Source organism: Microcoleus sp. B13-B6 (genome assembly GCF_036705405.1).
Lineage (GTDB): Bacteria > Cyanobacteriota > Cyanobacteriia > Cyanobacteriales > Microcoleaceae > Microcoleus.
Window position 1 is genome coordinate 1 of record NZ_JAUBUJ010000080.1, and the last position, 42,249, is coordinate 42,249.

Below are 42,249 nucleotides of genomic sequence, written 5' to 3' on the forward strand. Positions count from 1 at the left end.
TCCCAGTTACAACTGCATCAGACTCAGAGTGAATTAGAACAATCCCAGTTACAACTGCATCAGACTCAGAGTGAATTGGAACAATCCCAGTTACAACTCCATCAAACTCAGAGTGAATTGGAACAATCCCAAGCAATCCAGCATCAAACTCAGAGCGAATTGGAACAATCCCAAGCAATCCAGCACCAGACTCAGAGGGAATTGGAACAATCCCAGTTACAACTCCATCAGACTCAGAGTGAATTGGAACAATCCCAGTTACAACTGCACGAGACTCAGAGTGAATTGGAACAATCCCAGTTACAACTGCACGAGACTCAGAGTGAATTGGAACAATCCCAGTTACAACTGCACGCGACTCAGAGTGAATTGGAAAGATTAAAGTTTTCGCAAGCTAGGGTTAGAGAAACTGAGGTCAAAAGTCAGATGCAGTACAAAGACTTATTGTGGGAGGGGTGGTACGCTTATTGCAAAGGTGATAGGGCGGGGATGGCTAACTTTCTTAAAGAATCCTTGAAGTGCACGCCTTTTTCAACAACAGAAACAGTTTTGAACTGGTTAGAAAATTTTGCTTGCTTTTCATCAGAAAAAGGAGATATCCTCGATACCAATACCTTAGTTAACTCAGCAGAATGGAAAGAATTGATGCGTCGTAGCATTAATGGCAAAACTGCGCTAACCATCCATTAGTAAGAGATTGCAAGGAAGCTATGATTACAAACTCGGGTTTCAGTATTGAGAAAACTACCATTAAGCATCAGCCATTGATTGTCAATGACGAGCCAAACTTAACCAATCCAGTCTCGCAAATGGCCACCGAGGCCCAGTGTCGATCGGATGCCTTCTACTATTGGTGTGAGGAAACTCGTCTGCCGCACGAGCCAATATTTCATCGAAAACTGTGGGAGTACGCCTATATTCTCCAGTGTCTGTCTGAGGCGGGCATGATGTCACCAGGCAGGCGCGGACTAGGTTTTGGTGTCGGCCAGGAACCGTTAGTAGCTGTAATGGCTGCGCGAGGCAGCGAAGTGGTGGCCACAGACCTAGATTCAGAGGAAGCCACTAAGCAGGGATGGGCAGGTACCGGTCAATATGCAGCCACGCTAGAGGCACTTAACGATCGCGCGCGGCATCTGCCCCCCCGAACGCTTCGCATCCAAGGTGAGTTACCGCGTGGCAGATATGAACAAGATAGATCCTGATTTGGTCGGCTTCGATTTTGTCTATTCGTCTTGCGCTTTCGAGCACGTCGGCTCGATCGAACTGGGGCTGCAATTCGTCAAAAACAGCCTGAAGTGTCTGCGTCCGGGGGGAATAGCAGTACACACCACCGAATTCAATGTTTTTTCTAATGACGCGACGATCGACCACCAACAGACTGTACTGTTTCGACGGCAGGACATCGACAGACTCGCAGCAGAGTTGACAAGCCAAGGACACGAAATAGTCCTCAACTACAACACCGGAAGTGGGCCGTTCGATCGTCACATAGACGTACCGCCCTGGTCGGGGATACATTTAAAGCTTCATTTGGAACAATATGTCACAACATCCTTGGGGTTGCTCATTAAAAAGGCTTCATAGATTAAATCGTTTTTCACTCATATTCAGACATTTCTACTCAGCCAAAACCAAGACCAATGTTAAATCATCAACTAAATAATTCTTTGGGTGTAAATTTAGCCGGTCATATAACCGGTGATTTTGGGCTAGCAGAAGCCGCTAGAGGAAATCTCCGAGCCCTAGAAGCAGCCAGAATTCCCTTTGCGGTTAAGGATCTGAAAATAGATTGGTTACCCAACTCCGATACCAGCTACAAAAAATTTTCCGACGACAATCCATATCCAATCAATATAATCCAAACCAACCCTAATTGGGTTGAGCAGATTTTAGCCGGATACTTTCCCGGCATTGGTTCTGAATATTTCAAAGGCAAATACAATATAGGTGTGTGGTTATGGGAATTGCCAGTATTTCCTAGTGAATGGCAGTGGGCATTTGATTTATTTGATGAAATCTGGACTACCAGTAATTTTTGTGCAGAAGCATTTGCGGCTGTGTCCCAAGTTCCTGTACTCAAAATTCCTGTTAGCCTCGCCTTTCCGCAACCTCTATTAACAAGAGAAAACCTAAACTTACCCAAAGATAAGTTTATTTTTCTTTTCATGTTTGACTTTGGCAGTTCCTTTGAACGGAAAAATCCCTTTGCCACCGTTGAGGCATTTAAACGAGCTTTTGGTAAATCTAATCCAGATGTTTTACTCGTTCTCAAGTTTGCCAATGCTCATCTTTTTCCGCAACGGCGGCAGGAACTAATTGATTTAGCTGAGGGTTGGTCATCTCTTCAGTTTATAGACGGACATTTGAAAAAAGAAGAGATTCACGGCTTGGTTAATAGTTGTGACTGTTATGTGTCTCTGCATCGGGCTGAAGGATTCGGTTTAACAATGTCGGAAGCGATGTACTACGGCAAGCCAGTAATAGCCACCGCCTATTCATCTAATATGGAATTTATGAATGTTGGCAATAGTTTTCCGGTTAAATACGAACTGGTGACAACAACTGAAGATTATGGAGCTTACCCCAAAGGCAGTGTCTGGGCGGAACCAGATATCGATCATGCTGCGTCTCTCATGCAGTTTGTATTTGAGAATTATCAGGAAGCTCAGAAAACAGGAAAAATAGCAGCCAAGGAAATCAGGTCTTTATTAAATCCTCAAGCTGTAGGTATAAAAATAAAAAATCGCCTTGAATTTATCAGGGGACATCTAAATCATACCCAGTTGTCAAATCGGTTCCATGAACTTCAGACAGAAAGAGATCTATTGGCTCGTCAAGCCCAAGCTTGGAGGCAGACAGCATTACAAGTACAGAAAGAGTTAGCAAAATACTCTTAATTTCAACGAAAATAGCCCTGAATTCTCAAGCCTTTATTCTAGATATTTCTTAAGTAAAAGATGAACCATGTTAAATCAAACAATAGATTCTAATTTCGGCATCAATTTTATCGGACACCTGAGCGGTGAATATGGTCTGGGAGAAGGTTCGAGGGCCACTCTCAGAGCGATCGAAGCTGCTGGCGTTCCCTATGCACTCAAGGATATTAAGGTAGATTGGCATAGAAATTTAGATAACAGCTACACAAGTTTTTCCGAGCAAAATCCCTATCCCATTAACCTGATTCACACTCTACCAGAACCCGTTGTTTTCAACATGGTTGATCGCGAATGCTTTAAAGGTCGATACAATATTGGCTTCTGGGCTTGGGAACTGCCCATATTTCCCCCAGGATGGCTGTACGCTTTTTCTTTATTTGACGAGATATGGACTTATAGCAATTACTGCGCTGAAGCTATCGCGCCCGTATCCCCCGTCCCTGTGATTAAGATGATGTCCAGCCTTGAATTTCCCGAACCGTCCTTTGAGAGAGAAGCATTAGGATTACCCCAAGACAAATTTATTTTTTTGTTCATGTTTGACTTCCACAGTACCATAGGCCGCAAAAATCCCTTTGCTACTTTGGAGGCATTTAAGCGAGCTTTTGCTCAATCTAATGAAGATGTATTACTGGTACTCAAGTTTTCTAATGGCAGCTTTTTCCCCAAAGAGCGAGACCAACTCAAAGCGCAAGCTGAGGGCTGGCCAGTTCACTTTATAGATGGGCATTTAAAGAGAGAAGAACTTCATGCTTTAGTTGCCAATTGCGACTGCTATGTTTCCCTGCACCGGGCCGAAGGTTTTGGTTTGACAATGGCGGAAGCGATGTACTACGGCAAACCCGTAATCGCGACTGGCTACTCATCGAATATGGAATTTATGAATGTCGGCAATAGTTTTCCAGTAAAATATGACATAGTGACGCTGGCAGAAGATTATGGGCCTTACTTTAAAGGCAATTACTGGGCCGATCCCCATATAGATCATGCAGCATCATTAATGCAGTATGTTGTTGACAATCCCCAAGAAGCCCAGCAAGTAGGAGCAAGAGCAGCTCAAGAAATCAAGTCTTTACTGAGTCCTCAACTTCTAGGCACGAAAATCAAAAATCGATTGGAAATCATTAAAAACAGGATGAACCAATCTACAAACTGGTCAACTCGCATCCATCAGATGCAGCAAGAGACGGCTTTTGCCCAGTCCCAAACCCAAGTTTGGCGGCAGACAACACAGCAAGTTCAATCTGAACTAGCGCAACACCACAGGCTTACTAAGACTTAAAAAGTTTAATTTACTGTAGATATTTGTTATTAGGAGTTCAATCATGTTCAATAACACAAATTTTAAGTTGGGAGTTAATATTATCGGTCATGTGAGTGGCGAGTTTGGTTTGGGCGGGGGTGTGCGAGGGACTATCAGAGCGATAGAAGCAGCTAACATTCCTTTTACAATCAAGGATCTGAAAGAAGATTCACAACGCAACTTAGATTCTACATACACCAATTTTTCCAGCGATCATTCTTATCCCATTAATATCGTCCATACCAACCCGCACGAGTCCTTGTTGAATTGTATCGATCCTGAATATTTTAAGGATCGCTATAATATTGGTTTTTGGATTTGGGAACTTCCGGTATTTCCTGATTTTTTCATGGGAGCTTTTAATCGATTTGATGAGGTGTGGACTTACAGTAATTACACTGCTGAGACGATTTCCGATGTCTCGCCTCTTCCCGTTGTCAAATTACCACCTAGCATTTATTTACCGCCCAACGAATTGGGCCGAGAAGCTTTAGGATTACCCAAAGAAAAATTTATTTTTCTGTTCATGTTCGATATGGGTAGCGGTTTTGAGCGAAAAAATCCTTTTGCTACCATTGAGGCGTTTAAAAAAGCTTTTGGGAAGTCTAATGAAGATGTTTTACTGATTATTAAGGTTAGACCTCATCCTTATTATCAAAATCAGTACGATCAACTAAAGGCAATGACAGAAGACTGGCCATCTATTCAACTTATCGAAGGGCATTTGAGCAAGGAAGAGGTTCATGGGTTAGTAGATAATTGTAACTGCTATGTATCGCTACATCGGGCTGAGGGTTTTGGCTTGACTATGGCAGAGGCAATGTATTACGGCAAGCCAGTCATAGCTACGGCTTATTCATCCAATACCGATTTTATGAATGTCGGCAATAGTTTTTTGGTCAAGTACCATCTAGTGGCAACGACTGAAGCTTATGGACTTTACCCACAAGGTAGTATCTGGGCTGAGCCGGATATCGAGCATACAGTGGAGCTGATGCAGTATGTCTTTCAAAATTATCCGCAAGCACAGCAAGTAGGAGTGAGAGGAGCTAAGGAGATTAGGTCTTTATTGAGTCCAGAGGTTATCGGTCAAAAAATTAGACATCGCCTGGAATATATTACCAGGACAATAGAAGAAAAAAGCTGGTATGAATCCCAAGCTCAAGCTTGGAAACAAGCGGCTTTGGAAGCTCAAAGAGAATTAGAGCGCTCAAGGTTTTAACGCAATACGGTTCAGACAAAATAGGGCTACACTTACAGCGTATCCCAGGTTGATGAAGTGCAGCTTGAGACACGGCTGCTCCCCGTGTCCCTACCGGGATAGATCGGATCTGCACTGTACTTCATAAACCTGGAATTTTCTGTATCAACAACCCTAACAATCTTCTGCTCGCATACAGCAAATGTAGAAACAATAGGATTTATCGGGATTATCATTTATGAGTTGACTGTTCATAAATTCATGGTTAAAATGTTCCATGCTAGATTTTTCAATGGCTGTTGATAAATCGATAATTCCCTTGGTTTCAATGATTTTGAAGTTATGTTTCTCTAAGAGTTTGCATAAATCTTCCCAATAATACTCTATTTTGTGTTCGGGATGGATATATGTATCAGGGCATTGTAGCTTGGTGGCTCGCCTATTTGGGGTATCTAGTGCTAGCTTCCCACCTGGCTTTAATAATTTGTATGCTCGATCGAAAACTGCTTCAGCCTCTTCAGGGGTTATGTGTTCTATAGATTCTCCAGACCAAATCAAGTCAAAAAAGTTTTCCTCAAATGAATCTAAATCATTCATACTGCCATAGACATATTCAATTTCACAACCTTGGTGGTTAATGTGTTTTGGCCACTCCGGCCCGGGAAACATCATTTGGTCAGGATGAAAGTCTAATATATAGAGCTTTTCCGGTAGATTAGAATAGCCTAGTTGCAATAAAGCACCTTTTTGATCAGAGGCCGAATAACCTCCCAAATCTAAAACAACTTTAGCCGGTGGAAGTAGTGTTTTCACCATTTTCATTCTGCCACTGTGAAGTCTATGAAGAGTTTGGTTTCCCTCTCCTCCACCTGGAAGGCGTCTTTGAAATTCCTCTGACTCAACCATTTTTTTGATGACATCAGCTCGACTCAAACCACCCTTGATATCGTTTAACCAAGCTTCTAGCCCATCCGGGTCTGCTTCACGATCGAAGATGACCCAATAAGCCATCCACAGAAAACTTTTGTCGCTTTTAGTGTGAGTGGATAAAGTCTTTTGGATACTTGATTCTAAACGCTGGGTTTCTTCAGGGGTCATGAATGCTCCTTCAATAACGATGGGATTGTTTTCTGGAAAATAGTATTTCTGATGTTAGGTTAACCTACGAAATACATGGCAAATTAGAGGGTAAATTAGAAAATTTTTGGTTCTAACTCTAAGGCGTGACGGTAACAAGAACTCGCTTCATCAATTTGCCCTTTCTTCGTTAGAACTTCCCCTAAATTATAGTGGAACCAAGAGAAATCAGGCTTAAGCTCTATGGCGCGGCGGTAACAAGCGATCGCTCCCTCCACATCTCCTTGATGTCGCAGCATATCCCCTAAATTGTTGTGGATATACGGATCATCAGGTTTTAACTCGAGCGCGCGGCGGTAACAGTTCATCGCTTCCTCCCGCTGACCTTTTGCACTCAAAGCATCGCCTAACAATTGGTAAGGTTTATACTCATTTGGTTGAACCTCAATAGCGTAGCGGTAACAAGCCATCGCCCGCTCTTTATCATTCTTTTGCGCGAAAATCAACCCCAACTGCAAGTGCGCCTCACCGCATTCGGGATTTACTTGCAACGCCATCTGATAAAAGACGATCGCCCCATCCGACCAATTCTTCCGCACCAAAGCATTAGCCAACTCAACATAAAGGTCAGCATCATTCGGCGCAATCTCCAGCGCCTTGTGATACAACTGCACGTCATCAGGATTCCCCTGAATCGCCTTTCTGTACAAACGCATCGCATCCCGCAAATCCCACTGCGATCGCATCCTCAAAGCATCAGCCAACTTTTGCGAAAGCCACGGCAAATCAGCCTGAATCTCCGCAGCACGGCGGTAAGCGGCGATCGACTCATCCCACCGTTCCAACTTCTCAAAAGCCGTTCCCATGTTGTAATAAGTCCACGGAAAATCAGGATTTAACTCGGCCGCGCGTCGGTAAACATCGATCGCTTCCTCCCACCTTTCCATTTCTAGCAGCACGTCCCCCAATTTGCTCTGCGACCAGAAGAAATTCGGATTAACTTCGTTAGCACGCCGGTACGCAACAACCGCCTCATCCCACCGTTCCAAATTCACCAGCGCTTCGGCTAAATTGTTGTGCGCCCAAAAATGGTCAGGATTGAGTTCGATCGACCTTTGGTAAGCCGAAATTGCCTCCTCCCACCTTCCCAGTTTAATCAGCGCGTCTGCTAAATAGTTGTGCGACCAACTGAAATCAGGATTTAACTCTGTTGCTTTCCGGTAAGACTCTACAGCTTCTTCCCACCGTTCCAGCTTCAGCAACACATCGGCTAAATTGTTGTGAGACCAGCTAAAATCAGGATTTAATTCGATCGCCTTGCGGTAAGCATTTACAGCTTCCTCCCAGCGTTCCAACTTGACCAGCGACTCAGCTAAATTGTTGTGCGACCAAGAAAGATCGGGATTGTTTCTAATGGCATTAGTGTAAGCATCTACCGCCGCTTCCCACTGTTCTTGCCCCTTAAGAATTTCGCCTAATTCGTGATAAGCTGCGCCCGCATTTGGATTCAACTCAACCGCGCGCCGGTAACACTCAATTCCCTTATCTACCTTACCTTGCTCGATCAAAGTTTTGGCTAAATTCTCGTGTTCCTCAGCCGTGCCGGATTTGGGGTCTATCGCAAAAGCCCGATACCAAGCCTCAGCCGCCTCCTCCGACTTGCCTAACTGCGTCAAAAGTTTCGCAAAATTGCGGAAAGCACCTGCAAAATCCGGTTTCAGCGCGATCGCCTTTTCGTAAGCAGAAACCGCTTGCTGCCACTGTTCCTGCTGCGCGCAAATGCTGCCGTAATTAGCGTAAGCTTCGGCAAAATTAGGGTTAATTTCTATTGCTTTGACATAGCAACTTTTAGCTTCCTCAATTTTGCCGCCAGCTTGCAGGGCGTTGCCCAGCATTTTGTAAAGCGGCGCTTCCGGCTTAATTTGTAGCGCCTTCTTGCAAGCTGCGATCGCCTGTTCCAATTTACCCTGAGCAAAATAGCCTTCTGCCAATATTTTGTATGCTTCTGGATCTTCTATATTAATTGTAGAATTAACTGCCTGCTGAACTGGCGGCTTAACTGCCTGCTGCACTGCCTGCTGCACTGGTGGCTTGACTGCGGTTACAGAAGGCTGTTGCTTAACTGCACCGTTTGTTCCATTTGCACCCGCCAAAGTTTCCTGTCCCTCGCTGCCGTTTCTCGCATTAGCTGCGTTCAGTTCAATAGCTTTGCGATAATATGCTGTCGCTTCCTCTAACTTGCCTTGTTTTTTGAGCGCTTCGCCCAAATTTTGGTAAGCAGTAGCCACATTAGGATTTAATTTTATGGCGCGATCGTAACAGGCGATCGCTTCGGGGAATTTTTCCTGCCGAAAAAAAGCGTCGCCCATATTCAAGTGTTCCCCCGGCGCTACTTTTTCCGGTTCCAAACTAAATGCTTGATACCAGCACTGCTGGGCTTCTTCCGCTTTTCCAATTTGTCCGAATACTTTGGCTAAATTCCGGTACACTCCCGCGAAATTCGGCTTAATCGCGATCGCCTTTTGATAAAATCCGATCGCCTCCTGCCATTTTTGCTGCTGCGCGCCCAGGCTGCCCAAATTCGCATATACTTCCGCAAAATTCGGTTCTATTTCAATCGCTTTAGCGTACCAGTGCCGCGCCTCTTCCATCCTGCCTTGAGCTTGCAGCGCGTTGCCCAAAGTCTTGTAAGCTGGTGCAAAATTGGGGTGAATCTTCAAAGCTTGCTCGCAGGAGGCGATCGCTTCTTCTATTTTTCCTTGGGATAAGTATGTTTCTCCCTGTTGGTTAAATTGAACCGCTGTTGATTCTGTATTCACTGTTGATGGCATATGGGCGGCGGCTCCAGAGGCAGGAATTAAATAGGGTAGTCAAAACGTTTCACAATTATACTCGCGTTTGACACTAAGAGTAGCGGGCTTGTTCCCCCAATTCTTAATTTTTTTGACTCTCGGTGCTGGCGAGGAACCGGAATTGTCGGCTGATTTTTTGATTTTACGGCTAAATATGTAAGAATCAGTACGGTTTCTGGCGGATTTGCGCGCCAGTCCAGACTTTTGTAGCTAAAGAGTCGATCGCCCGTGTTGTAAAGAAAAGTAAACACTGCCGGTTCTTGCTTGTAACTCACATCTTGCACCATTCTCAAGAACGGGCAAGATGCCCGTTCCACAAGAGATGAATTTTCTTGTGGAACAGGCATCTTGCCTGTTCCTAAACGGGCAAGATGCCCGTTCCACAAGAGATGAATTTTCTTGTGGAACAGGCATCTTGCCTGTTCCACAAGAAATTGAGAATAGTGCAACATCTCAGTTGTAAGATGCTTTCTTGTGGACGGGGCAAGGGAGATTGCACCCTTTTCTATAGGCTTTTTAGCGCCGGGCTAGGAGCCCAACCCCTACTCCCCACAAGAAAGTCATTCACTATTTGTGGAACAGGCATCTTGCCTGTTCATAAAAGGCTAATTGACAATGGTGCAAGATGTGCGATCGAACCCAAATTAGAATAGCCTTTTTAGCAAAAAACGATCGCCCTTTTGGGAGAAAGCGATCGCCCTTTTTTTGCAACCATTAGTTAACAACTATTAGCAATTACTAATTAAGCTGCTGCTGCGTCTGCTTCTGCGTCTTCGGCTTCAGAACCTGCTTGAATTCCCAGCACGCTAACAACCACCTGATCTGGTTCGCCGAGAGCTACCACTCCTGCAGGCAAAACTAATTCGTGAATGTGCAGCGCATCCCCAACCTTTAAATGAGAAATATCTACTTCAATTGCTTCAGGAATGCTGTCAGGTTTGCACTTAACTGCGAGTTGCGTCAGTACAGTATCCAAAATGCCGCCTTCTAACTTGACGCCGACGGGTTCGCCGACAAAATTCAGCGACACTTCAACTTCCAGACTGTCTTGAGTTGCGACGGAGAAAAAGCTCAGGTGGTAAGGATAGCCCTTCCAAGGATGAACTTGAACTTCCCGGAGCAAGGTTTTTCCGCTCCAAGAGAGGTCGGGAATGCTGAGGTCAATTAGGGTATTGTTGACTACGTGCTTTTTGAGCAGGTGTTCAACTGTTTTGGCTTTGATGGTAAGGGAAATGGATTCAGAGCCTTTGTGCCCGTAGAGGACGGCGGGAATCAATCCAGAGCGGCGGAGGGCGTTAGGTTTGCTGCCTTCTGCCCGCTTTTGACATTCTACTGCGAGTTCCATTTTCTGACTTTCTGTTGATTGTTTTCACATTTTACCAGAATTGTGATATTGCGATCGAACATTAATCAGACTCAGGTCAACGGTCACACTTTAACTAGCTTGTATGGTGCGTCAGTATTGAGTTTATGACAAAAAATTTAGGTCTTATCAACTGACGCACCCTACGAATTGAACCAGTTGCGTAAGTCCCGATTAAATTCGCTGAAGGTATTGATAATTTTCGTTTTCCACACACTTCAGCAATTCCAGCATTTTTCTGAGACGGTACGTTCCTGATTGATACTCTTCTTTTGAAGGGTAATCACCAAGCTTAGTAAGAACTGCATCGCTTTCACTGATGATTGCTTCGCTGAAAATTTTCTTGAACTGCTGGCGAATATCTTGATTTAATTCAACTAGAGGCAGAATTACATTTTCTTCATCTAGGTAAATTTGGGTTTCGACTGATTCGCCACCTATTTTTGAAAATGCTGATTTTGCTAACCATTCGTAAGTAGCTGCTGTTATTCTTACACTATCGGACGGTTCACCATTTGCTGAATAAAAACTGATGTCAAACATTGGGATTACTCCTGCTACTAAACATCGAGAAACTCGTTCAAACGACTCGCTGAAGATACTGATAATCTTCGTTTTCAACACATTTTAGCAAGTCCAGCAATTTCCTCAAACGGTAGGTTGCTGTTTGATACTCTTCTTTGAGAGGGGAATCTCCCAGCTTGGTGAGGACGGTATCGCTTTCGCAGATAATTGCATCTCGGAAAAAATTTCTGAGCTTCTGGCGAATATCTCGATCTAACTCAACTACAGGTAGCTTCTCCTCTTCTTCATGTATCAAAATATTTCTGGGAACTGATTTGCCAATTTTGGAAAATTCTGATTTTGCCAACCACTCGTAAACCTCTTCAGACATTTCGACATAGTGTGGTGACAGTTCGGTTTTGAAGGCATAAAAAATAAAATCTAACATTAGCTTTCCTCTTGACCTTCCTGATTTAACAACTTACTTTCGGGAAAATATTACAAGTCATTAGTGTCAACTTAAGGCTAAAATCTTTGATAAATCTCACTTTTATTGTAGTCTAGATCCCCCTCGCATACCCCCTACTCCCCATTAATAAGGGGACTAGGGGTTGACTTTGAGAAGAGTCTTGTCCCCCCCTTCGTAGGGGCGGTGCCCCCGTGCCCGCCCTTGGCGCCGGGGGGATCTAGATTTAATAGTCAAACAGCAGTCTCTGACTGGGTTTGACGTTAAGTTTAGACCAATGATTACGAGTGTGCTGCTACAGGCGTACCGTCAGCAGAGAGCAAAGCGCGTTTCGGGCCGTGAATCGGGTCTTCTACAATAATAGTTTGGTCGCGGCTGGCACCGAGAGAAACGATCGCGATCGGCACTTCCATCAAGTCTGCCAAAAACTTCAGATAATTCAAAGCTTGCTGCGGCAAATCTTCCAAATTCCGGCACTCTTCCGTAGACTGTTTCCAACCGGGAAGGGTTTCGTAAATAGGTTGGCACCGAGCAAAGATTCGGGAACTTTTCGGGAAATCAACACATTTTTCGCCGTCAATTTCGTAAGCAACGCAAACTTTTATTTCTTCTAATTCATCCAACACATCTAGTTTGGTAATTGCCAGACAGTCAAGGCCGTTGATGCGGACTGCGTAGCGGCCGATTACCGCGTCGAACCAACCGCAGCGACGTTTGCGGCCGGTTGTCGTGCCGAATTCTGCACCCCGATCGCCCAAAATTGCGCCAATTCCATCTACCATTTCGGTAGGGAAGGGGCCTTCGCCGACGCGGGTTGTATAAGCTTTTGCTACACCAATTACGCGATCGATCGCTGTTGGGCCGACTCCGGTTCCCACACAAGCACCGCCAGCGATGGGATTGCTGGAAGTAACGTAAGGATAAGTACCGTGGTCTAAGTCTAATAAAGTGCCTTGCGCGCCTTCAAACAGAATATTTTTCCGCTTGTAAATTCCCTCATAAATCTTCAGGGAACTATCAACTACGTGCGGCCGCAAACGTTCCGCATAAACTCGATATTCATCAATTACGTCTTGCGGATTTAAAGGCGGCAAATTGTAGAGTTTTTCAAGAAGGACATTTTTACAATTAATCGTCCATTCCAATTGTTCTTGCAACCCATCCAAGTCCATTAAATCGAGCATCCGAATGCCGGTACGTTCCGACTTGTCGGCGTAAGTAGGGCCGATGCCGCGTCCCGTCGTCCCGATTTTATAATTTCCCCGCTGCGTTTCCGATGCTACATCAATTAATCGATGATAGGGCATCGTTACGTGAGCCGTCTCCGAAATCATCAGGGAGGCTGTCGAAATATTCAGTGCCTCTAGCTGATCTAACTCTGCAATTAAAACTTTAGGGTCGATGACCGTGCCGCAGCCGATAATACACTCTTTATCAGGGTAGAGAATCCCAGACGGAATTAAGTGCAGCTTGAAAGTCTGACCGTTGACTACCACGGTGTGACCCGCGTTGACGCCCCCTTGGTAGCGGACAACGATATCTGCGGATTTGCTGAGCAAATCGGTAATTTTGCCTTTTCCTTCATCGCCCCACTGGGCGCCGATTACAACTACGTTAGCCAAGGGTTTCTCGCGTTCTGTTCAGGTTGACACAATCTCCGATTATGTACGAATGCGTCCGAAATGTCAAATAAATTTTTGTTACAATTGAGAGACTTGAGGCTGTATTGCTCTCAAAAACCAACTTCCAGCCCTATCGGGGGACTGGGAAGGGAGAGTAGGAGAGGGGAAGAATGGGTGAGGATTTGACGAGTTTTTAGGGGAATCCCATGTGCAGCTTAAATGTGGAAGAGTTTACCGGCTGGAGGTTGTTGGCTAGTATTTGGGAAAACCCGGTTTCTGACCACTGATGCGTATAGGACTAAATTACAAATTCTTCAATCCTTCAATTCTTCAATCCTTCAATTCTTCAATCCTTCAATTCTTTCAATCTAAAATCTAAAATCTAAAATCTAAAATCGCATGACTTTACACGCTGAGTTGCACCGCCATCTGGGTGGTTCTGTCGTTCCTAGGGTGCTGTGGCGGTATTTCGATCGCCACAATGCTGAGATGGTTAATCGATTTCCGAAATACTCGGAGTTTGAGGAGTTTTACACTCGTCCGCGCAATACTCTCAATGAGTATTTGGAACTGCACACGCTGGTAGAAAGCGTTCAAACTGTTGAGACGTTGCCTTATTTCATCTATCGGTTGATGCGGGGCGCTTACGTGTTTGAAAATCTGGCTTATTTGGAGTTGCGCTATACGCCTTATTTGCGGACTCCAGAACATTTGAATCAGTCAGAACGCATTGATTTGATGGCAGAAATTGTACAGGTTGTGGGCAAGGCAAGTCAAATTAGCGATTGTCCGATTGTTACCAGCCAAATTTTGTGTATGCACTCGCGTTTGCCTTATGAAGTGAATCGGGCGATCGTAGATTTGGCGGCCGGGATGGGAGAATATGTTTGTGCGATCGATCTTGCTGGCGGCGATGATTGTATAGGCGATCGTTTGGATGAGTTTGTCGGATTGTACCAGTACGCGAGGTCGATCGGCATCAAAACTACCGGCCACCTCTACGAAACTACCTCTGGCTGTTATCCCGAACTTCTGCCTTATCTGATGCGTATCGGCCACGGGATTCAAATTCCGTTAAAATATCCCGAACTGCTGCCAGAAGTCGCGCGCAGGGGTCAATGCTTGGAGGTTTGCCCAACTACCTATCTCAAAACGGGGACGTTGCAGGATATGCGCGAATTGAAGGTTGTGTTCGATCGATGTTTTGAAGCTGGTGTCGATATTGCCATTTGTACCGACAACGCGGGATTGCACAACGTGCGATTGCCTTTCGAGTACGAGAATTTGTTAACTTTGGATATCATTGATTTTCGGCAATTGCAAGCGTGTCAAGATGCAGCTTTCCGCCATGCTTTCGCCTGGCCCTACGGGGAGCGGCCTGTGAAAATGCTGACCGGTTTGTTGCAGCATGAGTCTGTCGGTGCGATCGTGAATTAAGATGCGATCGTGAATTAAGATGAGACGGCGGTTGAAACCGTGTCTACACAAAGGAAGTCCGCCTCCGCGGACTGAAGAAAATAAGGTAATTTCAACCGCCCTCCGATCTTCAACCCGCGTCGGCGGGTTTTGTTTGTATAGACGCGGTTTCAACCGCCGTTTGATCGGAACCGTATTGAGTTATATTTGGGAAGCAGAAGCATCAATATAAAAGGATAAAAAAACATGACAAATATGGACGCTTACTGGATGCCGTTCACCGCCAACCGACAGTTTAAAGCGAATCCGCGAATATTGGTTTCGGCAAAAGATATGCACTTTACAAGCGATGATAACCGCTCAATTTTGGATGGTACTGCGGGGCTGTGGTGCGTCAATGCAGGGCACGCCCGCGAGACAATTGCCGAAGCAGTTAAACAGCAGGTTTTGCGTTTGGATTACTCTCCGGCTTTTCAGATGGGACATCCGGGTGCTTTTGAATTGGCGGAACGTTTGGTAAAGATGATTCCGGGCAATTTCGATCGCGTTTTCTTTACTAATTCGGGTTCGGAATCTGTAGAAACAGCGTTAAAAATTGCCATTGCTTATCACCGGGTAAAAGGTGAAGGAACTCGCCAAAGATTGATCGGGAGGGAACGCGGCTATCACGGCGTTGGTTTTGGGGGAATTTCTGTCGGCGGTATCGGTACAAACCGCAAGTTTTTTGGCAGTTTGCTGACGGGAGTCGATCATTTGCCTCACACTCACAATCTCGAACACAATGCTTTCAGCCGCAAACAACCGGAATGGGGAGCGCATTTGGCGGATGAATTGGAGCGGATTGTCGCTTTGCACGATGCGTCTAATATAGCAGCGGTAATTGTCGAACCGGTGGCTGGTTCTACAGGTGTTTTGATTCCCCCGAAAGGTTATTTGGAGCGGCTGCGGGCGATTTGCGACAAGTACGGAATTCTGCTGATTTTTGATGAGGTAATTACCGGATTCGGGCGTTTAGGTTCCAGTTTTGCAACGGAATATTTTGGGGTGGTTCCCGATATTGTGACGGCGGCGAAAGGGATAACTAACGGTACGGTGCCGATGGGGGCGGTGTTTGTGAAAGAAGGCATTTATGATGCTTTTATGAATGCTCCTGAAAATGCGATCGAGCTTTTTCACGGTTATACTTATTCTGGTCATCCTCTGGCTTGTGCGGCTGCTTTGGCGACGCTGGATATTTATGAGGAAGAAAGGTTATTTGAACGAGCCGATAAGATGGCTGGTTACTGGGAAGATGCGGTGCATTCTTTGAAGGGGGTGCGGCACGTAATTGATGTCCGCAATCTGGGACTGGTGGCGGGTATTGAGTTGGAATCTATTGCTGGGAAGCCGGGGAAACGGGCTTTTGATTGTTTCTTGCAGTGCTATGAAAAAGGTTTGCTAATTCGGACTACTGGTGATATTATTGCTTTGTCGCCACCGTTGATTATTGAGAAGGAACATATCGATCGCCTTGTGGAAATTTTGACAGGGGTTTTGCAGGAAATGGAGTAAGATTAAACGAACCGCGAAGACGCGAAGGACGCGAAGGAAGAGAAAGAAAAAGATGTTTTCAGGTAAAAAGTCTACTTAGAAATGATCTCAAATTCGTTGGCATTGGAATTATTAATTTATCTCTTTTCTTCCTCTGCGGTCTCTGCGCCCTCTGCGGTTTAATCATTCCGAAACAACCGTAAACGATATGATAAAGACCTCTCTCTTTCCTTCCTTCGCGTCCTTCGCGTCTTCGCGGTTTATTCAAATATGTTATAATAATTAACAACTAATGACGAATGACGAATAACTATGGTGCAATTAACTGCAAAAATCTCTGCTAACGAGTTAGCAAATTTGGCTGTAGATTTGATTCGGAAAACAGGTTGCGAGTACGGTGATGTGCGTTTTTGCACTTATCGAAGGCAGAATCTTTACGCGCGCGATCGATCTTTAAGTCAACTGTCAGATAATGTAAGTTCCGGTTTTGGCGTGCGGGTGCTTCTAGACGGCGCTTGGGGGTTTGCCGCCAGTCACAGCAAAACACCCGCAGAGGTTGCAAGAATAGTCGCTTTGGCTGTAGAAATTGCTAAAGGCAGCCGCCTAACTCAGAAGGAACCGGTGCGGTTAGTGCCTGTCGAAAAATATGTCGATACCTACATTACTCCCATCACCATTGATCCTTTTTCTGTACCCGTTGCTGACAAAGCCGAACTGCTGCTAACTATCAACGAGAAGCTACTAGCACACGGCGCACAAGGCATCAAAAAAGCTTCTTCTTTTTTGCAGTCCAGCCGCGAAGACAAGGTTTTTGCTTCCACAGAAGGCTCGCTAATCGAACAAACAATCTACCGCAGCTATCCGGGTTTTGACTGTACGGCAATTGCGGGCGGCGATGCCCAAAGTCGCAGTTACGAACGCCCGCCGCTGAATATCGGTTACGAACATATTAATCCAGATGATTTGTTGAGTCAAGTCGAAAGAGTTGCCGCCGAAGCTATTGAGAAAGTCAGCGCTCCCACAGTCCCGGCTGGTATTTGCAAATCCCTGATTCTTAAGCCGACAAATTTGTTTTTGACAATCCACGAATCTGTCGGTCATCCAACTGAATTAGACCGGGTTTACGGCTACGAATCTAATTTTGCTGGCACGAGCTTTGCTACTACTGATAAGTTAAATAAACTGCAATACGCTGCACCTTGGGTGAATTTTAAGTGCGATCGCACTCAACCAGGTGGCCGCGGTACAATGGGTTACGATGATGAGGGCGTAAAATCACAAGAGTGGTACGTTGTCAAGGATGGAATTTTAGTTGATTATCTCACTGACAGAGAGACGGCTTATCGCCTCGGACGCGGTAGCAGCAACGGTTCTGCTTACGCTGACAGTTGGTCTAGCGTGCCGATGGTGAGAATTCCCAATTTGGGATTGGAGCCGGGCCCGGATGGCGGCAGCCATACTGCTACTTTGGCCCAGATGATTGCTGATACGGAAGACGGGATTTTAATCGACGGTATGGGTAGTTATTCGATTGACCAGCAGCGGCGCAATTTTCAATTCGGCGGCGATGCTTTTTGGAAGGTGGAAAAAGGTAAGGTTGTCGGTATGTTGAAGGATGTAACTTATCAGGCGATGACTACTGATTTCTGGAATCAAATAGATGCGATAGGGCCGGCGTCGGAGCTGGTTCAGTGCGGTACTAATATATGCGGAAAGGGCGAGCCGATGCAGGTTGCTCAAATGACTCACGCTTGTGTGCCGGTGCGAGTGAGGGATATTCAAATTGGGGGAAATTCTTAATTAGATTGTAGGTTTTTAAAGTGAGAATTATAAAGGAGCTGTAGGGTGCGTCGCCATCAAAAATCCTCAAAAAAATCTAAAATATCGCAGCGACGCACCTTACTAATTATGACAATTGCGTCCCGGACTGACAACTTAGATGCCCGACAGCTTACTCTCAAACCCAAAAAGGAGTCTCGACGTGAAACTTGAACTTTACCAGCGTGTAGCATTGTGTCGGGATATGCCGCTATATCAGCTAAAAAAAGGTGATGTAGCCATGCTAGTCGATCGGGTACCTCATCCAAGGGAAGGCGAAGATGATGGCTGCGTTCTAGAAATATTTAATGCTTTAGGAGAATCGATTTTAGTTGTGGCTGTTTCTCCTTCAGATGTGGAACCTCTGCGAGCAGATGAAGTGTTAGCAGTACGCTCTTTAGTACAGGCGAGTTAACCGTAGTATTGCACTCCTAAATGATTCAGATAAATTTGTAGGGGTAGTGCTACCCCTACTCCCCGTGGCTACCCCCTATCTATCGGGCAACCACGGGGGGATTGCCCCTACAATAATTATGCAAATGATTTAGGATTGCTATATTGCGGCTAAACCTATTTTCAAATACAACAAATATTCCGGGACTTTAGCTTATGCTCGTAACAACATCGCCCGCACTTTTAAGTGAAGACCAAGCCTTATCTTTAGTAGAAAAAGCAGTCAAACTCTCCAAAGCAGAGGAAGTATTTGTCAGTCTCTCTACTGGCGAGGAATCTCTTTCCCGCTTCTCGGAAAATCAAATCAGCCAAAATATCAGCAAAACTGTATTTAACCTGAGCATTACTAGCTATTTTGGTAACAAAAGCGCCTCTGCTGCTGTTACAGAATTTGATGAAGATGCGATCGCCTCCGCAGTCAAGCGATCGGAAGAATTGGCCCGAATTGCGCCGGCAGACCCCGAATGGATGCCGCTGCTGCCACCTCAAACCTACGATTTGCGATCGCCCGCATTCGACGCAGCAACGGCAACTGTATCGCCTCTAGCGCGGGCCGAAATGGTGCAGCAAGCGTGCGCCAGATCCTCCCAGGGGGGCGCTCATGGTTCGGGCACTTTGAGCACTGAGGCGTCGCTGTACGCGATCGCCTCGTCAACCGGACTCCGCGCCTGCAACCATTCTACAGATGCGGATTTCAGCTTTACTGCTCGCGTTGAAGACGGTTCTAGTTGGGCGAAGATCACTGCTTGGAGTATCAACGAATTGCCGATCGCCCAATTAGCAGAACAAGTGCTCGATCGGGCGAAATCCTCCCGCAACCCGCGCCCCATCACCCCCGGCGTTTATCCGGTAATCTTTGACGGCGCTGCTTTTGCGGGCTTGCTACCGTGGGTGATTTGGGGGCTGGATGCGAGGGCGGCGGATGAGGGGCGATCGTTTATGTCGATCGCCGATGCAGAGGGAAACCGCGCGGGGGAACAAATTTTCAGCCCGTTAGTGCAAGTGCAGCGCGATCCGGCTCATCCTTTGTTGCGATCGAATACTTTTTTCGGCGACGGATTGAGCAATAACTATTTGGAAATCATCAAAGATGGCGTCCCTCAAAGTTTGTCTTATTCCCGCTACTGGGCGGCACAAAAAGGCAAAGAGGCGAAAGGTGCTTATTACCCGATCGTAATGACAGGTTCCGACCAAAGTTTAGCAGATTTAATTGCTCAAACCGAGCGAGGGATTTTTGTCAGTCGAGCTTGGTACGTGCGCTACGTTAATCCGAAAACTTTGGAAGTAACGGGAATGACTCGCGACGGTACTTTTTGGATTGAGGATGGCAAAATTGCTTACCCGATTAAAAACCTGCGTTTCAATCAAGTTTTACCTGATATGTTGCGCGATGTGGATGCAGTTAGTACGGTGAAGCGTTACGGGGGTAGTGTCGTGCCCGGAGTGCGCGTGAAAGCTTTTAATTTCACGAGTATTACTGACAGTTTGTGACTCACACATTTTTAACAATCTGTAGGGGCGGGTTTCACAAACAATCACAGCCAACAAAGAACAATCTCTCAAACCCGCCCCCACTGACAGTTTGTGACTCGCACATTTCTAACAATCTGTAGGGGCGGGTTTCACAAACAATCACAGCCAACAAACAACAATCTCTCAAACCCGCCCCCACTGACAGTTTGTGACTCGCACATTTCTAACAATCTGTAGGGCCGGGTTTCACAAACAATTACAGCCAACAAAGAACAATCTCTCAAACCCGCCCCCACTGACAGTTTGTGACTTGCACATTTCTCACAATCTGTAGGGGCGGGTTTCACAAACAATCACAGCCAACAAAGAACAATCTCTCAAACCCGCCCCCACCCAGATTAATGCGAGTGATTTATCGTAAAGGTAGAGTATTTATTTTGATAGTTAGGATTAAAACCAGCTATTATAGTCATCAGTCTGGTGTCTGTTGTTAGTAACAATGCCCAATTCCCAATTCCCAATTCCCAATTATCAATGAATCAATATTTTGCTACTGTTGCGCGCGGTTTAGAAACAATTGCCGCCCAAGAATTAGAACGTTTAGGGGCCCAGGATGTCAAGCCAGATTTTACAGGGGTTTACTTTGCGGGCGATCGCACTTTATTGTACCGCGTCAATCTGTGGTCGAGAACTATTTTTCGAGTGCTAATGCCGATCGCCGAATTCCGGTGTTACAACTCGGATATGCTCTACCGCGAAGTGCAGAAAATCCCTTGGGACGAATACTTATATCCCGACAATACTTTAGCAGTAAACTGCACCGGCGGCAACGAAAAGTTGAACCACACTCACTTTACAGCTTTGCAGGTCAAAAATGCGATCGCCGACCAACAGCGCCTGCAATTTAACAAGCGTTCTAATGTTGATGTAGAGCATCCCGATTTGCTAATTAACCTTCACATTCATCAAGATAGAGCTATTTTAAGTTTAGACAGTTCGGGCGGCAGTTTGCACCGCCGGGGATATCGACCGGCGATGGGGCTTGCTCCCCTGAAAGAAACCCTAGCTGCGGCTTTGTTGGAGATGGCAGAATGGACGCCTGATTTGCCGTTTTTAGACCCGATGTGCGGTTCGGGAACTTTGCCTTTGGAAGCGACTTTAAAGGGATTGAATATTGCACCGGGATTGTTTCGAGAAAAGTTTGGATTTATGACTTGGCGGGATTTTGACGAACCTTTGTGGGATAAATTGTGGGCAGAAGCGGAAAACAGCGAATTACCGGAACTTAAAGAGGTGATTGCAGGGTGCGATCGCGATTCTGATATGTTAACTCAAGCTCGCACGAACGCGCAGCAAGCCGGTATTTCCGGTAAGATTCAGTTTGCTCAAACCGAGTTATCTCAGTTGGAAGCCCCCGCAGACAGAGGCGTTCTGATTTGCAATCCTCCCTACGGAGAGCGCCTGGGAGATGCTAGCGAATTGGGAGATTTGTACAAGATGTTAGGGGATATTTTCAAGAATCGTTTTAAAGGTTGGAATGCGTTTATTTTGACTGGAAATAAGGAGTTGGGTAAAAAGGTGGGACTCAGGACATCGCGGCGAATTCCGGTTTTTAATGGCTCGATTCCGTGTACTTTGCTCAAATATGAACTGTATTAAATATTTATAGAATATATCTGAGTACACTTGACAAGAGCCAATATTTATTGGAAGAGGCTAGGCTAAATGAAAATCTTTGAAATTGACGACCACAAACTCATCTTAGGAGATGTGTTAGAAGTGCTTGGGAGTGAAATCGAAGACAACTCAATAGATTTAATTTTTGCAGATCCTCCCTATAATATTGGCAAAAATTTCAATGGTTTTAAAGACAAGTGGGAATTTGAAAGCGATTATTTAGAATGGAGTTATACTTGGTTGAACTTATGTATTAATAAGCTCAAGCATAACGGCAGTTTGTATCTAATGGCGTCAACTCAAAGTATGCCCTACTTTGATTTATATTTGCGCGATCGCTTAACAATCCTTTCTCGAATAGTGTGGTATTATGACAGTTCGGGCGTACAAGCAAAAAAATTTTACGGTTCTCTGTACGAACCAATTTTATATTGCGTCAAGGACAAACGAAATTATACCTTCAATTCCTCCGATATTCTGGTAGAGGCGAAAACCGGAGCTGTTAGAAAACTAATTGACTACCGCAAGGCTACACCATCAGTATATAATTCTAAAAAAGTTCCCGGTAATGTCTGGGAGTTTCCGCGAGTTAGATATCGTATGCCTGAGTATGAGGAACATCCTACCCAGAAACCAACATCGTTGTTAGAAAGAATTATCAAAGCCAGTAGTAATGAGGGCGACGTTGTACTAGATATATTTTCGGGAACTTTTACAACATCATTTGTTGCCAAGCAGCTTAACAGAAAGTCAATCGGCATAGAATTACAAGAAAAGTATCTACAAATAGGATTGCGGAGGTTGCAAATTACCCCGGATGAGAGTGAAGAGGCTCTCATGTCTGAAGTCAACTCCGGTGAAGTTTCGCCACAGCAGCTAACACTAAACTTACAGCTATAATAAAAATGGAACATGAATTTACAAAAATAATTAAGACAATTTTAGAGGATAAGTTTGGCGAAGTTGGGTATCAAATCTTGCGTGAAAGCCAGCTAATTTTATATTTGAATATCAAGACTAAATCTTCAAATAAAGGCTCAAAATCAAGAGGAAGTTTTGCCAACTTATACGCAATCTATGTTTTAGTTGAAGATTATTTGGTGAAAAATTTTCATCAGACAGGAATGTATTCAGATTATGAAGGTGCAGTTTATACGAATCTTTTTAAGAGACAGCGTGAATTACCATTCGGGCAAAAGCTTCAAAATCATGGCTTGAACCATAGGATGAATGAAGAATTTAAAAGATATTTTCCCACTTGTGAGTTCATCCCAATTTTGAGAAATCAGAAAAATAACAGGTATTGGTTTAACGAAAATTTATTAAAAGTCAAAATCAATGAGAATGAACACAATATAGCCGAAACAGTAATCCACATAATTGATGCTTACGTTGAAGCTAAGAGAGATAGCTTTGAAAAGTTTATTCAAATTTGTAAAGATGCTCAAAGATTGACCGAGGTTCAAGTCAGAGAATTTATCAAACAAATGGTAGCCCCAAATGTAGATGCTCGAATTTTCGAGATAGTCAGCTACAGTATATTAAAATACTACTACAATGACCGAGTTATTTATTGGGGTTATGCACTAGACAGACTCCAGCAAGAAAATTTAAAGCTGTTTAAAACAGGTAGGACAAATGCTAATGATGGGGGAATTGACTTTGTAATGAAACCCCTAGGACGTTTTTTTCAGGTGACTGAAACTGTAGATGTAAATAAATATTTCCTAGACATTGATAAAATTGAAAGGTATCCGATAACATTTGTAGTTAAATCTTTAGATTCAGATAGGGAAATTAAATCAAAGATTGAAGCACAAGCTCGAAAGCTGTATTCAATAAATGCTATAGTATCTCAGTACATGGAATGTATATAAGAAATAATCAATGTTCCTATTCTGATAGAAAGATTTGAACAAGCTGTTGCAAAAGGGTACTTAAGCAATATATTGAGCGAGATTATTAAGCAGAGCAGAGTAGAATTTAATTATGAAGATGAGGAAGAAAGTTTGGAAATTGAATTATTAGACGTTGCTCTAGAGGATGAATGATTCAGTCATAAAGTCCGCCTGCTTTAGACAATTATTGTTTCCTTACCTTTAACATTTACACCGGCAAAAAAGAAACGTGAGCGGAAACAATCTTCCACCCTTGAGGAAACTTGCGCCACATCTGACTTTGCCGCCCCAGCCGTACTACTCCATCCATTACACGGCGAAATTCCAGCGTCACAGCCGCCGTGTCTGCATCGAATGTCACGACTTTGAGGTTGAACATTTCTCGATCGACATTTACAGGCGATCGTCCTTTGCGAAAAGCCCTCACCTCATCGCTCCCGTAGAGGTTCTCCGTCACCCCAAACCGCACAACTTCCGGCGCATCCCAGAACAAATTATCAAGAGTTTCAATATCATTCGTACAAAGAGCTTTTTCGTATTTTAAATATAGTTCAGTTAACTCAGTCACCACAGCATTATCATTGATAACAGTCATTCGATTTTAGATTTTAGATTTTAGATTTTAGATTGACACCACGGATAAATCCGGGGGCTTGAGGATGCAAGGATTTTGGATTTTGGATTGATTCCACGGATAAATCACGTGGCGGGTACCCTCAAGAAATTATGGGTCATAAATTGTAGAGTTTCAAACTCTTAAATTTCACACGTTTTGTTTGCAATAAGGACTAAAGTCCTTACTACAAACGCAACTAAATTACTGAAAATTAATGCTCAATTTTGAGCGAAATAATCTTGTCACCTTGGCGGATAGCATTGACGACAGACATATCCTCAGTTTTGCCAAAAGTTGTGTGAACTCCATCTAGATGAGACTGGGGAGAATGGCAAATAAAGAATTGGCTACCACCCGTATCTTTACCTGCGTGAGCCATCGATAAAGTTCCTGCCTCATGTTTGTTCGAGTTGATTTCGCACTTGATTTTGTAGCCGGGGCCGCCCGTTCCATTGCCTTTTGGACAGCCACCTTGAATCATAAAGTTAGGAATGACTCGGTGAAAAGCCAATCCATCGTAAAAACCTTTTTCGGCCAAGTCAACAAAATTCTTCACTGTGTTAGGCGCATCCGCATCGAACAATTCCAAATTGATTGTGCCTTTGTCGGTTTCCATTATAGCGCGGGTCATGATTTTTCCTTGCTTCCTAAAATGAGTGTGTTGCCTACGTGTTAATTGCGGACTTCGCTTTTATAACGACAGTTTGAAACCTGTCGTTATATTGTGGCTTTCAGAAGTGTAGCATATTCCGGCAATTCTCATAAGACTTATGTGCGCTTTCTGAGGAAACCCGGTTTATTCCGAGATTTCTGGTTAGCAAAGCCCATATTTTCCCAGACACCGGGTTTGTTACCGTCAGTCATGTTTTAATCGTTGGTCACTTGCGGGCGATCGGGTTCTTCCTGAATATCGCTCATATTAAAAATGAAAGGAACCCGACTAGAACCGCTGCCCATAACCAGCACTTTTGGCATCTGAGCGCCGCCGCTTCTCCAAGCTTCGATCGCCTCTTTTTGCAGCACTAAATCGCCGCCCTGAGCCTTCAAAGTTTCAGCCAAAAGTCTTTGAGCTTCAGCCCTACCTTGAGCGCGGTTAATGTCAGCTTGAGCCTGCTGTTCTGCTTCCTGAGCCACATAAACAGCCCTTTGCGCTCGCTGTTCAGCAACCTGTTTCTCCTCAACCGCTTTCGCAAAATCTGTGGAGAATCGAATGTTAACAACGCTCGTATCGAGTACGATTACATCATACTTTGATAGCCTTTCCTTCAGCGCAGTATCAAAGTCTCGCTTCAGTTCACTTCTTTGAGTAATAGATTGTTCGGCGGTTCTCAGTGCAGCCGCTGTTTTAAATGCTTCTTGCGTCTGAGGAGCAATAATTTTTGAGACTATATTCTCCAAAGTTCCTTGAGTCCTTCTGATCTCCACTATTTTCTCAGCATCGAGGCGAAAATTGATCGCAAAACTAGCATTTAAATCCTGAAGGTCTTTAGTAGCACTCTGGGCGGGAACTTCAAATTTTTGCACTGTTACATCGTACACATCTACCTTGGATATCAACGGGGGTCTGAGATGAAACCCCTCTAACAATGCTCCATCTGTGGCTTTTCCTAAAACGCTAACCACCCCTGCTTCACCGGGATTGATAACGACGAAAGAGTTTAATCCGAGGAGTAGCGCGCCTACTAATAGAATCCCAGCGATTGCTGATGATATGCTCTGGAAACTTTGACTTTTCAACTTACACGCTCCTTTGTTATAATTCCATTATAATGGTTAAATAGATTGGGTCGCCTCTAAAGTCTCAAATCTCAAAGGGATGGGCTGATGCTCAAAATTGTTAAATATCCTAGAACTTATCACATCGAAGGTTCGCGTTTCCAACCGGGTGATGAAGACCTCGACAGCGTGCCATTTAGCGCCCTGATCGATCGCCCTCTAATTATAGAAGAAAAGGTAGACGGCGCTAATACAGGCATCAGCTTCGCACCAGATGGACAAATGCTGCTGCAAAGTCGCGGCCACTATCTCACCGGCGGGCCGAGGGAAAAACATTTTAACTTATTCAAACAATGGGCTTTCAGTCTCAGCGGGGCGCTGGGAGAAGTGCTGGGAAATCGCTACATTCTTTACGGCGAATGGCTGTATGCCAAACACACTGTTTTTTATGATTTTTTGCCGCACTATTTTATGGAATACGATGTGCTCGACTTAGAAACCAGTCAATTTATGAGTACAGAATCCCGCCGCAAGTTGTTAAGCGGACTGCCGTTAGTGTCCGTTCCCGTGCTGTTTTCGGGAGTCCTGAAATCTCCAAAGCAAATGATGCAGTTTATGGAAAAATCTAATTTTATTCAACCTGGACATTTGGAACGCTTGCGTTTGTACTGCGGGGAATTGGGATTAGATGAGGAGCGGTGTTTGAAAGAGACTGACAAGAGCGATATTATGGAAGGTTTGTATATTAAAGTAGAGGAAGACGGAATTGTCAAGGCGCGTTACAAATACGTGCGTGCCAGTTTTTTAACAGCGATTAAAAACGCCGAAGGACATTGGCTCAATCGCCCAATTGTACCCAATATTCTGCGTCCCGGTGCAGATTTATTTAATTTCACAGGACTTGCGCCCTAACTATAACTATTATAATACTCGGCGGTTTAAACCGCGACTACACAAACGAAGTCCGCCTTCGCGGACTAAAAAATAAAGGTGCCAATTCGACATCTTACTATATTAACAAAGAGGTGAAACCATGACTGCTCTATTATCACAATCCCCAACTTGGACTTTTCCCTTTTGTCCCGAACCCCCCGATTGGTTTCTGGAGTGGGACAGCATTCAAAATCATTTCGATTGGATTCAAAACTTAAAAGGATGCCAGCAAGACCCGATTTATCACGCGGAAGGAGACGTTTTAATTCATACCAGAATGGTCTGCGAAGCATTAATATCTTCCCCGAATTGGCGGCAACTTCCCGAAAAAGAACGATCGATACTTTTTGCCGCCGCTTTGCTGCACGATGTCGCCAAACCCGCCTTTACAACAATAGAAGCCGACGGCAGAATTAGTTCAAAAGGTCACGCCCGCCAAGGTGCGAGAATGGTCAGACAAATTTTATCTCAATTCGACCCGCCCGTGCAGTTTGAGATTCGCGAAACAGTTGTGGCGATCGTCCAATTCGGTAGTTTACCCATCTGGCTGATCGACAAACCCAACCCCCAGCAGTCTGTAATTAAAGTCAGTCAAGTTGTCCGCTGCGATTTCCTCGCACTTTTAGCCGAAGCAGACGTGCGCGGCCGACAGTGTAGCGACAGACAAGAATTGCTTGATAAAATAGAACTATTTCGGGAGTTTTGTCAAGAAAATAATTGTTTGGATTCTCCCCGACAATTCCCCTCCGCACACAGCCGATTTATCTACTTCCGCAAAGAGAACGGAAACCCGGATTACGAAGCATTTGACGACACTAAATGTGAAGTAATTTTGATGTCGGGCTTGCCGGCAAGTGGTAAAGATTATTGGATTCAGAAAAATCTCCCAAATTTGCCAGTAATCTCGCTGGATGCACTGCGAAAAGAGATGAATGTCCCTCCCGACGAAACCCCTGGAAATGTGGTGACAGCCGCCAAAAAAAGAGCGCGAGAATACATGGATGAGGGGCGTTCTTTTGTGTGGAACGCCACGAATACAACTAAACAAATGCGGCAGCAATTAATTAATTTTTTTGCTGCTTACGAAGCGCGCATTCGCATTGTTTATCTAGAAGTACCTCTAGAAGAAATATTGCAGCGGAATAGATCGCGCACAGCAACTGTACCGGAAGCAGTCATTCGCAAATTAGCTGCGCGCCTAGATATTCCCGATCGCACAGAAGCCCATCAGGTAGAGTGGATTTTGAGCGATCGCGCTTAATAGTGGCAATCCACCCGCGATCGCCCGTATTACTTCAACGCGCTACCAATTCCTTTTTCCCTAAAATAGAATCGTCATAATGCGCCAACAAATCAGCAGGGTGATCGTAAATTGCCGCAGCATTTGCCAGCGAAGCATCATCGAAACCTCCGCACCGAAAAGCAATTACTGGCACCCCGCACTTGCCCGCAGCTTCGATATCGTAAGGAGTATCAGCTAACATCACCGTCTGACTCGCTTCCATCTGCAATTTGCTCAAAGCAGCTTCCACAATATCCGGTTCCGGTTTAGAAGCTTCCGCATCACTCGATGTCGCCGCTTGCGCTTGATCCAATAAATCGTCAACTTGTGCAGCTTTCAGCAAACCGGAAAGTTCTTCGGTGGTAGCTGAAGTAGCAATAATTAGCCGCAATCCTTCTTGCTGCATTTTTAACAGCAAATCCCGCGAACCGGGGGTTGGTGAAAGATCGGGAGAAAAGCGGTTAATAATCAGTTCTTTGCGCCGCTGTGCAATCTTTTTCCCGTCGCCTGCTTCGTCGGAAAGTCCTGATACCATTTGGGGTATAACTTTGTCGCCTCCCATGCCAATTAGCGGGCGAACTTTCTCGAACGGCACCTCGTAGCCGTAAGCCGCAAATGACTCTACCCAAGCTTGAGCGTGGGCGTCATTGCTGAGCGTCAGAGTACCGTCAATATCGAGAATTACTGCTTGCAGTTGCATAACTTATTTATTGTTAGTTATTAGACTTCGGGTCAAAATCTGGTTTGTAGTAAGGACTGAAATCCTTAACTAATTAATTAGCCAATCATGTAGTAAAGTTCTTACTACGAAGGTTTGGGTTCGTAGTAAGAACTTTAGTTTTTGTTAGGTTAGGAGTAAGCACTTTAGTCCTTCATTACTTAATTACTCGATCGGGGACAGGAAACTCCATTACTAACTTTTTGATTGGCTATACCATGCCAGTGCCGTGCAATTTTGGTTCTGGCGGCGGGGGTACTGGTTCTGGCCCTAACGGTTGGGGATTGGGTACATATTCAAACTCGCCTTTGCCGTCCATTGATTTGCCTTTCGCCCAGCGTCCCTCGCTACTTTCGGAACCTTCAGAATGATTCCAAAACTGATAAGCAAATTCTGACTTTTCCAACTCCTGCGGGAAGGAACTCGGAACAGGTGTTGTTTCCATTCCCGAACTTTCTAAATCTTCGATCGCCGCCAGCCACAAATTTTGGTGCATCGTGTCGCGGGCGATCATAAAACTCAGGGTGTCTTTGACGCCCGGATCGTCTGACATTTCATACATCCGCACAGCCTGCAATCTTCCTTGCGATTCGGCGTGCAAATTCGAGCGAAAATCTGCTAAAAGATTGCCGCTAGCAACGATATAACGGCCGTTCCAGGGATACCCTACGCTGTCGCTAGGAAGTGCGCCCAAACCCGATACAATTGCGTGCTGCGGATTCATGCTGGCGGCGATCGCATCTCGCGGGCTGTTTCCACCCATCACAGCACCCACCACAGCATCCTTGAAACCTTCTTCTTGCAGAGATACAGGAGCGTTATCTAACAAGTGAGCAATCATAGTTGCTAACATCTCGATATGCCCGATTTCTTCTGTACCAACATCAAGCAGCATATCGCGATATTTGGCAGGGCCTCGGCAGTTCCAACCTTGAAATAGGTACTGCATCATCACAGTCATTTCGCCAAATGTACCGCCAATTAGTTCTTGTATCTTCTTGGCGTAAACGGCATCTGGCTTTTCTGGTCTTTTGTAATACTGTAGTGGCTTCTTATGGTAAAACATGGGGGATTCCTCCCAGGGTTGTTTGATTAACTTTCATTAGTTTTAACGCTGCCCGTGAGGGAGGGAATCAGCTTTTAGTCATAAAGAAATTCAATCAAACCCGGTTATCTTTATCACTTTAGTTTAATGCGGTTTCTCGCGCCCGCGAACTAAAGACTATATGAAATTTGGTCGATCGTACATTCTATTTAAACAAACACAGCGCTGTGTCCTCCTGGTGTCAAAAAACACGTCAAAACCGCCCTCCTGCAGAGGTTTTAACCCCTGTGGGAGGGCGGTTTTTCGGGTTTAGCTGACAGCTATGTGCCCAAGGAGTGTCAACTTAAGAGTGAAACCCAGCCAGAGACTGCTGTTTGACCATTAAATCTAGATCACCCTGGCGCCCCCCTTAAGAAGGGGGGGACAAGAGTCTTCTCAAAGTCCCCCTTCTTAAGGGGGATGCGAGGGGGATCTAGACTTAGCGTAAAAACGAGATTTCTCAGGGGTTTCAGTCTTAAGTTGACACCAATGCTATGTGCCGTGTCCCTACCCCTAGCTTCCCGGCTAGGGGGAATGTCTTGAATCAATGAGTTTGATAATTTTCCTCAGTCCAACAACGGGGCAGAGTTTCACCGGAAGGAAACACTAAATTACTTTTTGGAAAAGTTGCTGTTTCTTGCTCTTCTTGACCAGCTTGATTTTTTCCCGGCACTTCATTTTTTGTAGGGCTGATTAAAGCATCTACATCGAGGATTTCTATCAAGTCGCCTGATTCTTTTTCTTGTAAAAGCATAGTTTTTCCGTGAAGGGTAAATGCGAGTTAGGGTTTGAGGACAACTTTGATGCAGTTGTCTTTTTTGTTTTTGAAAATGTCGTAGGCGTGGGGCGCTTCATCCAATTTCATTCGGTGCGTAATTACGAATGACGGGTCAATTTCGCCTTTTTGAACGCGATCGAGCAAAGGCCGCAAATAGCGGTGAACGTGCGTCTGTCCCATTTTCATGGTCAAGCCTTTGTTGAAAGCTGCACCTAATGGCACTTTGTCAACGAAGCCGCCGTAAACGCCGGGAATTGACACTGTGCCACCCTTGCGACACGCGAGGATTACTTGTCGCAGGGCCGTAGGTCGATCGCTCTCCAACCGCACGGCTTGCTTAGCTTTGTCGTACAAAGCGTCGAGACCGGTGCCGTGGGCTTCCATCCCCACCGCGTCGATGCAAGAGTCGGGCCCGCGTCCCCCCGTCATTTCGGTGACGGCTTCCCCGGCGTCCATTTCTTCGTAATTGATGATTTCAGCTTTGGCCGCAGCCGCCATTTGCAAGCGTTCCGGTACGCGGTCGATCGCAATTACTCGATCGGCCCCCAGCATAAACGCGCTTCTGATTGCAAATTGTCCCACCGGCCCGCATCCCCAAACTGCTACAGTATCCCCCGGCTGAATGTCGCAGTTTTCGGCCGCCATGTAACCCGTAGGAAAGATATCGGTGAGGAACAATACTTGTTCGTCAGAAAGTCCGTCGGGAATTTTTAAAGGGCCGACATCTGCAAACGGAACCCGCGCGTATTCTGCTTGGCCTCCTGCATAGCCGCCCGTTAAATGCGAGTAGCCAAACAGTCCCGCCGGCGAATGACCGAACATTTTTTCAGCCAGCCCAGCATTGGGGTTGGAGTTGTCGCACAGCGACCACAAATCGCGGTTGCAAAAGAAGCAACTGCCGCAAGAAATAGTAAAAGGAATGACCACGCGATCGCCCTTTTTTAAGTTCTTGACTTGGCTGCCGAGCTCGACTACTTCCCCCATGAATTCGTGCCCCATGATGTCGCCCGATTGCATTGTCGGGATGAAGCCATCGTAGAGGTGCAAATCTGAGCCGCAGATTGCTGTAGACGTGATTTTAACTATCGCATCGCGCGGGTTGATAATTGTTGGGTCTGGTACATTATCAACTCGCACATCATTTGCTCCGTGCCAGCAAAGAGCCTTCATTATTTCGTTCTCCTCTAGTTAACTACTAGCTAGCAGATTTTTGATTGTAAATCTTAAACTTACTACGCCGATTAATTAGTAACTTGGATTTTTTTAATTTTAATCATATAAAATATATTTTATCTCTATCCAAGGTATAATTTACAAATCTATCTTCCGGCTGTTTTCAATAACAAAAATGTAAAGTTTCTCCTCCTACTAAAGTGCGGGAGATTTCACATTGTTCTGTTAACCACCAACATTTATAGCAACCACGCCCGACGGTTAGGACGTTCTTAATTGCTGAAATCCTTGCTTCTTCCTTCTCTCCTAGATAACTAAAGCCTTCTTCCTTCTGCCATAACAGCTAACAACTACATAGCTGAGATTGTTTTTGTCGATCGCCGATCGCTCTCATCTCACAAAAAATAAGTTTTTCTCACTTTATCTCACTAAGACCGATATTTTGGCTCACTTTAGATAAAAAGCGACCGAAAACTTCTCAAGTATAAAGCGGGTTTATAGATTATTAAGCAGGGCGCGTGACTTTTGTATAGCTCAATACTCCGCCCAAATCTTGAGAATTACGCACCCTGCTTAAGGAGGATTAATCGTCAAATATTGTATATTAGTTAGAGCTAAAAGCCGAGCTTGCGCTAAAGTTGTTAAAGATTAAAATTTATCGATCGCCTTTTATGCCTTACACTGCATCTACCCCAACAGATCCCAATCAACCCAACATCCGCAATGCCGACCACCGCCTACTAGAATTCACCAAGCTGACGCCGATGATGCAGCGGTATGTGGAAGTGAAAGAACAGTATCCCCACGCACTTTTATTGTTTCGAGTCGGAGATTTTTTTGAGTGTTTTTTCCAAGATGCAGTTACTATTTCGCAGGAATTAGAACTTGTTTGTACTAGCAAAGAAAGCGGCAAGGAAATTGGCAGAGTGCCGATGACAGGAGTGCCGCACCACGCCCTAGACCGCTACACTTCAATGTTAGTAGAAAAAGGCTATGCAGTGGTAGTTTGCGATCAAGTTGAAGATGCCTCGATTGCTGCTAAAGAAGGCCGCCAAGTCAAGCGAGAAATTACCCGCATTCTCACTCCCGGAACTTTGACTGATGACGGAATGCTCAAACCCCGACAAAATAATTTTTTAGCAGCAGTCGTCATCGCTGGGGAACATTGGGGATTGGCTTATACAGATATTTCTACGGGAGAATTCGTCACTACCCAAGCAGACAGTTTAGAACAATTAACCCTAGAATTGCTGCGCTTGCAGCCTTCGGAAGTCTTGGTACCGACTAATGCGCCGGATTTGGTGACTATGTTGAGGCCCGGAGAGAAATCCGAGCATTTGCCCGATTGTTTGCCGAATTCGTTTTGCTATTCTTTGCGATCGCAAATTCCGTTTAGTTTGTCCGAAGCAAAACAGAGAATTCTACAAAAATTCAAAGTGCGATCGCTCGAAGGTATGGGATGCGGCCACCTTTCCCTCGCAGTGCGCGCCGCCGGCGGTTTGCTGCAATATATCGAAGAAACTCAAAAGGAAAAAGCAGTTTCTTTGCAAAGATTGCACACTTACACTCTCACCGATTTTCTCATACTCGACTACCAAACCCGCCGCAATCTCGAAATTACTCAAACAGTGAGAGATGGGGTTTTTCACGGTTCGCTGCTGTGGGCGATCGACAAAACCAGCACCGCAATGGGAGGCCGCGCTTTGCGCCGCTGGGTGCTGCAACCTTTGCTCAACATTAAAGGCATTTGCGCCCGACACGACACGATTCAAGAATTAGTAGAAAATAACGGTCTGCGCCAAGATTTGCAGCAGTTGCTGCGCCAAATTTACGACATCGAAAGACTGACAGGCCGCGCCGGTTCTGGAACAGCTAGCGCGCGGGATTTGGTCGCTTTAGCTGATTCTCTCTCGAAACTGCCGGAATTAGCTTCGATCGCAGCCCAAGGGATCTCGCCCTATTTGAAAGCGCTGCAAAATGTACCGCCACTTTTAGAAGAATTAGCAAGTAAAATTCACGCTCATTTAGTTGACGAACCGCCGATTCATTTAAAAGAAGGAGGTTTGATTCGATCGGGAATCAATGCCATGCTAGATGAAATGCGCCACACTGCATCAGCCGACCAAGAATGGATTGCAAATTTAGAAGCTACCGAGAGAAAACGCACGGGAATTTCTAATTTAAAAGTAGGCTACAATAAAGCTTTCGGCTATTACATCAGCATTACCAAATCGAAAGTAGACCAAGTGCCGAAGGACTACACCCGTAAGCAAACTCTCACCAATGAAGAACGTTATAGCACTGAAGAATTAAAAGAAAGGGAAGTGCGAATTCTGACAGCACGGGAAGATTTAAATCAATTGGAATACGATATTTTTGCTAAAGTGCGATCGGAGGTAGGAGAACACGCCGAAATTATTCGCAACGTTTCCCGCGCCGTGGCGGCGGCAGATGTTTTGTGCGGTTTGGCCGAAGTAGCAGTTTACCAAAATTACTGCCGCCCGACTATGACAGAAAGTCGGGAAATTAAAATTATTGAAGGTTGTCATCCTGTGGTGGAAAAGTCTTTGCCGCCGGGATTTTTTGTACCTAATTCTGCTTTTTTGGGTCGGGAAGAATCGCTAAACCGCCCAGATTTAATTATTTTAACCGGGCCGAATGCTAGCGGGAAAAGCTGCTACTTGCGGCAGGTGGGTTTGATCCAGTTAATGGCGCAGATGGGCAGTTTTGTGCCGGCGAAAGCTGCGAGTTTGGGAATTTGCGATCGCATTTTTACCCGCGTCGGCGCAGTAGATGATTTGGCAACAGGTCAGTCTACGTTTATGGTAGAAATGAACGAAACTGCAAATATTCTCAATCATGCGACGCCGCAATCCTTGGTTTTGCTAGATGAAATTGGCAGAGGAACGGCAACCTTTGACGGACTTTCGATTGCTTGGTCTGTGGCAGAATATTTAGCAACTGAGATTCGGGCGCGGACAATTTTTGCGACTCACTATCACGAGTTAAATGAGTTAGCTTCTATTTTAGATAATGTCGCAAATTATCAAGTGACAGTGAAAGAATTGCCGGATCAAATCGTATTTTTGCACCAAGTTCAGCCGGGAGGTGCTGACAAATCTTACGGAATTGAAGCGGGCAGATTAGCTGGTTTACCGCCGTCGGTGATTGACCGGGCGAGACAGGTGATGAAGCAGATTGAGAAACATAGTAAAATTGCGATCGGGCTGCGGAAAGGTGTTAAAAAAAATGGTAAAAAAGAGTCGGAGGGCGAACAGTTGGATATTTTTGACGATTGAAATGATCGAGCGCTCCGAATCCAGGACTTAGCTATCAACTCTATTTTAAGGTCAGTAATCCCCAGATTACTGACCTTAAAATGACGAAAGTGTGATACTATTTTTGCAGATATCAAAAGCTTTAAATAGGAGGATGAGATGCAAGGCAAAAGATTTATCCGAACTCTTAGCTTAAAAAACTTTCTATCCTACGGAAGTGAAGGAGAGGAAATAGAACTTCAACCCCTGAATGTGTTAATTGGTCCCAACGCATCGGGCAAGTCCAACTTGATCGATGCCGTGGGGATTTTACAGTCAACACCCAATGATATAAATACTCCATTTCGGCAAGGAGGCGGTATTGGCGAGTGGCTTTGGAAAGGTGATGAAAAAAATTCCAACAATATTCCAACAGCTACAATCGAGGCAACCGTAGATTACCCTGAAGAAACTATCCCCTTACGCTATCAAATCTCTTTCACGATGGAAGGTCCAAAACTACAAATTGTAGATGAATATGTAGAAAATGAATTAGAATTAGATCCAAATTATGAAGATGTATATTTTTTCTACCGCTATGAAAATGGAAATCCAGTCTTAAATATTAGAAATGTCTCAGCAGAGGGAAAAGGTACATACACTAATAGGAGTCCACGCCATCTTCGCCGTGGCGAGATAAATCCTTCTCAATCAGTTTTGTCCCAAAAACAAGACAAAGATTTTTACCCTGAGTTAGCCTATTTAAACAATCAGTTTTCCAATATCCGTATTTATCGGGAATGGAATTTAGGCAGGTACACGCCACCAAGAAAGCCCCAACCATCTGATTTACCAAATGACTTTCTTGAAGAAGATGCAAGTAACCTTGCTCATGTTTTGAACAATTTAGAATACCAAGGTATTAAACCTTTGCTAATCGAGCAGTTGCAAAAGTTTTACGAGGCAGTAGGTGACATCATAACTAAAATTGAAGGTAGTACAATACAAACATTTCTAAGGGATAAAAACTTCAATCGACCAATTCCTGCTACCCGTTTATCAGATGGTACCCTTCGTTATTTGTGCTTGCTGACTTTACTTTGCCACCCAAGTCCACCGCCCCTGATTTGTATTGAAGAACCAGAATTAGGGTTGCATCCAGATATCTTATCGACTGTTGCTGAATTGCTAATTGCGGCATCTAAAAGAACTCAAATAATTGTTACTACTCATTCTGATGCTTTAGTTTCTGGTTTGAGTGAAGTTCCCGAATCCGTCTTAGTTTGCGAACAGAATAACACAGGCAGTCACTTGCGCCGTCTAGAGCCTCAGCAACTTAAAAAGTGGCTGGAAAAGTACACTCTAGGAGATTTGTGGCGGATGGGACACATCGGAGGAAACCGATGGTAAGGGAGATTCGTATTTATATTGAAGGCATTGGAGATGAAAGTGAAGATGAAAGTACAACAGAAAATATACCTCAACAACGTCCGGGATTTAGGAGTAAAATTCCGGCAGGAAAAGAGACAACAGCGGGGCTGCGAGCGGGTTTTGTTCATCTCTTCAAATAACTCTACGATCTCGCAGAGAGCAAAGGCATAAAAATCCTGTCAATCATGTCTGGATCTCGCGGCGATGCTTGCGAAGATTTCCTAATGAGTATGGAATCTTATCCAGATGCTTTTAATGTTTTGCTTGTTGATTCTGAATCTCCTGTTCCTGAAACTCACACACCTTGGGAGCATTTAAGGAGCAGAAAAGAAGACCAACCTTGGATTTTGGCGACCCAGGGGCGTGATGATGCCTGTTGCCACTTAATGGTACAAACTATGGAGGCTTGGTTTATTGCTGATATTGATGCTTTAAGCAAGTTTTATAAGGGCGGATTTAAAGAAGATTATCTTCACAAAAGGCAGGGAAATCAAAGCGTGGAGAAAGTTTCAAAATACAACCTGAGTCAGTGGCTGAAATCAGCCACTAATAAAACCTCTAAAGGTAAATATCACAAAACACGACACGCTCCCAAACTGTTAGAACTTTTAGATGTTGACAAGGTACGCAAGGCTTCTCCTAGTTGCGATCGCCTTTTCACAACAATAATTACCAAAATCCTAGAAGAGACATAAATACATTGCGTGTATGTAATCCCTATTTACTTGCTATTTTGTAACTTTCTTACCTCTTTGTGTACGCTCATCCCAATTTCCAAAGCCTCATTCAGCAACCGCCCGTATTCAGTCGCCCGATTGCTCACATCCACCGCCATCAAAGCAGCCAAATTACTTTCAATATTAGCAAATAACTCGTAACGGCGGTCGATAAATTGCTGATTTTCCCTGAGAATCCTCTCTGTTTTCAAAGCACAGACTAAACTTTCTCTAGTAATTTTTAATGCCTCAATTGCATCTCCTCGGTTAATTAAATTGGCTTGTAAATTGCCAGCAGCCGTTAGGCGATCGATAATATCTAAAGCCTGAATCACCTCATGATACTTCTCAACTTCATCCAGCAGACCGGCTAGCGTTGCCAGAGGCTTGGCCTTAACCCATTTATAGACATTCCAAGCCACAGTAATCGCCAGCGACAAACCCAAAGTTATTTGTAAAACCCGGACAAATATCTCAGCATCGCTAAATGAACCAACCTTATGTTGATTAGCCAGTAAAGCAATCGGCAGCGAAACAACTAATGTCAGGCAAAATATCAGCAACTCATTCAACAAAAGAGAAAACAGCTTTTTCCCGTCCCGGAGTGCAGCATGTCGGTAAAAATCCGCTGCAAAACCGTCGCTCAAAGCTATTCCGCTCAAATCCTCCAACTCCTTCTCAGGAATTTTTAACTGTTCCAAATCCGCTTGTATCACTCTTTAAAAGCTCCTTAAATTCGGATTAATTACGATCCTCCCAGAGACATAATTGATTGCCACAGACTCATATAAAAATTGCTTTCTCGGTTTCGGAAGAGTTGAAAAGCCATTCCCGACGACCCAAAAAACGGTCTCAGCGTCCATCCCAACTGAGTGCCAACAAACGCATATAGTCCCAACCAAAAGCGCAAAATATTTAGCCTGATGTCTTTGCCTTCGGCATCTTGTTCAGACAGAAAGTGCATTCCTTGATAAATGAAACTTACTCCCAAAAATCCTGTGATTGCCATAATAGCAACATTCAACACTAGAAAAAAATTGTAATTGGTACTGCTCAGAAGAAAAAACAGACTAACAGGTGCAAATCCAAACAACAAAACGCTAATCATCGCCATCGCTGTCATCAACAATGTCAAATACTGCTCAAAAGTTCGTTTTGAACCAAACATGACATTAAAAAAGTAAAGTGTGGGAAAGCAGATAATCAGCGTCAGCAAGTAAAGTGCTGGCAACTTAATTGCTGAAACCAGACATTGCATCCACGTACTAGAGGCACCTAATATCGCTCCGTAAATGGCAAAAAATACGGTACTAGAAATCAACAAACCGAAAATTTTAGATTTGAGCTTGACACCTTGGCGAATTTCTTCGAGAAACTGTTGCCGTTCCCGCAGCAAATACATTACTACTGAAAAATATTTCACGGGCCCTCCTTGTGACTGATGCGACTCCGAATCAGTCATAACTCAAGCTGAGTTCGATCGGCAAGCTTGTCAAATCAGGGCACTCTATGTTAACCAATTGTTCTTGTACCGAGCTCACCACAAGCTCAGATGTGGAGGCGTTTTGAGAGATACTTGCAAACCTCAACGGCTCAAACTGAATACAGTTATGCTTTGTATTCAATTTGTATTCATTTGTCTCCAAATTGTCTCCACAAAGGGCGATCGGGTAGTCATTTGATACTCAGTTGATACTCAGTTTGGTCGTTCCGTAGTCAAATCGTAGTCATTTTGTCTCCAATTTGTATCCAATTTCTAGTCAAGTTGACCCCGCCAAAACCCAAAAAATCAGCAATAAAAAACCTCAAACCGTTGATTTCTCGTTAGTTTGAGGTTTTTATAGGCGCAAGCGGGCAGCGGGAATCGAACCCGCATAATTAGCTTGGAAGGCGCTAGGAAGTAAGCGCTAAGCCCCTTGTGTAGCAAGGAGTTGTGTGTTTAGCAAATACTTTGTCTCCAATTTTGTCTCCAATTTGTCTCCAAAAGTAGTATCTTGGTTGCATTGAAATTAGAGACAAAATCATGGTTGACTCTCCTGACCGGGCAAAAAAAGGATCGGTTGTTGTCCAGACTCGCAGTGGCAGACTGAGGTTGCAATTACCCAGACATCTTTATGGCGGCGAACGCAAACACTTTTACCTCAACTTGGCAGATACCCCTGAGAACTGGGAACTGGCAGAAGCTAAAGCACAGTTGATTGAATCCGACATCAAGTTTGAGCGGTTTGACCCCACACTCAAAAAGTACAAGTCACAGACTCACCTGACTGTTATTGAGACAGTCAAGCCTAATCCGGAACTGACACTGACTAAGCTGTTTGCTAAATATTTGGAATTCAAGAAACCAGCACTCAAGGCCACAACTTTTAACTACTTGGTAACAGGCATTCAAAGCTATGTTGACCGTTGCCCCTACCAGCCTCTATCAGAGGACTGTGCTTTGCAGGTACGCGCTTGGCTGTTGGAAGATACGACTAACAGCATGACTAAAAGGATTTTGACTCACCTAAATGCAGCGGTGAAATGGGGGATTAAGTTCAAGATTGTTAAGGGTTTAACTGTATCCCCGTTTGAAGGGCTGGCAGCGGAATTGCCTAAGCACAACTGGGAAAGTGACCCGGAACCGAACGCATTTACAGCGCAAGAAAAAGAGCTGGTATTGGAGGCTTTTAAGAACCATAGAGGTACTTGGAATGGGAGGGGAGAAACCGGGCAAAAGTTTTGTTTTTACTACCCGATGGTGCAGTTCTGGCTGCTGACTGGATGCCGTCCGTCAGAAGCTGTTGGGTTGAGGTGGTCTGACATTGCTACTGACTTTTCTCACATTGTGTTTAATGGGAGTATACAGCACCCAAGCGGTAAGGAGACAAGGGTTGACGGCAGTAAAAACAACAAACGGCGTAAATTTCCTTGCAATCAAGAACTGGTTCAGTTGTTGAAAGGTATCAAGCCACAAAATCTGACAGACAAGGATAGGTTGGTATTTCCATCACCTATTAAGGGCGGGGCGATTAATTACAACAATTTCAGTAAACAGGTATGGCATAAATTGGTTGACCCGATTACCGAAAAAACCAGGCAACATGAACAGGGTTCTAAGACTACTACCCCTTACTCTTGCCGGGATACTTTTATCAGCGAACAAGTTGGCAAGGGTGTACCGAGTGCGGTTGTGGCTAAATGGTGCGATACGTCGGAAAGGGTGATTAATGCTGTCTATTTAGACGGCAAGATTTTGGAGCATTTACGCCCGCTTTGATGCTATTAGGATGTTGATTCTACGGGCAACTTTTGCGAAACAAAACTTTACACTTCCTGTGTTGACAAGGAATTGGAAGTCTGCAATCGTGAGTAACTAAGGAAGATTGATGCGCGGTTGACGAGCACTTGCAATGCTAGCCAAACCACGACTTCCCCAAACGTTCGAGTACAACGGTTGGAGCCGATAAATTATGACATTTTTGGACGGTTGTCTTTGCGGACGATCGCAACTCTTAATGATTGAGTTTGCGAGGTTTTGTAATGACTGAGTTATCAATTTTCAATTTTGAGAGCCAAGAGATAAAGGTGTTCGGTTTAACCGAACCCCTTGAGTGGTCGGCCGCCGATGTGGGTGCTGTTTTGGGAATCAGTAAAAGCACCTTGTCGGAACGCCTGAGCAAGATGCCTGCAAACTGGAAGGGTGTTCATTCGATGATCACCCCTGGTGGCCCTCAACAAGTTCTCACCGTAACTGAGCCCGGCTTGTACGAACTTATTTTTCGATCGGACAAACCAGCGGCGCAGCGTTTCCGAGTTTGGGTTTTTGAGGAAGTGCTGCCGAGCATCCGCCGGACGGGAAGCTATTCTCATTCCGCTCCTGAACAGGTTTTTGACCCCCAATTATCTCAGTTCATAGAGCTTGCACAGAGCCAAGTTGATGTCATCAACGAACAGCAGAAAATGCTGGCAGAACAGCAGAAAATGCTGGCAACAGCCCTAGCTAGCCTGGATAAGACCAAGGCAAAGGACAAGAAGCAGCCCAAGTGGACACCGCGCAGTACCAGTCATTTGATGGAATTTGTCCGTGAAGTCGGTTTGGAATATCAACCCGAAGGTAAGGTTTACGTTTCTGACCTCTGGCAACAGTTGCGCGACTGGTACATCAAGACTGGGGTGCTGAAGGTTGAGACTGTGAAGGGCAAAGAAAAGTTGACTTGGCGGGACTTACCAAACAAGCGGGACAACCCTGTTAAAGCTATCAACCAGTTATCCCGCAGGTTGTGTGAGATTTTCCCTAAGCTTCGGAAACAGCGGTATCAAGGGCGAGGCGATTTAGAACGACGTGGCTGCAGTTATTTGACAGGAATCGGTTACGCGCAAGGCGTAGAGGGGCTTGTCAGCCATGACTAAGCCTACCGTCAGCTACCGTCGCATTGACCAATTAAAGGCGATCGCCTTTGACCGTGGATTCACCAATGAAGACGCCAGACAGTTCGGGAAGCTTAGCAAAACTGCTACATGGGAAGCGCTGCTAGAACTGTACCTCGTTGACGGTGAATCACTTGACACAGTGAATGTAGGCAGTGTAGACGCAGTGCTAGACATACCACTAGACACAGTTCTAGAAAGTGTAGACGCAGTGCCTGAACTGCTTGACACAGTACCCGAAGTTACACAAACAGTCGCAAGTAGTCGCAAGCAGTTCGACTGCTTGTATACCTCGACTGCACCACTAGACACAGCTCTAGAAAGTGTAGATACCCTAGATTGGACTAACGATGGTTCGTTCCCTGTGTGTGGTTTCACCCGCCAGACTTCCACCAGCTTTTTAGACTGGGTTGACATTGGACAACTCATCGCACTCGCACTCGCATCGGCGGGACTGCTTGTGCTGGCAATGTCTATGTGGCGACAAATCAATCCCCTGAATTTATTTCCCTCTCCTGTTCGCATCAACATTCAAATTGGGACAAA

The 42,249-nt window shown here is 44.8% G+C and carries 39 protein-coding genes and 1 pseudogene; 24 read left to right on the forward strand and 16 right to left on the reverse strand.

Translation table 11 applies throughout. The features are described 5' to 3' along the window. The 6 genes and pseudogenes from QUB35_RS27780 to QUB35_RS27805 form a co-directional block, all read left to right on the forward strand. A pseudogene (locus QUB35_RS27780) lies at nucleotides 1-690 on the forward strand (hypothetical protein); the annotation flags it as partial. Between the two features lie 20 nt (nucleotides 691-710). Continuing rightward, nucleotides 711-1,202 carry a hypothetical protein gene (locus QUB35_RS27785; protein ID WP_333144856.1) on the forward strand — a complete coding sequence of 164 codons (492 nt, stop codon included), beginning with the start codon at nucleotides 711-713 and terminating at the stop codon, nucleotides 1,200-1,202. After that, nucleotides 1,183-1,584 (forward strand): hypothetical protein, encoded by a 402-nt coding sequence (locus QUB35_RS27790; RefSeq protein ID WP_333144857.1) that lies wholly within the window; start codon nucleotides 1,183-1,185, stop codon nucleotides 1,582-1,584. Before QUB35_RS27785 ends, QUB35_RS27790 begins: the two co-directional genes overlap by 20 nt. Before the next feature lie 56 nt (nucleotides 1,585-1,640). Then, entirely contained in the window at nucleotides 1,641-2,897 is a 1,257-nt protein-coding gene (locus QUB35_RS27795) for a glycosyltransferase (RefSeq protein WP_333144858.1), read from the forward strand. 67 nt (nucleotides 2,898-2,964) lie between these two features. Then, on the forward strand, nucleotides 2,965-4,218 hold the full coding sequence (locus tag QUB35_RS27800) for a glycosyltransferase (RefSeq protein ID WP_333144859.1): 1,254 nt from the start codon (nucleotides 2,965-2,967) through the stop codon (nucleotides 4,216-4,218). A 43-nt stretch (nucleotides 4,219-4,261) separates the two neighbouring features. Further along, a complete protein-coding gene (locus QUB35_RS27805) occupies nucleotides 4,262-5,461 on the forward strand; it encodes a glycosyltransferase (protein WP_333144860.1) in 1,200 nt (399 codons plus the stop codon). 153 nt (nucleotides 5,462-5,614) lie between these two features. Here the strand turns inward: QUB35_RS27805 and QUB35_RS27810 are convergent, their stop codons facing one another. From QUB35_RS27810 to QUB35_RS27820, 3 genes are all read right to left on the reverse strand, one after another. After that, nucleotides 5,615-6,538, reverse strand: coding sequence for a DUF4214 domain-containing protein (locus tag QUB35_RS27810; protein WP_333144861.1), 924 nt, complete (start codon nucleotides 6,536-6,538; stop codon nucleotides 5,615-5,617). Between the two features lie 95 nt (nucleotides 6,539-6,633). Beyond that, nucleotides 6,634-9,348, reverse strand: a complete 2,715-nt coding sequence (locus QUB35_RS27815; RefSeq protein WP_333144862.1) for a tetratricopeptide repeat protein — start codon at nucleotides 9,346-9,348, stop codon at nucleotides 6,634-6,636. 26 nt (nucleotides 9,349-9,374) lie between these two features. Next, entirely contained in the window at nucleotides 9,375-9,716 is a 342-nt protein-coding gene (locus QUB35_RS27820) for a hypothetical protein (protein WP_333144863.1), read from the reverse strand. A gap of 24 nt (nucleotides 9,717-9,740) precedes the next feature. Between QUB35_RS27820 and QUB35_RS27825 the strand changes: the two genes are divergently transcribed. Further along, on the forward strand, nucleotides 9,741-10,022 hold the full coding sequence (locus tag QUB35_RS27825; RefSeq protein ID WP_333144864.1) for a hypothetical protein: 282 nt from the start codon (nucleotides 9,741-9,743) through the stop codon (nucleotides 10,020-10,022). A gap of 89 nt (nucleotides 10,023-10,111) precedes the next feature. Here QUB35_RS27825 and QUB35_RS27830 read toward each other — a convergent pair whose 3' ends face one another. From QUB35_RS27830 to QUB35_RS27845, 4 genes are all read right to left on the reverse strand, one after another. After that, the gene (locus tag QUB35_RS27830; protein ID WP_333144865.1) at nucleotides 10,112-10,714 is read right to left on the reverse strand and encodes a 50S ribosomal protein L25/general stress protein Ctc; all 603 of its coding nucleotides are present in this window, start codon (nucleotides 10,712-10,714) and stop codon (nucleotides 10,112-10,114) included. 192 nt (nucleotides 10,715-10,906) lie between these two features. Then, nucleotides 10,907-11,275 (reverse strand): hypothetical protein, encoded by a 369-nt coding sequence (locus QUB35_RS27835; protein WP_333144866.1) that lies wholly within the window; start codon nucleotides 11,273-11,275, stop codon nucleotides 10,907-10,909. A gap of 37 nt (nucleotides 11,276-11,312) precedes the next feature. Next, nucleotides 11,313-11,684 carry a hypothetical protein gene (locus tag QUB35_RS27840; RefSeq protein ID WP_333144867.1) on the reverse strand — a complete coding sequence of 124 codons (372 nt, stop codon included), beginning with the start codon at nucleotides 11,682-11,684 and terminating at the stop codon, nucleotides 11,313-11,315. Between the two features lie 299 nt (nucleotides 11,685-11,983). Continuing rightward, the gene (locus QUB35_RS27845; RefSeq protein ID WP_333144868.1) at nucleotides 11,984-13,324 is read right to left on the reverse strand and encodes an adenylosuccinate synthase; all 1,341 of its coding nucleotides are present in this window, start codon (nucleotides 13,322-13,324) and stop codon (nucleotides 11,984-11,986) included. 399 nt (nucleotides 13,325-13,723) lie between these two features. Here QUB35_RS27845 and QUB35_RS27850 point away from each other — a divergent pair, with 399 nt between their 5' ends. From QUB35_RS27850 to QUB35_RS27885, 8 genes are all read left to right on the forward strand, one after another. Next, complete coding sequence (locus tag QUB35_RS27850) at nucleotides 13,724-14,761, forward strand: adenosine deaminase (RefSeq protein ID WP_333144869.1); 1,038 nt, start codon at nucleotides 13,724-13,726, stop codon at nucleotides 14,759-14,761. Between the two features lie 225 nt (nucleotides 14,762-14,986). Further along, nucleotides 14,987-16,291 (forward strand): aspartate aminotransferase family protein, encoded by a 1,305-nt coding sequence (locus QUB35_RS27855; protein WP_333036696.1) that lies wholly within the window; start codon nucleotides 14,987-14,989, stop codon nucleotides 16,289-16,291. Between the two features lie 291 nt (nucleotides 16,292-16,582). Then, nucleotides 16,583-18,070: a TldD/PmbA family protein gene (locus QUB35_RS27860; protein WP_333144871.1), complete on the forward strand. Its 1,488-nt coding sequence runs from the start codon at nucleotides 16,583-16,585 to the stop codon at nucleotides 18,068-18,070. A 181-nt stretch (nucleotides 18,071-18,251) separates the two neighbouring features. Beyond that, nucleotides 18,252-18,503: a DUF4926 domain-containing protein gene (locus QUB35_RS27865; protein ID WP_333144873.1), complete on the forward strand. Its 252-nt coding sequence runs from the start codon at nucleotides 18,252-18,254 to the stop codon at nucleotides 18,501-18,503. 194 nt (nucleotides 18,504-18,697) lie between these two features. Beyond that, nucleotides 18,698-20,032 carry a TldD/PmbA family protein gene (locus QUB35_RS27870; RefSeq protein WP_333144875.1) on the forward strand — a complete coding sequence of 445 codons (1,335 nt, stop codon included), beginning with the start codon at nucleotides 18,698-18,700 and terminating at the stop codon, nucleotides 20,030-20,032. A gap of 516 nt (nucleotides 20,033-20,548) precedes the next feature. Continuing rightward, nucleotides 20,549-21,673 carry a THUMP domain-containing protein gene (locus tag QUB35_RS27875; RefSeq protein ID WP_333144876.1) on the forward strand — a complete coding sequence of 375 codons (1,125 nt, stop codon included), beginning with the start codon at nucleotides 20,549-20,551 and terminating at the stop codon, nucleotides 21,671-21,673. Nucleotides 21,674-21,739: 66 nt separating this feature from the next. Next, nucleotides 21,740-22,591: an adenine-specific DNA-methyltransferase gene (gene yhdJ, locus QUB35_RS27880; RefSeq protein ID WP_333144878.1), complete on the forward strand. Its 852-nt coding sequence runs from the start codon at nucleotides 21,740-21,742 to the stop codon at nucleotides 22,589-22,591. Between the two features lie 5 nt (nucleotides 22,592-22,596). Further along, nucleotides 22,597-23,568: a restriction endonuclease gene (locus QUB35_RS27885; protein ID WP_333144879.1), complete on the forward strand. Its 972-nt coding sequence runs from the start codon at nucleotides 22,597-22,599 to the stop codon at nucleotides 23,566-23,568. Between the two features lie 229 nt (nucleotides 23,569-23,797). Here the strand turns inward: QUB35_RS27885 and hpxZ are convergent, their stop codons facing one another. From hpxZ to QUB35_RS27900, 3 genes are all read right to left on the reverse strand, one after another. Further along, the gene (hpxZ, locus tag QUB35_RS27890) at nucleotides 23,798-24,184 is read right to left on the reverse strand and encodes an oxalurate catabolism protein HpxZ (RefSeq protein ID WP_333144880.1); all 387 of its coding nucleotides are present in this window, start codon (nucleotides 24,182-24,184) and stop codon (nucleotides 23,798-23,800) included. A 232-nt stretch (nucleotides 24,185-24,416) separates the two neighbouring features. After that, nucleotides 24,417-24,836, reverse strand: a complete 420-nt coding sequence (locus QUB35_RS27895) for a peptidylprolyl isomerase (RefSeq protein WP_333144881.1) — start codon at nucleotides 24,834-24,836, stop codon at nucleotides 24,417-24,419. Between the two features lie 236 nt (nucleotides 24,837-25,072). Further along, nucleotides 25,073-25,942 (reverse strand): prohibitin family protein, encoded by an 870-nt coding sequence (locus QUB35_RS27900; protein WP_333144882.1) that lies wholly within the window; start codon nucleotides 25,940-25,942, stop codon nucleotides 25,073-25,075. Nucleotides 25,943-26,029: 87 nt separating this feature from the next. Between QUB35_RS27900 and QUB35_RS27905 the strand changes: the two genes are divergently transcribed. Together QUB35_RS27905 and QUB35_RS27910 are read left to right on the forward strand one after the other, a co-directional pair. Further along, nucleotides 26,030-26,833, forward strand: coding sequence for an RNA ligase family protein (locus QUB35_RS27905; protein ID WP_333144883.1), 804 nt, complete (start codon nucleotides 26,030-26,032; stop codon nucleotides 26,831-26,833). A 121-nt stretch (nucleotides 26,834-26,954) separates the two neighbouring features. After that, nucleotides 26,955-28,115, forward strand: a complete 1,161-nt coding sequence (locus tag QUB35_RS27910) for an AAA family ATPase (RefSeq protein WP_333144884.1) — start codon at nucleotides 26,955-26,957, stop codon at nucleotides 28,113-28,115. A gap of 34 nt (nucleotides 28,116-28,149) precedes the next feature. Here the strand turns inward: QUB35_RS27910 and QUB35_RS27915 are convergent, their stop codons facing one another. The 4 genes from QUB35_RS27915 to QUB35_RS27930 all read right to left on the reverse strand — a co-directional run bounded on the left by QUB35_RS27915 (nucleotide 28,150) and on the right by QUB35_RS27930 (nucleotide 31,886). Next, nucleotides 28,150-28,836 (reverse strand): HAD family hydrolase, encoded by a 687-nt coding sequence (locus tag QUB35_RS27915; RefSeq protein WP_333144885.1) that lies wholly within the window; start codon nucleotides 28,834-28,836, stop codon nucleotides 28,150-28,152. A 229-nt stretch (nucleotides 28,837-29,065) separates the two neighbouring features. Beyond that, nucleotides 29,066-29,920 (reverse strand): manganese catalase family protein, encoded by an 855-nt coding sequence (locus QUB35_RS27920; protein ID WP_333144886.1) that lies wholly within the window; start codon nucleotides 29,918-29,920, stop codon nucleotides 29,066-29,068. A 562-nt stretch (nucleotides 29,921-30,482) separates the two neighbouring features. Then, the gene (locus QUB35_RS27925; RefSeq protein WP_333144887.1) at nucleotides 30,483-30,692 is read right to left on the reverse strand and encodes an acetyltransferase; all 210 of its coding nucleotides are present in this window, start codon (nucleotides 30,690-30,692) and stop codon (nucleotides 30,483-30,485) included. A gap of 27 nt (nucleotides 30,693-30,719) precedes the next feature. Next, on the reverse strand, nucleotides 30,720-31,886 hold the full coding sequence (locus QUB35_RS27930) for a zinc-dependent alcohol dehydrogenase (protein WP_333107537.1): 1,167 nt from the start codon (nucleotides 31,884-31,886) through the stop codon (nucleotides 30,720-30,722). Nucleotides 31,887-32,560: 674 nt separating this feature from the next. Between QUB35_RS27930 and mutS the strand changes: the two genes are divergently transcribed. The 4 genes from mutS (at nucleotide 32,561) to QUB35_RS27950 (ending at nucleotide 37,272) form a co-directional block, all read left to right on the forward strand. Continuing rightward, nucleotides 32,561-35,188, forward strand: coding sequence for a DNA mismatch repair protein MutS (mutS, locus tag QUB35_RS27935; RefSeq protein WP_333144898.1), 2,628 nt, complete (start codon nucleotides 32,561-32,563; stop codon nucleotides 35,186-35,188). Nucleotides 35,189-35,326: 138 nt separating this feature from the next. After that, nucleotides 35,327-36,556 (forward strand): AAA family ATPase, encoded by a 1,230-nt coding sequence (locus tag QUB35_RS27940; RefSeq protein WP_333144888.1) that lies wholly within the window; start codon nucleotides 35,327-35,329, stop codon nucleotides 36,554-36,556. After that, nucleotides 36,550-36,717 (forward strand): hypothetical protein, encoded by a 168-nt coding sequence (locus QUB35_RS27945; RefSeq protein ID WP_333144889.1) that lies wholly within the window; start codon nucleotides 36,550-36,552, stop codon nucleotides 36,715-36,717. The genes QUB35_RS27940 and QUB35_RS27945 overlap by 7 nt, the downstream gene beginning before the upstream one ends. 45 nt (nucleotides 36,718-36,762) lie before the next feature. Next, nucleotides 36,763-37,272: a DUF4276 family protein gene (locus tag QUB35_RS27950; protein WP_333144890.1), complete on the forward strand. Its 510-nt coding sequence runs from the start codon at nucleotides 36,763-36,765 to the stop codon at nucleotides 37,270-37,272. Between the two features lie 26 nt (nucleotides 37,273-37,298). Here QUB35_RS27950 and QUB35_RS27955 read toward each other — a convergent pair whose 3' ends face one another. Next, a complete protein-coding gene (locus QUB35_RS27955; RefSeq protein ID WP_333144891.1) occupies nucleotides 37,299-38,009 on the reverse strand; it encodes a hypothetical protein in 711 nt (236 codons plus the stop codon). A 29-nt stretch (nucleotides 38,010-38,038) separates the two neighbouring features. Beyond that, a complete protein-coding gene (locus QUB35_RS27960) occupies nucleotides 38,039-38,716 on the reverse strand; it encodes an actin-binding WH2 domain-containing protein (protein WP_333144893.1) in 678 nt (225 codons plus the stop codon). A gap of 600 nt (nucleotides 38,717-39,316) precedes the next feature. Here QUB35_RS27960 and QUB35_RS27965 point away from each other — a divergent pair. From QUB35_RS27965 to QUB35_RS27975, 3 genes are all read left to right on the forward strand, one after another. Then, nucleotides 39,317-40,552, forward strand: a complete 1,236-nt coding sequence (locus QUB35_RS27965; RefSeq protein ID WP_333144894.1) for a tyrosine-type recombinase/integrase — start codon at nucleotides 39,317-39,319, stop codon at nucleotides 40,550-40,552. Nucleotides 40,553-40,815: 263 nt separating this feature from the next. Beyond that, nucleotides 40,816-41,685 carry a BRO family protein gene (locus QUB35_RS27970; RefSeq protein WP_333144895.1) on the forward strand — a complete coding sequence of 290 codons (870 nt, stop codon included), beginning with the start codon at nucleotides 40,816-40,818 and terminating at the stop codon, nucleotides 41,683-41,685. Next, the coding region (locus QUB35_RS27975) for a hypothetical protein (protein WP_333144897.1) at nucleotides 41,678-42,249 on the forward strand (572 nt) is incomplete at its 3' end. The genes QUB35_RS27970 and QUB35_RS27975, both read left to right, overlap by 8 nt.

What these genes read in the sequence shown, in the direction of transcription:
- QUB35_RS27910 (WP_333144884.1), top strand. Translation starts at nt 26,955, where the DNA reads ATGACTGCTCTATTATCACAATCCCCAACTTGGACTTTTCCCTTTTGT.
- QUB35_RS27915 (WP_333144885.1), bottom strand. Translation starts at nt 28,836, where the DNA reads ATGCAACTGCAAGCAGTAATTCTCGATATTGACGGTACTCTGACGCTC.
- QUB35_RS27830 (WP_333144865.1), bottom strand. Translation starts at nt 10,714, where the DNA reads ATGGAACTCGCAGTAGAATGTCAAAAGCGGGCAGAAGGCAGCAAACCT.
- QUB35_RS27950 (WP_333144890.1), top strand. Translation starts at nt 36,763, where the DNA reads ATGTCTGGATCTCGCGGCGATGCTTGCGAAGATTTCCTAATGAGTATG.
- QUB35_RS27875 (WP_333144876.1), top strand. Translation starts at nt 20,549, where the DNA reads ATGAATCAATATTTTGCTACTGTTGCGCGCGGTTTAGAAACAATTGCC.
- QUB35_RS27885 (WP_333144879.1), top strand. Translation starts at nt 22,597, where the DNA reads ATGGAACATGAATTTACAAAAATAATTAAGACAATTTTAGAGGATAAG.
- QUB35_RS27920 (WP_333144886.1), bottom strand. Translation starts at nt 29,920, where the DNA reads ATGTTTTACCATAAGAAGCCACTACAGTATTACAAAAGACCAGAAAAG.
- QUB35_RS27940 (WP_333144888.1), top strand. Translation starts at nt 35,327, where the DNA reads ATGCAAGGCAAAAGATTTATCCGAACTCTTAGCTTAAAAAACTTTCTA.
- mutS (WP_333144898.1), top strand. Translation starts at nt 32,561, where the DNA reads ATGCCTTACACTGCATCTACCCCAACAGATCCCAATCAACCCAACATC.
- QUB35_RS27820 (WP_333144863.1), bottom strand. Translation starts at nt 9,716, where the DNA reads ATGCCTGTTCCACAAGAAAATTCATCTCTTGTGGAACGGGCATCTTGC.
- QUB35_RS27810 (WP_333144861.1), bottom strand. Translation starts at nt 6,538, where the DNA reads ATGACCCCTGAAGAAACCCAGCGTTTAGAATCAAGTATCCAAAAGACT.
- QUB35_RS27925 (WP_333144887.1), bottom strand. Translation starts at nt 30,692, where the DNA reads ATGCTTTTACAAGAAAAAGAATCAGGCGACTTGATAGAAATCCTCGAT.
- QUB35_RS27870 (WP_333144875.1), top strand. Translation starts at nt 18,698, where the DNA reads ATGCTCGTAACAACATCGCCCGCACTTTTAAGTGAAGACCAAGCCTTA.
- yhdJ (WP_333144878.1), top strand. Translation starts at nt 21,740, where the DNA reads ATGAAAATCTTTGAAATTGACGACCACAAACTCATCTTAGGAGATGTG.
- QUB35_RS27855 (WP_333036696.1), top strand. Translation starts at nt 14,987, where the DNA reads ATGACAAATATGGACGCTTACTGGATGCCGTTCACCGCCAACCGACAG.
- hpxZ (WP_333144880.1), bottom strand. Translation starts at nt 24,184, where the DNA reads ATGACTGTTATCAATGATAATGCTGTGGTGACTGAGTTAACTGAACTA.
- QUB35_RS27795 (WP_333144858.1), top strand. Translation starts at nt 1,641, where the DNA reads ATGTTAAATCATCAACTAAATAATTCTTTGGGTGTAAATTTAGCCGGT.
- QUB35_RS27800 (WP_333144859.1), top strand. Translation starts at nt 2,965, where the DNA reads ATGTTAAATCAAACAATAGATTCTAATTTCGGCATCAATTTTATCGGA.
- QUB35_RS27895 (WP_333144881.1), bottom strand. Translation starts at nt 24,836, where the DNA reads ATGACCCGCGCTATAATGGAAACCGACAAAGGCACAATCAATTTGGAA.
- QUB35_RS27805 (WP_333144860.1), top strand. Translation starts at nt 4,262, where the DNA reads ATGTTCAATAACACAAATTTTAAGTTGGGAGTTAATATTATCGGTCAT.
- QUB35_RS27825 (WP_333144864.1), top strand. Translation starts at nt 9,741, where the DNA reads ATGCCCGTTCCACAAGAGATGAATTTTCTTGTGGAACAGGCATCTTGC.
- QUB35_RS27785 (WP_333144856.1), top strand. Translation starts at nt 711, where the DNA reads ATGATTACAAACTCGGGTTTCAGTATTGAGAAAACTACCATTAAGCAT.
- QUB35_RS27905 (WP_333144883.1), top strand. Translation starts at nt 26,030, where the DNA reads ATGCTCAAAATTGTTAAATATCCTAGAACTTATCACATCGAAGGTTCG.
- QUB35_RS27840 (WP_333144867.1), bottom strand. Translation starts at nt 11,684, where the DNA reads ATGTTAGATTTTATTTTTTATGCCTTCAAAACCGAACTGTCACCACAC.
- QUB35_RS27835 (WP_333144866.1), bottom strand. Translation starts at nt 11,275, where the DNA reads ATGTTTGACATCAGTTTTTATTCAGCAAATGGTGAACCGTCCGATAGT.
- QUB35_RS27930 (WP_333107537.1), bottom strand. Translation starts at nt 31,886, where the DNA reads ATGAAGGCTCTTTGCTGGCACGGAGCAAATGATGTGCGAGTTGATAAT.
- QUB35_RS27965 (WP_333144894.1), top strand. Translation starts at nt 39,317, where the DNA reads ATGGTTGACTCTCCTGACCGGGCAAAAAAAGGATCGGTTGTTGTCCAG.
- QUB35_RS27850 (WP_333144869.1), top strand. Translation starts at nt 13,724, where the DNA reads ATGACTTTACACGCTGAGTTGCACCGCCATCTGGGTGGTTCTGTCGTT.
- QUB35_RS27860 (WP_333144871.1), top strand. Translation starts at nt 16,583, where the DNA reads ATGGTGCAATTAACTGCAAAAATCTCTGCTAACGAGTTAGCAAATTTG.
- QUB35_RS27815 (WP_333144862.1), bottom strand. Translation starts at nt 9,348, where the DNA reads ATGCCATCAACAGTGAATACAGAATCAACAGCGGTTCAATTTAACCAA.
- QUB35_RS27970 (WP_333144895.1), top strand. Translation starts at nt 40,816, where the DNA reads ATGACTGAGTTATCAATTTTCAATTTTGAGAGCCAAGAGATAAAGGTG.
- QUB35_RS27945 (WP_333144889.1), top strand. Translation starts at nt 36,550, where the DNA reads ATGGTAAGGGAGATTCGTATTTATATTGAAGGCATTGGAGATGAAAGT.
- QUB35_RS27790 (WP_333144857.1), top strand. Translation starts at nt 1,183, where the DNA reads ATGAACAAGATAGATCCTGATTTGGTCGGCTTCGATTTTGTCTATTCG.